This window comes from Streptomyces sp. NPDC044921, from assembly GCF_056432865.1.
Window position 1 is genome coordinate 115,343 of sequence record NZ_JBWKIF010000020.1, and the last position, 42,088, is coordinate 157,430.

Annotated in this window: 30 protein-coding genes, 1 tRNA gene, 1 rRNA gene and 2 pseudogenes (1 of these 34 only partly in view); 13 read left to right on the forward strand and 21 right to left on the reverse strand. The window is 71.6% G+C overall.

Features of this window, described 5'->3' with window-relative positions:
• Both AC07DA_RS27765 and AC07DA_RS27770 read right to left on the reverse strand, forming a co-directional pair.
• Positions 1–1,017, reverse strand: the 5' portion of a protein-coding gene (locus AC07DA_RS27765) for a sensor histidine kinase (protein ID WP_479130932.1). Its footprint begins 390 nt before the window's first position; only the first 1,017 of its 1,407 coding nucleotides appear in the window; it begins with the start codon at positions 1,015–1,017; the stop codon falls past the left edge of the window.
• A 9-nt stretch (positions 1,018–1,026) separates the two neighbouring features.
• Entirely contained in the window at positions 1,027–1,713 is a 687-nt protein-coding gene (locus tag AC07DA_RS27770) for a response regulator transcription factor (RefSeq protein WP_479130933.1), read from the reverse strand.
• Between the two features lie 290 nt (positions 1,714–2,003).
• On the opposite strand from AC07DA_RS27770, the gene AC07DA_RS27775 reads away from it, so the two are divergent.
• The 8 genes from AC07DA_RS27775 (at position 2,004) to AC07DA_RS27810 (ending at position 8,539) form a co-directional block, all read left to right on the forward strand.
• Entirely contained in the window at positions 2,004–2,780 is a 777-nt protein-coding gene (locus AC07DA_RS27775) for an amino acid ABC transporter ATP-binding protein (protein WP_479130934.1), read from the forward strand.
• 76 nt (positions 2,781–2,856) lie between these two features.
• Complete coding sequence (locus AC07DA_RS27780) at positions 2,857–3,702, forward strand: glutamate ABC transporter substrate-binding protein (RefSeq protein ID WP_479130936.1); 846 nt, start codon at positions 2,857–2,859, stop codon at positions 3,700–3,702.
• A 126-nt stretch (positions 3,703–3,828) separates the two neighbouring features.
• The gene (locus tag AC07DA_RS27785) at positions 3,829–4,506 is read left to right on the forward strand and encodes an amino acid ABC transporter permease (protein WP_479130937.1); all 678 of its coding nucleotides are present in this window, start codon (positions 3,829–3,831) and stop codon (positions 4,504–4,506) included.
• On the forward strand, positions 4,503–5,411 hold the full coding sequence (locus tag AC07DA_RS27790; protein ID WP_479130938.1) for an amino acid ABC transporter permease: 909 nt from the start codon (positions 4,503–4,505) through the stop codon (positions 5,409–5,411). Before AC07DA_RS27785 ends, AC07DA_RS27790 begins: the two co-directional genes overlap by 4 nt.
• A gap of 281 nt (positions 5,412–5,692) precedes the next feature.
• The gene (locus AC07DA_RS27795) at positions 5,693–7,312 is read left to right on the forward strand and encodes an FAD-dependent monooxygenase (RefSeq protein ID WP_479130958.1); all 1,620 of its coding nucleotides are present in this window, start codon (positions 5,693–5,695) and stop codon (positions 7,310–7,312) included.
• A 132-nt stretch (positions 7,313–7,444) separates the two neighbouring features.
• Positions 7,445–7,492: a hypothetical protein gene (locus AC07DA_RS27800; RefSeq protein WP_311314449.1), complete on the forward strand. Its 48-nt coding sequence runs from the start codon at positions 7,445–7,447 to the stop codon at positions 7,490–7,492.
• A gap of 94 nt (positions 7,493–7,586) precedes the next feature.
• Positions 7,587–8,126, forward strand: coding sequence for a cupin domain-containing protein (locus AC07DA_RS27805; RefSeq protein ID WP_479130939.1), 540 nt, complete (start codon positions 7,587–7,589; stop codon positions 8,124–8,126).
• Positions 8,117–8,539 (forward strand): rhodanese-like domain-containing protein, encoded by a 423-nt coding sequence (locus AC07DA_RS27810; protein WP_479130959.1) that lies wholly within the window; start codon positions 8,117–8,119, stop codon positions 8,537–8,539. The genes AC07DA_RS27805 and AC07DA_RS27810 overlap by 10 nt, the downstream gene beginning before the upstream one ends.
• Before the next feature lie 51 nt (positions 8,540–8,590).
• On the opposite strand, the gene recX is transcribed toward AC07DA_RS27810, so the two are convergent.
• The 4 genes from recX to AC07DA_RS27830 all read right to left on the reverse strand — a co-directional run bounded on the left by recX (position 8,591) and on the right by AC07DA_RS27830 (position 12,468).
• Positions 8,591–9,487: a recombination regulator RecX gene (gene recX / locus AC07DA_RS27815; protein ID WP_479130940.1), complete on the reverse strand. Its 897-nt coding sequence runs from the start codon at positions 9,485–9,487 to the stop codon at positions 8,591–8,593.
• Between the two features lie 2 nt (positions 9,488–9,489).
• Positions 9,490–10,614, reverse strand: coding sequence for a recombinase RecA (gene recA / locus AC07DA_RS27820; RefSeq protein WP_479130941.1), 1,125 nt, complete (start codon positions 10,612–10,614; stop codon positions 9,490–9,492).
• 279 nt (positions 10,615–10,893) lie between these two features.
• Positions 10,894–12,183 carry an AI-2E family transporter gene (locus AC07DA_RS27825; protein WP_479130942.1) on the reverse strand — a complete coding sequence of 430 codons (1,290 nt, stop codon included), beginning with the start codon at positions 12,181–12,183 and terminating at the stop codon, positions 10,894–10,896.
• A 90-nt stretch (positions 12,184–12,273) separates the two neighbouring features.
• The gene (locus AC07DA_RS27830) at positions 12,274–12,468 is read right to left on the reverse strand and encodes a DUF3046 domain-containing protein (RefSeq protein ID WP_479130943.1); all 195 of its coding nucleotides are present in this window, start codon (positions 12,466–12,468) and stop codon (positions 12,274–12,276) included.
• A gap of 80 nt (positions 12,469–12,548) precedes the next feature.
• Between AC07DA_RS27830 and AC07DA_RS27835 the strand changes: the two genes are divergently transcribed.
• On the forward strand, positions 12,549–13,493 hold the full coding sequence (locus AC07DA_RS27835) for a hypothetical protein (RefSeq protein WP_479130944.1): 945 nt from the start codon (positions 12,549–12,551) through the stop codon (positions 13,491–13,493).
• Here AC07DA_RS27835 and AC07DA_RS27840 read toward each other — a convergent pair whose 3' ends face one another.
• The 3 genes and pseudogenes from AC07DA_RS27840 to AC07DA_RS27850 form a co-directional block, all read right to left on the reverse strand.
• On the reverse strand, positions 13,494–13,802 hold the full coding sequence (locus AC07DA_RS27840) for an AzlD domain-containing protein (RefSeq protein ID WP_479130945.1): 309 nt from the start codon (positions 13,800–13,802) through the stop codon (positions 13,494–13,496).
• On the reverse strand, positions 13,799–14,449 hold the full coding sequence (locus tag AC07DA_RS27845) for an AzlC family ABC transporter permease (protein ID WP_479130960.1): 651 nt from the start codon (positions 14,447–14,449) through the stop codon (positions 13,799–13,801). Before AC07DA_RS27845 ends, AC07DA_RS27840 begins: the two co-directional genes overlap by 4 nt.
• A pseudogene (locus AC07DA_RS27850) lies at positions 14,401–15,373 on the reverse strand (AraC family transcriptional regulator). The gene AC07DA_RS27845 and the pseudogene AC07DA_RS27850 overlap by 49 nt, the downstream one beginning before the upstream one ends.
• A gap of 404 nt (positions 15,374–15,777) precedes the next feature.
• Between AC07DA_RS27850 and AC07DA_RS27855 the strand changes: the two are divergent.
• The 3 genes and pseudogenes from AC07DA_RS27855 to AC07DA_RS27865 all read left to right on the forward strand — a co-directional run bounded on the left by AC07DA_RS27855 (position 15,778) and on the right by AC07DA_RS27865 (position 22,444).
• Positions 15,778–20,727 carry an ATP-dependent helicase gene (locus tag AC07DA_RS27855; RefSeq protein ID WP_479130946.1) on the forward strand — a complete coding sequence of 1,650 codons (4,950 nt, stop codon included), beginning with the start codon at positions 15,778–15,780 and terminating at the stop codon, positions 20,725–20,727.
• A 90-nt stretch (positions 20,728–20,817) separates the two neighbouring features.
• Positions 20,818–21,648, forward strand: coding sequence for an Fpg/Nei family DNA glycosylase (locus tag AC07DA_RS27860; RefSeq protein ID WP_479130947.1), 831 nt, complete (start codon positions 20,818–20,820; stop codon positions 21,646–21,648).
• Positions 21,649–21,680: 32 nt separating this feature from the next.
• Positions 21,681–22,444, forward strand: a pseudogene (locus tag AC07DA_RS27865) (SDR family NAD(P)-dependent oxidoreductase).
• Between the two features lie 716 nt (positions 22,445–23,160).
• Here the strand turns inward: AC07DA_RS27865 and AC07DA_RS27870 are convergent.
• From AC07DA_RS27870 to AC07DA_RS27910, 9 genes are all read right to left on the reverse strand, one after another.
• Complete coding sequence (locus AC07DA_RS27870) at positions 23,161–23,631, reverse strand: Dps family protein (protein ID WP_479130961.1); 471 nt, start codon at positions 23,629–23,631, stop codon at positions 23,161–23,163.
• A 224-nt stretch (positions 23,632–23,855) separates the two neighbouring features.
• Positions 23,856–24,236 carry a helix-turn-helix domain-containing protein gene (locus AC07DA_RS27875; RefSeq protein ID WP_003993396.1) on the reverse strand — a complete coding sequence of 127 codons (381 nt, stop codon included), beginning with the start codon at positions 24,234–24,236 and terminating at the stop codon, positions 23,856–23,858.
• 109 nt (positions 24,237–24,345) lie between these two features.
• Complete coding sequence (locus tag AC07DA_RS27880; protein WP_479130948.1) at positions 24,346–24,891, reverse strand: CinA family protein; 546 nt, start codon at positions 24,889–24,891, stop codon at positions 24,346–24,348.
• A complete protein-coding gene (gene pgsA / locus AC07DA_RS27885) occupies positions 24,888–25,733 on the reverse strand; it encodes a CDP-diacylglycerol--glycerol-3-phosphate 3-phosphatidyltransferase (RefSeq protein ID WP_479130949.1) in 846 nt (281 codons plus the stop codon). Before pgsA ends, AC07DA_RS27880 begins: the two co-directional genes overlap by 4 nt.
• A complete protein-coding gene (gene rimO, locus AC07DA_RS27890) occupies positions 25,730–27,211 on the reverse strand; it encodes a 30S ribosomal protein S12 methylthiotransferase RimO (protein WP_479130950.1) in 1,482 nt (493 codons plus the stop codon). The genes pgsA and rimO overlap by 4 nt, the downstream gene beginning before the upstream one ends.
• Positions 27,212–27,304: 93 nt before the next feature.
• The gene (locus AC07DA_RS27895; RefSeq protein WP_479130951.1) at positions 27,305–28,153 is read right to left on the reverse strand and encodes a helix-turn-helix domain-containing protein; all 849 of its coding nucleotides are present in this window, start codon (positions 28,151–28,153) and stop codon (positions 27,305–27,307) included.
• A 264-nt stretch (positions 28,154–28,417) separates the two neighbouring features.
• Positions 28,418–31,162, reverse strand: coding sequence for a DNA translocase FtsK (locus AC07DA_RS27900; protein WP_479130952.1), 2,745 nt, complete (start codon positions 31,160–31,162; stop codon positions 28,418–28,420).
• A gap of 127 nt (positions 31,163–31,289) precedes the next feature.
• Positions 31,290–31,970, reverse strand: coding sequence for a response regulator (locus AC07DA_RS27905; RefSeq protein WP_479130953.1), 681 nt, complete (start codon positions 31,968–31,970; stop codon positions 31,290–31,292).
• 307 nt (positions 31,971–32,277) lie between these two features.
• Positions 32,278–37,746, reverse strand: a complete 5,469-nt coding sequence (locus AC07DA_RS27910) for a HAMP domain-containing protein (RefSeq protein WP_479130954.1) — start codon at positions 37,744–37,746, stop codon at positions 32,278–32,280.
• Between the two features lie 368 nt (positions 37,747–38,114).
• On the opposite strand from AC07DA_RS27910, the gene AC07DA_RS27915 reads away from it, so the two are divergent.
• The gene (locus AC07DA_RS27915) at positions 38,115–40,868 is read left to right on the forward strand and encodes a SpoIIE family protein phosphatase (protein ID WP_479130955.1); all 2,754 of its coding nucleotides are present in this window, start codon (positions 38,115–38,117) and stop codon (positions 40,866–40,868) included.
• Positions 40,869–40,915: 47 nt separating this feature from the next.
• On the opposite strand, the gene AC07DA_RS27920 is transcribed toward AC07DA_RS27915, so the two are convergent.
• The 3 genes from AC07DA_RS27920 to rrf all read right to left on the reverse strand — a co-directional run bounded on the left by AC07DA_RS27920 (position 40,916) and on the right by rrf (position 41,955).
• Positions 40,916–40,988, reverse strand: a tRNA-Thr gene (locus tag AC07DA_RS27920).
• 73 nt (positions 40,989–41,061) lie between these two features.
• The gene (locus AC07DA_RS27925; protein WP_479130962.1) at positions 41,062–41,724 is read right to left on the reverse strand and encodes a DegT/DnrJ/EryC1/StrS family aminotransferase; all 663 of its coding nucleotides are present in this window, start codon (positions 41,722–41,724) and stop codon (positions 41,062–41,064) included.
• 114 nt (positions 41,725–41,838) lie between these two features.
• A 5S ribosomal RNA gene (gene rrf, locus AC07DA_RS27930) occupies positions 41,839–41,955 on the reverse strand.
• Positions 41,956–42,088: the final 133 nt, after the last annotated feature.

The window sequence follows — 42,088 nt, forward strand, 5'->3', positions numbered from 1 at the left end:
GGCGTCGGCGGTCGGGGACCAGGCCGCGACGCGTTCGGCGGCGAGCTCGCCGAGGTCCGTGATCCGCAGGTCCGCCTCGGTGTGCTCGGCCAGCGCCAGGTCGAGCAGGTCGTCCAGGACCTGCGCGAGGCGCTTGCCCTCCGCCTGCACGGAGGCGATCTCCTTGTTGCCCTCGGGCAGCTCGAAGGAGAGCAGCTCGATGCGCAGCAGCAGTGCCGCGAGGGGGTTGCGCAGCTGGTGGGAGGCGTCGGCGACGAAGGCGCGCTGCTGCTCCAGGACGTTCTCGACGTTGTCCGCCATCTCGTTGAACGAGCGGGCCAGGCGCCGCAGTTCCGGCGGACCGCCGGCCGCGGCGACCCGGGACTTCAGCCGTCCCGTGGCGATGTCGTGGGTGGTGGCGTCCAGGACGCGGACGGGCTTGAGCACCCAGCCGGTCAGCCGCAGGGCGGCGCCGACGGCCAGCAGCATCGCGGCGAACTCGCCCGCGCCGATGACCAGCCAGCCGCGCAGGGTGCGCGAGCGCATCTGCCCGGTGGGTGAGTCGGTGACGACCACGGCGACGACGTCCCCGTCCCGGATGACCGGCGAGGCGACCACGAGGTTGCGGCGCTGCCAGGGCCACACCTGCTCCGGGTCGTGGCTGCGGCGGCTGAGTTTCGCCTCGGCGAAGGCCCTGCGCACCTCGCCCCGCTGCGGCAGGGTCCACCGGGCGGGTGCCTGGGCCATGGCCCGGCCCGTGCGGTAGAAGACGCCGGCGCGGATGCCGTAGACCTCGTGGTAGCTGCGGAGCTCGCTGCTGAGGGTGGCCAGGCGCTCGTTCTCGAACGCCTCCGTGGTGCCGCCGGGCGAGTCGGTGACGAACTGCGCGAGGGCCGCGAAGCGCGCCGTGTCGTCGATGCGGTCGACGATGACCCTCTGCTGCTGGGCACCCGCCAGGCTGACGGCCAGCGGCACGCCGAGCGCGAGCAGCACGGCCGCCATCAGGATGATCAGCAGCGGGAGCAGACGAGTGCGCACCCGGCCCCGCTATCCGGCAGGCGCGACGAGCCGGTAGCCGACTCCGCGTACGGTCTCGATGAGGGCGGGCATGCGCAGCTTGGCGCGCAGGGACGCGACGTGCACCTCCAGGGTGCGCCCGGTCCCCTCCCAGCTGGTCCGCCACACCTCGCTGATGATCTGCTCCCGGCGGAAGACCACCCCGGGCCGCTGCGCGAGCAGGGCCAGCAGGTCGAACTCCTTGCGGGTCAGCTGGATCGCCGCCCCGTCCACGCTGACCCGGCGGGTGGGCAGCTCGATGTGCACGGGGCCGAGCCGCAGCTCGGTCTCGATGCCGCTGGAGGTGTCCTCGTGGGAGGTGCGCCGGCTGACCGCGTGGATCCGGGCGAGCAGCTCGCCCGTGTCGTAGGGCTTCACGACGTAGTCGTCGGCGCCGAGGTTCAGGCCGTGGATGCGGGAGCGCACGTCGGAGCGCGCCGTCACCATGATCACGGGGGTGCTGGTGCGCTTGCGGATCTTGCCGCAGACCTCGTACCCGTCCTGGTCGGGCAGGCCCAGGTCGAGCAGGACGACACCGAAGCCGTCGCCCTCGGGGACCAGGGCCTGGAGAGCCTCCTCGCCGCTGCGCGCGTGCGTGACGTCGAAGCCGTGCCGCGCCAGGACCGCCGACAGGGCGGCGGCGACGTGGTTGTCGTCCTCGACGAGCAGCAGTCTCACCCGGTCCCCCTTCGGTTCACTGGCCGTACGATCGTGATGTGTACAAAAACGCGTGCACGCGCGCGCGTGCACCCTGTGCAGTCACGCTGATGGATGAGGACGGCGTCAAGAGGGTTCCGGTTGCTGAGGGCTTCCGTTACCCGGCTGGTATGAGCGCTGCTCACAAGTACTACGACATGTGTCCGATTGCTATCGGATCGTGATGCTCAGATTCCCCTCAGATGTAATGACGCAGGTCGTAGAGGGTTACTACTGTCCTCCGAAACCGAGGAGGACGGAGCCTGAGAGCGATGACCGAAGTATCGGTGGCCAAGGAAGATGTGGCCGCGACCGGAGAACTGGTCGTCCTGAAGAGCGTCAACAAGCACTTCGGCGCGTTGCACGTACTCCAGGACATCGACCTGACGATCGCCCGCGGTGAAGTCGTCGTGGTCATCGGGCCCTCCGGGTCCGGCAAGTCCACCCTGTGCCGCACCATCAACCGCCTGGAGACGATCGACTCCGGCTCGATCACGATCGACGGCAAGCCCCTGCCCGCCGAGGGCAAGGCGCTGGCGAGGCTGCGCGCCGACGTCGGGATGGTCTTCCAGTCCTTCAACCTCTTCGCGCACAAGACCGTGCTCGAGAACGTGATGCTCGGCCAGATCAAGGTCCGCAAGAAGGACAAGCAGGCCGCCGAGGAACGGGCCCGTGCCCTGCTCGACCGGGTCGGCGTGGGCGCGCAGGCCGAGAAGTACCCGGCACAGCTCTCCGGCGGCCAGCAGCAGCGCGTGGCGATCGCGCGGGCGCTGGCCATGGAGCCGAAGGTGATGCTCTTCGACGAGCCCACCTCCGCGCTCGACCCCGAGATGATCAACGAGGTGCTGGAGGTCATGCAGCAGCTCGCCCGCGACGGTATGACCATGATCGTCGTCACCCATGAGATGGGTTTCGCACGATCGGCGGCAAACCGCGTGGTGTTCATGGCGGACGGCCGAATCGTCGAGGAGGCTGCGCCCGACCAGTTCTTCAGCAATCCGCGCAGCGACCGCGCCAAGGACTTCCTGTCGAAGATCCTGCACCACTGACCAGGCGCGCGTCGCGCCCGCGACGGACCGCGTCACCTGTATCGACGGTTTCTCTTCACGGCAAAGGATGTTCCCAATGAAGCTCCGCAAGGTCTCCGCCGCGGCCGCCACCGCTCTCGTCCTCGCTCTGACCGCCACTGCCTGTGGCGGCGACGACGGCGGTGACTCGAACGGCTCCGGCTCCGGCGGCGGCGACAAGATCAAGATCGGCATCAAGTACGACCAGCCCGGTCTGGGCCTGAAGGAGCCCGACGGTTCCTTCTCCGGCTTCGACGTGGACGTGGCGACGTACGTTGCCAAGGAACTGGGCTACGAGCCCGACCAGATCGAGTGGGTCGAGACCAAGAGCGCCGACCGCGAGAACGCGCTGTCCCGCGGTGACGTGAAGATGATCGCGGCCACCTACTCGATCACCGACGAGCGCAAGCAGAAGGTCGACTTCGCCGGTCCGTACCTGCTGGCCCACCAGGACCTGTTGGTGAAGAAGGACTCGGACATCACCAAGGCCACGGACCTCAACGAGAAGAAGCTGTGTTCCGTCGCCGGTTCGACTTCGGCACAGAACGTCAAGGACGACTTCGCCCCGAAGGCCCAGCTGACCCAGCGCGGTGGCTACTCGGAGTGCCTCTCCGCCCTGCAGAGCGGCGCCGTGGACGCGCTGACCACCGACGACTCGATCCTCGCGGGTTACGCCGCACAGGACCAGTACAAGGGTCAGTTCAAGCTGGCCGGTCTGAAGCTGAGCAACGAGAACTACGGCATCGGTGTCAAGAAGGGCGACACCGCGACCCTGAACAAGATCAACGACGCCCTCGAGAAGATGGTCAGCGACGGTTCCTGGAAGAAGGCCGTCGAGGAGAACTTCGGTCCGGCGAACTACAAGAACGAGCCGGCCCCGAAGATCGGCCAGATCGTCCAGTAACGCGGGACTCCGCCGACGCAGGGTCCCCGCACTCGCGGCGGGGACCCGCAGGCGCGCCACCCTCACTTCCCAGGGTGACGCGCCACGTCCGCCACCTACGCCACCCACCCGGAAGCGCGGGAGATCGTGTTCGACTTTCTTTCTAAATATGACGACCCGTCCGTGCTGGGCGCTTTCTGGGTCACGGTTCAGCTCACCGTCTTCTCGGCCATCGGTTCCCTGATCTGGGGCACCCTGCTGGCGGCCATGCGGGTCAGCCCCGTCCCGCTGATGCGCGGTTTCGGCACCGCCTACGTGAACATCGTGCGGAACATCCCACTGACCGTCATCATCGTCTTCACGTCGCTCGGCCTCGCCGACATCTTCGGTGTGACGATGGGCGCGCCCGACGACTTCGAGCTCAAGTACTTCCGACTGGCCGTGCTCGGTCTCGTCGCCTATACGGCTGCCTTCGTCTGCGAGGCGATCCGCTCCGGCATCAACACTGTGCCCGTCGGGCAGGCCGAGGCGGCACGGGCCATCGGGCTCAGCTTCAGCCAGGTCTTGAGACTCGTCGTACTGCCACAGGCGTTCCGTTCCGTCATCGGACCGCTGGCCAACGTACTCATCGCACTGACCAAGAACACCACCGTGGCGGCCGCGATCGGCGTGGCGGAGGCCGCCCTCCTTATGAAGGAAATGATCGAGAACGAGGCACAGACGCTGCTCATCGGCGCGGTCTTCGCCTTCGGGTTCGTTGTACTGACCCTGCCCACCGGCCTGATCCTCGGCTGGCTGAGCAAGCGACTGGCGGTGAAGCGATGACGTCCGTTCTTTATGACGCCCCCGGCCCGAAGGCCAAGCGGCGCAACGTGCTGTTCTCGGTGGTCTTCTTCGTTCTCCTGGCCCTCCTCCTGTGGTGGGTCTGGCAGACGCTGGACGACAAGAACCAGCTGGAGTGGTCCCTGTGGAAGCCCTTCACCACCTCTGAGGCCTGGACGACCTATCTGCTGCCCGGCCTGGCCGACACGCTCAAGGCCGCGGCGCTCGCCATGGTCATCGCCCTGCCGCTCGGCGCCGTCCTGGGCATCGCACGCCTCTCCGACCACCGCTGGGTACGCATCCCGGCCGGCGCGGTGGTCGAGTTCTTCCGGGCCATCCCGGTACTGCTGCTGATGCTGTTCGCCAACGAGTTCTACGTCCGCTCCACGGGCATCCCCAGCGATGAGCGGCCGCTGTACGCGGTCGTCACGGGCCTGGTGCTCTACAACGCGTCGGTCCTCGCCGAGGTCGTCCGCGCGGGCATCCTCTCGCTGCCCAAGGGGCAGTCGGAGGCGGCGATGGCGATCGGCCTGCGCAAGAGCCAGACGATGACCAGCATTCTGCTGCCGCAGGCCGTCACCGCCATGCTGCCGGCCATCGTCAGCCAGCTGGTCGTCATCGTGAAGGACACCGCGCTGGGCGGCGTGATGCTCGGGTTCACCGAGCTGCTCAACACGCGGAGCACCCTCGCGGCCAACTACGCGAACGTCATCCCCAGCTTCATCGTGGTGGCGGTCATCTTCATCGTGCTGAACTTCATCCTCACGTCCTTCGCCTCCTGGCTGGAGGGCAGGTTGCGCCGCAGCAAGCGGAGCACGGGGGCCGTCCTCGGCGCCGACAAGGTCGACGACGTCAACGCGGCCGAGGTGGGCGGCACCTACGGCACCGGGGCGGGCGGCTCGATCTGACGCCCGAAAACGCTATGGCTGTGGCCCGCCGGAGATATCCGGCGGGCCACAGCCATAGCGCGTCATGAGCTCTCCTGCTCGAGCTGCCCCTGACACCTCATCACGTGACGGACACGTGGCCCGGCTACCCCGGGGGCAGCGGCATGATCGCCACCCGGCGTCGGTCACTTGACGCAAGCACCGGCAATGGGTTGCATACGTTCTGTGATCGTGCACCCTGCTCCACCTTCGTGTTCACCTACGTCTCTCAGGACAACACCACGGGCAGGGGGCGCCGCGCCGTGGACCCGGTGATCATCGTCGGGGCGGGGCCCGTGGGGCTCACGCTCGCCCTGGCGCTGGCGCGTCAGGAAGTGCCGTGCGTCGTCCTCGACGAGGGCCCGGGCAAGGACGAACCCCGCGCGGCACGCACCGTCGTCCTCCGTGAGGAAACCGCCGCCCTGGTGGAGCGGCTCACCGGGATGCCCCTGGCGCGGGTCGGCGCCCACTGGGCCGGATGGCGGTCGATGCGGCGCAAGCAGGTGATGCGCGAGGTCGTCTTCGACGGCACCGAACCCGCCCCGCTGCACATCGCCCAGCACGTGCTGACCGGCGCGCTGCGCGCGGCCCTCGCGGACGAACGGCTCGTCAAGGTCGTCGTCGAGAGCCGTCTCGACGCCATCGAACAGGAGCCCTCCGGCGTCACCGCCCACACCCGCGGCCCCAAGGGCACCTGGTGGCGCGGAAGTTACCTGGTCGGCTGCGACGGCCCCCGCTCCACCGTGCGCAAACTCCAGGACATCCGCTTCCCCGGCCGCACGGCGGTGGAACGTCACGCCGTCGCGGCCCTGCGCACGGAACTGCCCTGGCGTGACGAAGCGTTGCTGCACCGCCTGCCGCCCTGGCGCATGTCGGGCCCCTCGGCCGGCGAGATCACCGCACGGCCGCTGCCGGACGGCGTCTGGCGTCTGGACTGGCTCCTGCCGCCCGGCAAGGACCTGGTCACACCCGAACTGCTGCTGACCCGCATCCGGGAGACCCTGGCCGGCTGGGCGGGCGGCTCGACCCCGCCCTACGAGCTGCTCGACACCGGCGTCCACACCGTCCACCACCGGCTGGCCCGCCGCTGGCGCGCCGACCGTGTCTTCCTCGCCGGGGATGCGGCCCACCTGCTCGGCGCCCTGGGCACGCACGGCCTTGACGAGGGGCTGCGGGACGCCGACAACCTCGCCTGGAAACTGGCCCTGGCCTGGCACCACGGGCCGCACGAGGCGCTCCTCGACAGCTACCAGGCCGAACGCCGGGCGGTCGTCGCCGCCCGGCTCCGCGCCGCCGACCAGGCGCTGCCGCTGCTGCGCGGCGGCGGAGGGCTGCGCTCCTACGTCCCCGGCTCGTCCCGGGGCCACGACGCGCTCCTCACGGACGGTCACCTGGGGCAGGGCCAGCTCGGCGCGCCGGGGGCGTACGCCGAGTCACCGCTCGCACCGGGGCCCCTCGAAGGGGAGGTGCCCGTGGACACCCCGCCGGGAGCACAGGTCACCGACGTACGGGTCACCGCCGAGGACGGCACCTTCGTACGGCTGCGCGACCGGCTCGGCCGGGGCGCGTTGCTCGCGGTGCTGGTCGCTCCGGGCACGGGTGTGTGGGAGCGCAAGCACTGGGCCCGGGCGGGCATCATGCCCCGGCTGGCGGCAGCCGTGGCGGCCCTGCCGCACCCGGCCGAGCTGCTGGTCGCCGAGAGCTATCCGGGCGCGGCCGCCCACACCGTGCTCCTGGTGCGCCCCGACGGGCACCTGGTCACCGCGCTCGGCGGAGTGCGTCCCGAGGACCTGTACGCGGCGGCCGAGGCCACGGTCGGCGGACCGGCGCAGGCGCAGGCGCAGGCGCAGGCAGGGGCGGGTGCTTCGGCCGGTTCGCCCTGAAGCCGGCACGGTGAGGGACGACCTCACTGTCACCGTGCGTCCGCATGGTGACAGTGAGTTGACCGGTCCCGGCGGCCATGGTGTACTCCGGTCGTGACCGACACCTGTGTACGCCTGTGGCGGAGGGTCCATATGGACCTCCTTCGCTATGCGGGCTGCGTGTGTCGCCCGTCCTGCTGACTTCGCAGCCTTCTCCCCTGCGCCGCCGCGCCCTGTCCGCGTCGGCTGCCGCGCCCCCTCGCGAACCCTCATCAGCACCTCCAGGACGGCACCTGTGTCTGTAACCCCTTCCGCGAGCTCCTCTGTCTCCTCCGCCCGTCCGGCCCCCACGCAGGCGGACCTCTACGACTTCGTCCGGCGCACGGCCGCCGACAGGGAGCTGATCGGCTCCCTGCCGCTCGACCCGGAGGGCCGCACCTGGGTGCGGCTGGACGGCCCCGGCGGCAGCGAGGCCTGGCTGATCGGCTGGCCTCCCGGCACCGGCACCGGCTGGCACGACCACGCCGACTCCGTGGGTGCCTTCCTGACCGCGTCGGGCGAGCTCAAGGAGAACTCCCTCGCCGCGCGACTGCCCACGGACGGCTGGAAGACCCTCGAACTCACCGAGGGCGTGGACCGGGAACGGCGGCTGCCGGCCGGTCAGGGCCGCGCCTTCGGACGCCACCACGTCCACGAGGTGCTCAACGAGTCCCGCGACCGGCACGCCGTCTCCGTCCACGCCTACTACCCTCCCCTGCCGCAGATCCGCCGCTACAGCCGCAGCGGTCCGATCCTGCGCCTGGAGCAGGTGGAGCGCCCGGAGGACTGGCAGTGAGCGCTCCCGGGTCCGCGAGTGGTGAGGACCGGTCTCCGGTGGGGATCGACGAGTTGCTGGAGCGCGTACGCGCGGGCTACGAGCGGATGGAGCCGGAGGAGGCGTACGAGGCCGCCCGGGCCGGCGACGCGCTGCTGGTGGACATCCGCTACGCCGCCCTGCGCGAACGGGACGGTCTCATCCCCGGTGCCGTCGTCGTCGAGCGCAACGAACTGGAGTGGCGCCTCGACCCGTGGGGGAGCCACCGTCTGCCCGAGGCCACGAGTCACGCCCTGCGCGTGGTCGTGATCTGCAACGAGGGGTACGCCTCCAGCCTGGCCGTGCAGTCGCTGCACCGGTTGGGACTGCACCGGGCCACCGATCTGGTCGGCGGGTTCCAGGCGTGGCGGGGGGCGGGGCTTCCGGTGGAGTGAGCCGGATGCCCATGAGCCGGATGCCCGCGGGGCGGGCCGCCCGCCTCGCGGTCAGAAACCGTCCAGCGGGAAGTCCGGGTCCTCGCCCTCCTCTTCCAGGGCCTGCCGGACCACGCGCAGCGCCATGCCCTCGGGGTAGCCCTTGCGGGCGAGCATGCCCGCGAGGCGGCGCAGCCGCTTGTCGCGGTCGAGACCGCGGGTGGAACGCAGCTTCCGGTCGACGAGCTCCCGCGCGGTCGCCTCCTCCTGCTCGGAGTCGAGCTGGGAGACGGCCGCGTCGATCAGCGTGGAGTCGACGCCTTTGGTGCGCAGCTCCTGGGCGAGCGCCCGCCGGGCCAGCCCTCGTCCGTGGTGACGGGACTCCACCCAGGCGTCGGCGAAGGCGCTGTCGTTGATGAGGCCGACCTCTTCGAACCGCGACAGCACTTCTTCCGCGGCCTCGTCCGGGATCTGCCGTTTGCGCAGGGCGTCGGCGAGCTGTTTGCGCGTCCGTGGGGTCCCGGTCAGCAGGCGCAGGCAGATCGCCCGGGCCTGCTCGACCGGGTCCCCCGGAGGCGCCTCCTGCTCGGCCCTCGACGAGGGAAGGGCACCTCCGTCCTCGGCGCCGGCCGCCTCACCGAAGCCGCGCCGGCGCCGCCCACGCCCCCGGCGCGTCCCGCCGCCACGCGAGTCGCCCCTGGGAGTGCCTGGGCCGTACGGTCCCTCCCCGCCGTACGGACCTCCGTCCGCGTGGGGACCCTTGTCCCCGTACGGGCTCGCGTCGCCGTGCAGGCTGTCGCCCTCGTGTAGACCGGTGCCCCCGTGCTGCCGGTCACCCCCGTACAGCGTGAGGTCCTCGTGCGTGTCCTCCCCGGCCACGGCCGAGCCCGTTTCCCCTCCGGTGCCCCTCCCCCGTGGGGCACCGGAGGCGGCGTACTCGTACTCCGCCCAGTCGGTTCGTCGCGTCACGGTCAGCTCTTGGCTGCGGCGGCCTTGGACTTGGTGGCCTTCGCCGCCGCCGGGGCGGGAACGGCCGGTGCCGCGTCGGCCGGGGCGGAGACCGCGGCGTCCGTGCCCGGCTGGGCGGCCGGCTCCTCGGGACGCACGCCGACGCCCAGCTTCTCCTTGATCTTCTTCTCGATCTCGTTGGCCAGGTCGGGGTTGTCCTTCAGGAAGTTGCGCGCGTTCTCCTTGCCCTGGCCGAGCTGGTCGCCCTCGTACGTGTACCAGGCGCCGGCCTTGCGGACGAAGCCGTGCTCCACGCCCATGTCGATCAGACCGCCCTCGCGGCTGATGCCCTGGCCGTAGAGGATGTCGAACTCGGCCTGCTTGAAGGGCGGCGCGACCTTGTTCTTGACGACCTTGCAGCGGGTGCGGTTGCCGACCGCCTCCGTGCCGTCCTTCAGGGTCTCGATGCGGCGGATGTCGATGCGCACCGAGGCGTAGAACTTCAGGGCCCGGCCACCGGTCGTGGTCTCCGGGGAGCCGAACATCACGCCGATCTTCTCGCGGAGCTGGTTGATGAAGATCGCGGTGGTCTTGGACTGGTTGAGCGCGCTGGTGATCTTCCGCAGGGCCTGGCTCATCAGGCGGGCCTGCAGACCCACGTGGCTGTCGCCCATCTCGCCCTCGATCTCCGCGCGGGGGACGAGCGCGGCGACGGAGTCGATGACGATGAGATCGAGGGCGCCGGAGCGGACCAGCATGTCCACGATCTCCAGGGCCTGCTCGCCGTTGTCCGGCTGGGAGAGGATGAGGTTGTCGATGTCGACGCCGAGCTTCTTCGCGTACTCGGGGTCGAGGGCGTGCTCCGCGTCGACGAAGGCGACCTGGCCGCCGGCCTTCTGCGCGTTCGCCACCGCGTGGAGGGTCAGGGTGGTCTTACCGGAGGACTCCGGTCCGTAGATCTCCACGACGCGGCCGCGCGGCAGGCCGCCCACGCCGAGGGCCACGTCCAGGGCGGTGGATCCGGTCGAGATGACCTCGATGGGCTCCTGGGTCCGGTCGCCCATGCGCATGACCGCGCCCTTGCCGAATTGCCGTTCAATCTGTGCGAGCGCGGCATCCAGGGCCTTCTCGCGGTCGGTTCCTGCCATGGGTTCCACCCGATTTGCTTGAGTCGATCGCTTCACGTCAAAGACGCTAACGCCTGCCACTGACAATGCGCCTTGACGCACGTCCGGCCTGTGGACAACTCGGGCACTTCTCCACCCAAACTACGTCGAAACGCCCGTCGTTGAGCCTTGCCGGTGCCTCCATCAGAATGGATGTTCGATTTTCGTGTCAAGCGCACCACGCGGCACCCACAGCACGGATCCATCAGGACGACGGGATGCCGGCGACCGGCCCCGCCGGAACCGGCGGCCTCCCATGGCTCAGGAGCCGTTTTCCCCGGAGTCGCCGTCCGCGTGCCGCCGCTCCCCCGGCCGCCCCGTCTCCCGCGGCCCTCGCCGTGCCTCCCGCAGCCCCCGCGCCCGGGTGAGCGCGCCCGGCCCCTCACCGCGTCGGTGGCCGTGGACCCGAGGGTCGTCCGTGACGTCGTAGCGCTTCACGTACGCCCCCAGGAAAGCCTGGAGGGTGGCGATGGCGGGGATGGCGATCAGCGCGCCGACGGCGCCCAGGAGCGCGGTGCCCGCGATGACCGAGCCGAACGCAACCGCGGGGTGGATGTCGACGGTCTTGGAGGTCAGCTTGGGTTGCAGCACGTAGTTCTCGAACTGCTGGTAGATGACGACGAAGATCAGCACCCACAGCGCGTACCAGGGGTCCACCGTGAACGCGATCAGCATGGGCAGCGCGCCCGCGAGATACGTGCCGATGGTGGGGATGAACTGCGAGACCAGCCCCACCCACACGGCGAGCACGGGCGCGTAGGGCACGTCCAGGACCTGCAGCAGCACGAAGTGGGCTACGCCGGAGATCAGCGCCATCAGGCCGCGCGAGTACAGGTAGCCGCCGGTCTTGTTCACGGCGATCTCCCACGCGCGCAGCACCTCGGCCTGCCGGGCGGGCGGCAGGACGGAGCAGATGGTGCGGCGCAGCCGCGGGCCGTCGGCGGCGAAGTAGAACGAGAACAGCGCCACCGTCAGCAGCTGGAACAGCCCGCCGATGACCTGCGCGGAGACGTCGAGGACGCCCGTGGCGCTGTTCTGCACGTAGCTGCGCAGCCAGTCGGAGCGGAGCAGGCCCTCCTGGATGTCGACGCGCTTGAGGTCGGTCCTGAAGTGGGCGTTGACCCAGTTGATGACGGAGTCCAGGTAGTCCGGGAACCCCTCGACCATCTTGATGATCTGGCCGGCGAGCATGGACCCGAGGAGCGTGACGAAGCCCGCGGCCACGATCACCACGCCGATGAAGACGACGAACGCGGCGAGCCCCCGGCGCACGCCCCGCGAGGCCATCCAGCTCACCGCGGGTTCGATGGCGAGGGCCAGGAAGAACGAGATGAGGACGTTGATCAGCAGGCCGGTGAGCTGGTGGAACGCCCAGCTGCCGAGCTGGAAGACTGCGACGAGCGCGAGCGCCAGCACCATGGCGCGCGGCAGCCAGCGCGGCATGCGGCCGTTCGGCCCGGCGGCTCCGTCGGCGGGGGGCCGGCCGGGCGGTGTCGTACCGATCGGGGATGCCTGCCGGGCTGCCTGCCCGGGCTCGTCAGTGGGTGCCACGGACCAAGTCTCACCCACGCCACCGACAGCCGTCCGCCCGCCCGCGATCTTCGTGACCGGCAGGCCGTCCACGGGGCCCGTCGGCAGCGGTCAGCGCTTCTCCCGGGGCACGTCCATCACGGAGCAGACCACCTGCCAGACGTGCTTGGCGTCCCAGCCGGCGTCCAGCGCCTCGTTCACCGTGCGCCCGCCGAGCTCCGACATCACGTGGTCGCGCGCGAAGGTGTCGGCGTACCCCGGACCGAAGTGCTCCGCCATCCGCTGCCAGAAGACCGTCAACCGCATGACTCCAGTATCCCGCCCCTGGGGGTGGGCCTGAGCCGGTACCGCCTGCGCGCACCGTTTCGGGCCCTACGGTCGGTCCCATGGCCGAAACAGGAGCATCCGCACTCCCCCCGACGCCCTCGCCGCACACCCCCGTGGCGCGGGCCGAACGCTTCGTCTGGCTCACCGCGCGCGTGCTGGAGCAACGTCTCTTCGCCCACCACTTCCTCGGCGGTGCCGCCGACCCGGTGGAGACGGCCCTGGACGCATACCGCAACGCAGACGGCGGGTACGGTCACGCGCTCGAGCCCGATCTGCGCGGCCCGGTCAGCCAGCCGCTGCACACCGCCCATGCCCTGCGCGTCCTGGACGCCGTGGGGCGGTGCGCGGGCCAGCGGGTGGAGCGCATCTGCCGCTACCTGACGTCCGTCTCCACCGCGGACGGCGCGCTCCCGGCGGTCCACCCCGGTCAGCGCGGCTACCCCACCGCCCCGTTCGTGCCGGTGGTCGCGGATCCGCCCAGCGAGCTCCTGGCCACCGGGCCGGTGGTGGGGCTGCTGCACCGCAACGAGGTGTGGCACGCCTGGCTGTTCAGGGCCACGGACTTCTGCTGGCAGGCGGTCGAGTCCCTGGAGAAGTCGCACCCGTACGAGATCGAGGCCGCCGTGGCCTTCCTGGACGCCGTGCCCGACCGCCCGCGCGCGGAGGCCGCCGCCGACCGCCTGGGCCGCCTGGTGCGCGCGCAGGGCCTCGCGGCACTGGACCCCGACCGCCTGGCGGCGTACCCGGTCTCCCCCGATTACGCCCCGGGAGAGCACCACTTCCCGTACGACTACGCGCGGACACCGCGCTCCCTCGCGCGCGCGTGGTTCACGGACGACGAGATGGCCCGCGCCCTGGACCACCTCGAGGCCCAGCAGGGGGAGGACGGCGGCTGGCCGGTCCGGTGGCGCCGGTGGGCCCCGGCCCCGGCGCTCGAAGCCGGTCCGATGGTGACGATCGAGGCGCTGCGCACCCTCGACGCGTACGGCCGGCCCATCGGCTGATCACGCCCCCAGGGCCCGCACCCCCGCGGTCACCACCACGGCCGCCGCGACGACGAGCAGGAAGGGCGCGCGCAGCAGCAGCGCCACGGCGGCGGCACCGACTCCGGCGGCCCGCGCGTCCAGCACCAGCGTCTGCCCGTCGGCGAAGGTCTGCTGGGCCGTGAGGGCCGCCAGCAGCGCCACGGGCAGCAGGGCGGCCAGGCGCTTGACGACGGGTCGCTCCAGGGCGCCCGCGGGCACCAGCAACCCGGCCAGTTTGACGGCGTAGCAGCCGAGGACGGTCAGCCCGATCGCGATCCAGACGTTCACCGTCCGGCCTCCCGTCCCCGGCGCCGGCCGTCGGCCCACAGCACGACCGGTGCCGCCAGCGCGGCCAGCAGCACCGGCACTCCGGCGGGCAGGACGGGCAGCAGGCCGAGCCCCAGCAGCACGGCGAGCCCGGCCGCGGCCCGCTCGGTGCCGCTCTTGAGCATGGGTGCGAGCAGCGCCAGGAACACGGCGGGCCCCGCGGCGTCCAGGCCCCAGGCGTCGGTGTCGCCGATGGCCTCGGCGCCCAGGGCACCGAGCAGCGTGGTGAGGTTCCACAGCACGTACAGGCTCAGTCCGGTCACCCAGAAGCCCATCCGGGCGGTGCGGCGCGTGGGCTGGGCCAGCGCGACGGCGGCCGTCTCGTCGATCACCCACTGGGCGGCGAACGGCCGCACCGCGCGCGGGAGGGCCAGCACCTGGGACAGCCGCAGGCCGTAGAAGGCGTTGCGCACGCCGAGGAAGAACGCCCCCGCAGCGGCCGTGAACGGACTGCCTCCGCCCGCGAGGGCGCCCACCAGGGCGAACTGGGAGGCACCGGTGAAGACGAGGAGACTGAGCGCGCAGGTCTGCCACAGCGTGAGGCCGCTCCCGGCCGACGTCACGCCGAAGGCGAACCCGGAGAGCCCGACGGCCACCCCGACGCCCAGGGCGTCCCGTACGACGGCCCGGTCCGGTTTCCCGCCTGTCCCTGCATCCTTGAGTGCTGTCGTTTCTGCCACACACGGAATCTACGGCCGGCCGCCACGAGGGTCTTGTACGTTCTTGCGCTCCCGCTGGTACGCCCCAGGGGGTACTCCGACGATCCGGCTGAAGTGCCGGTTGAGGTGCGGCTGATCGGTGAACCCCACGGTCACGGCCACCTCCGAGGGCGCCGTCCCCGCGTCGAGCAGCCGCCGCGCCCGGCGCACCCGCGCGTCGGTCAGCCAGGCGTGCGGTGGCATCCCGTAGGCGTCCCGGAAGGCCCGCAGCAGGGCGAACGGGCTGGTCCCCAGATCGGCCGCCAACTGCTCCAGGCTCGGTGGCCGCGCCATCCGCTCCTCCAGCACGCCACGCGCGCGTGCCGCGACCCCGGCCCCGGCCGTCCGCACCGCACGCGTGGGCATGGGCCCGCCGTTCAGGCGGAGCAGCCGGGTCACGGCGACCCGCAGCAGCGTGCCGGCGGCCAGCGCGTTGCCCTCGTCGGCGGCCCGCAGAACCTGGTGGACGAGCCCCACCGCGTAGGGATCGTCCACCACCGGGCTGACGAACCCCGGCGTTCCGCGCCGGGCCGTCGTCTCGGCCGCGATCTCCGCCACCACGTCCACCGACGGATACACGGCCCCGTAGCGCCACCCCTCGGGGACACCGGCCCGCCCGGTGTGCGGAGTGTCCGGGTTGACCAGCGCGAGGGCGCCCGCGCCCGCGTACTGATCGGCCCCGCCGTGATGGAAGACCTCCACACCGTCGGCGATGGCGGCGATCACGAAGCTCTCGTGCGTGTGGCGCACGAAGGTCTTGCGCACGTACCGGGCCCGCAGCAGATCCACCCCGGGCAGTTCCTCGTACTGCCAGTGCCGCGCGCGCTCGCTCATCCCCCCATTGTCCGGTCCCCGACCGGCCGCGGGACGGGGGTAGGCGACAGGCCCGGTTGCCTCGGCGGCGAAACGATCGGCGGGCGTCACCACGGGTGGCAGCGGCCGGTCCCCGTCGCCCCGGCGGGCAAGAGACGGGTGCGGACTCCCGCTACCCCGGCGGGCAAGCGACGGATGGCCAAGCGACCGGCCCCCGCCACCCCGGCCGCCAAACGACGAACGGCCAAGCGACCGGCCCCCGCCACCCCGGCCGCCAAACGACGAACGGCCAAGCGACCGGCCCCCGCCACCCCGGCCGCCAAACGAGGGGTGGCCAGGCGGCCGGGCCCCGTCGCCCCACCGGGAATCGGCGAGCGGAGTCGCGGCGGCGCCCGGTTGTCAGTGCCGGGGTGCACGATGGACGCATGGTCAGCACAGCGCCCGGCCCCCTCGACGGCTTCTCCCCAGCGACCCGCGCCTGGTTCACGGGTGCCTTCCCCGCGCCCACCTCCGCCCAGGCCGGCGCGTGGCAGGCCATCCACGAGGGTTCGGACGTGCTGGTCGTCGCCCCGACCGGCTCCGGCAAGACCCTGGCCGCCTTCCTGGCCGCGCTGGACCAGCTGGCCTCGACCCCGCCCCCCGCCGACCCCAAGAAGCGCTGCCGCGTCCTGTACATCTCCCCGCTCAAGGCCCTGGCCGTGGACGTCGAGCGCAACCTCCGCAGTCCTTTGACGGGCATCCGCCAGGAGTCCGTGCGGATGGGGCTGCCCGAGCCCGAGGTCAAGGTGGGCATCCGTTCGGGGGACACGCCCGCGGCGGAGCGCCGCGCCCTGGCCACCCGCCCGCCGGACATCCTGATCACGACCCCGGAGTCGCTGTTCCTGATGCTGACGTCGGCCACGCGCGACGCGCTCACGGGGGTGGAGACGGTGATCCTCGACGAAGTGCACGCGGTCGCCGGGACCAAGCGCGGCGCCCACCTCGCGCTCTCCCTGGAGCGGCTGGACGACCTCCTCCCGAAGCCCGCCCGCCGCATCGGCCTGTCCGCGACGGTCCGCCCCGTCGACGAGGTGGCCCGTTTCCTCTCCCCGCGCCGCAAGGTGGAGATCGTCCAGCCCGAGTCGGGCAAGGAGTTCGACCTGTCCGTGGTCGTCCCGGTCGAGGACCTGGGCGAGCTGGGCGGCTCTCCCGTGTCGGACGGCTCCGAGGCAGCGGAGCGCCCGTCGATCTGGCCGCACGTCGAGGAGCGGATCACCGACCTCGTCCAGTCCCACCGCTCCACGATCGTCTTCGCGAACTCCCGCCGCCTCGCGGAGCGCCTGTGCAACCGCCTGAACGAGATCGCGTACGAGCGGGCCACGGGTGAGCCCCTGGACGAGCACCACTCCCCCGCCGAGCTCATGGGCGGATCCGGAGCCGCCCAGGGCGCGCCCCAGGTCATCGCCCGGGCCCACCACGGCTCAGTGTCCAAGGAGCAGCGCGCCCTGGTCGAGGAGGACCTCAAGGCGGGCCGTCTCCCGGCGGTCGTGGCCACGTCCAGTCTGGAACTGGGCATCGACATGGGCGCGGTCGACCTCGTCGTCCAGGTCGAGTCGCCCCCCTCGGTGGCGTCCGGGCTCCAGCGCGTGGGCCGCGCGGGGCATCAGGTGGGCGCGGTCTCCACCGGCGTGGTCTTCCCGAAGTACCGCGGCGACCTGGTCCAGGCGGCCGTGGTCACCGAGCGCATGCGCACGGGCGCCATCGAGTCCCTCAAGGTCCCCGCCAACCCCCTGGACGTCCTGGCGCAGCAGCTCGTCGCGATGACGGCGATGGACACCTGGCAGTTCGACGACCTCCTCGCCGCGGTCCGCCGGGCCGCCCCTTTCGCCTCCCTCCCCGAATCGGCCTTCACGGCGGTGCTGGACATGCTGGCCGGCCGCTACCCGTCCGACGCCTTCGCCGAGCTGCGCCCGCGCGTGGTGTGGGACCGCGTCACCGGGGAGATCACCGGCCGCCCCGGCGCCCAGCGCCTCGCCGTCACCTCGGGCGGCACGATCCCCGACCGGGGCCTGTTCGGGGTGTTCCTGGCCGGGTCGGACCCCAAGAAGGGCGGCGGCCGGGTCGGCGAGCTCGACGAGGAGATGGTCTACGAGTCCCGCGTCGGCGACGTCTTCACGCTGGGCACGAGCTCGTGGCGCATCGAGGACATCACCCGCGACCGCGTCCTGGTCTCCCCCGCCCCGGGCGTGCCGGGCCGGCTGCCCTTCTGGAAGGGCGACCAGCTGGGCCGTCCGCTCGAACTGGGCCGGGCGGTGGGCGCGTTCCTGCGCGAGGTCGGCTCACTGTCCAAGGACGACGCCCGCCTGCGCCTGCTCGCCGCCGGGCTGGACGCCTGGGCGGCGGACAACGTGCTGTCGTACCTGGACGAGCAGCGCGAGGCCTGCGGCCACATCCCGGACGACCGGACGATCGTCGTGGAGCGCTTCCGCGACGAGCTCGGCGACTGGCGCGTGGTCGTGCACTCCCCCTTCGGCGCGCAGGTGCACGCCCCCTGGGCGCTCGCGCTCGGGGCCAAGCTCTCCGAGCGGTACGGCATGGACGCGCAGGTCATGCACGCCGACGACGGCATCGTGCTGCGCCTGCCGGACGCCGACCTGATGGGCCTGGACCTGCTGGACCAGGAGCCGGTGAAGGCGGGCCGGGAGTACGACGCGGAGCAGGCCCCGGTGGGCGCCGCCGACGTCGTCTTCGACAAGGGCGAGGTCGACCAGGTCGTCACCGACCAGGTGGGCGGCTCGGCCCTGTTCGCCTCCCGGTTCCGCGAGTGCGCCGCCCGCGCGCTGCTGCTGCCCCGCCGCAACCCGGGCCGGCGCACCCCGCTGTGGCAGCAGCGGCAGCGCGCCTCCCAGCTGCTGCAGGTGGCGAGCGAGTTCGGCTCGTTCCCGATCGTCCTGGAGGCGATCCGCGAGTGCCTCCAGGACGTTTTCGACGTCCCCGGGCTGGTCGAGCTGATGGGCGACCTGGAGTCCCGCAAGGTCCGCCTCGTCGAGGTCACCACCCCCGAGCCGTCCCCCTTCGCGCGCTCCCTGCTGTTCGGTTACGTCGCCCAGTTCCTGTACGAGGGCGACTCCCCGCTCGCCGAGCGCCGCGCCGCCGCCCTGTCGCTGGACTCCCGGCTGCTGGCCGAGCTGCTGGGCCAGGCGGAGCTGCGCGAGCTGCTGGACGCGGAGGTGCTGACGGAGCTGGAGCGGGAGCTGCAGTGGCTCACCGAGGACCGCCGTGTCAAGGACGCCGAGGGCGTCGCGGACCTGCTGCGCCTGCTCGGGCCGCTGACGGAGACGGAGCTCGCCGAGCGGGGCGCCGAGCCGCGGTGGGCCGAGGAGCTGGCCGGTGCCCGCCGCGCCATCCGGGTCCGCATCGCGGGCGCCGACCACTGGGCGGCCATCGAGGACGCCGGCCGCCTGCGCGACGCGCTGGGCACGGCCCTGCCGGTCGGCGTACCGGAGGCCTTCACGGAGCCCGTCAAGGACCCCCTGGGCGACCTCCTGGCCCGCTACGCCCGCACCCACGGCCCGTTCACCTCGACCACCGCCGCCGCCCGCTTCGGCCTGGGCGTCGCCGTCACCGAGGGCGCCCTCCAGCGGCTGGCCGCCGCGGGCCGGGTCGTCCAGGGCGAGTTCCACCCGGCCGGGATCGGCCAGGAGTGGTGCGACGCGGCCGTGCTGCGCCGGTTGCGCCGCCGCTCCCTGGCCGCCCTGCGGCACGAGCTGGAGCCGGTGCCCCCGGCCGCGCTCGCCCAGTTCCTGCCCCAGTGGCAGCACATCGGCAAGGGCCACTCCCTGCGCGGCATCGACGGGCTGGTGCGCGCCGTCGAGCAGTTGCAGGGCGCGTCCGTGCCCGCCTCCGCCCTCGAGAGGCTCGTGCTGCCGTCACGGGTGGCGAACTACACCCCGGCCATGCTGGACGAGCTCACGGCGGCGGGCGAGGTGATCTGGGCCGGTGCGGGCTCCCTCCCCGGCAAGGACGGCTGGGTCTCCCTCTACCTGGCCGACGCCGCCCCCCTGCTGCTGCCGCCTGCGCACCCGCTGGAGCTGACCGCCCTGCACCAGTCGGTGCTGGACGCGCTCTCCGGCGGCTACGGCCTGTTCTTCCGCCAGATCGCCGACCAGGTCCGCGCCACCACCCACCCCGAGGCCACCGACCCGCAGCTGGCCGACGCCCTGTGGGACCTGGCCTGGTCGGGGCGGCTGACCAACGACACGCTCACCCCGCTGCGCTCCCTGCTCGGCTCGGGCCGCACCGCCGGCTCCACGGCCCACCGTGCCAAGCGTGCGGTCCCCCGCGGCCGCTACGGCTCCCTGACGGCCGCGGCCCGCACGGCGTCACGCTCGGGCCCGCCGACCGTCGCCGGCCGCTGGTCCCTGCTCCCGTCCCACGAGGCCGACCCGACCGTGCGGGCCCACGCCCTGGCGCGCACGCTCCTGGACAGGCACGGCGTGGTCACCAGGGGCGCGGTCTCGGCGGAGGGCGTCGAGGGCGGCTTCTCGGCGACGTACCGCGTCCTGTCCGTCTTCGAGGAGAGCGGTCAGGCGCGCCGCGGCTATGTGGTGGAGGGGCTCGGCGCGGCGCAGTTCGCGATGGACGGCGCCGTGGACCGGCTGCGGGCGGTGTCCAACGCCCGCGACCGCGGCGAGACCCTGCCGGGCCCGCCGGGCCTTGCCCCCGACCCGTTCGCGGGCACCGACCCCGACCCCTTCCCGGCCCACGACTTCGCCGGACCGGACGATTCCGCCCCCTCCACCGACCACACCGACGACCCGGGCCACGACGGCTTCCCCGCCCCGGGCTCCTCCTACCCCCCGTCCGAGCCGGCGCCGGGCGAGTGGCTCTCGCCCCGCGACTACGCGCCGCAGGGGGCCCCGCCCTGGCAGAACGGCGGCCGGGCGCCCTACGGCTCCTCCGGCTACGACTCGGGGTTCTCCGGCCGCCGCACCCGCGCGGACGCCTCCCGGGCCGTCGTCCTCGCCGCCGCCGATCCGGCGAACGCGTACGGCGCGGCCCTGCCCTGGCCCGAGCCCCCGACCGGCGCCGGGCACAAGCCGGGCCGCAAGGCCGGTTCCCTCGTGGTGCTCGTCGACGGCGAGCTGACGCTCTACATGGAGCGCGGCGGCAAGACCCTGCTCGCCTGGGCCGCCGGCCCGGACGATGACCCGGGCGACGACCCGCGTCTGCACGCCGCGGCGGAGGCCCTGGCCGCGGCCGCCCGCGCCGGCTCCCTCGGCACGGTCACGGTGGAGCGGGTCAACGGCACCCAGGCCCTCACGTCCCCCTTCGGCGCCCTCCTGGAAGGAGCGGGCTTCATCGCGACGCCACGAGGTCTCCGCCTGCGTGCCTGACGACTTCGGCACGGGGCGAAGGCCCCTGGCCCCGGCCCCCTCCGCAAGGCCCACCGGCCGTGTGCGGGGTCGGCGTGCCACCCTTGACCCATGCCCGAAGGAGACACGGTCTGGCAGGCGGCGAGGCGGCTGCACGACGCCCTCGCGGGTCACGTGCTGACCCGCAGCGACCTCCGGGTGCCCCGCTTCGCCACGGCCGACCTGACGGGCCGCACCGTCCTGGACGTCACCGCGCGCGGCAAACACCTCCTCACCCGCGTGGAGGGCGGTCTGACCCTCCACTCCCACCTGCGGATGGACGGCTCCTGGAAGGTGTACGCCAACGGCCAGCGCTGGAGCGGCGGGCCCGGTCACCAGATCCGCGCGATCCTCGGCACCACCGACCGCACGGCCGTCGGCTACCGCCTCCCCGTCCTGGAACTGCTGCGCACCACCGACGAGCACCGCGCGGTCGGCCACCTCGGCCCCGACCTCCTCGGCCCGGACTGGGACCCCGGCCGGGCCCTCGCCAACGTCCCGAAGGACCCTGCCCGCGAACTGGGCGAGGCCCTGCTCGACCAGCGCAACCTCGCCGGCATCGGCAACGTCTACAAGAGCGAGCTCTGCTTCCTGCTCGGCGTCACCCCGTGGCTCCCGGCGGGCGAGCTGCCCGCCGACCGCGCCGCGAAGCTGCCGGTGCTCGCCAAGAAGCTGCTGGAGTCCAACCGCGACCGCCCGGTCCGCACCACGACGGGCCGCCGCGGCCAGGACCTGTTCGTGTACGGCCGGGCCCGCCGCCCCTGCCTGCGCTGCCACACCCCGATCCGGGTCGCCGACCAGGGTGACGGCTCCCGCGATCGCCCCACGTACTGGTGCCCGGTCTGCCAGGCGGGCCCGACCCCAGCTCCCGTACGGCGCATCAGCCGTGACGCGACCGATTGACGGCCCGTCAGAAACGCTCGTACCGTCCCCGCATGCCCGTCTCGGCGTACGACCTCACCGGCCGCACCGCGTTCGTCACCGGTGCCGCGAGCGGCATCGGCCGCGCCTGTGCGGTCCTGCTGGCCGAGGCGGGCGCCACCGTGCACTGCGCGGACCGCGACCCCGAGTCCCTGCGTGCCACGGCGACCCTCATCCACGAGGGCGGCGGCACGGCCCGCACCCACCTCCTGGACGTCACCGACCGCGCGCGGCTGCGGCAGGCCATCACCTCCTGCGCACGCCTGGACGTCCTCGCCGCGGTCGCCGGCATCATGCACAGCAGCCCGGTACTGGAGACCCGGGACGAGGACCTCGACCGGGTGCTCTCCGTCAACTTCAAGGGCGTGCTCCACGCCTGCCAGGAGGCGGCCCGCCTGATGATCGCGCGCGGCACCCCGGGCAGCATCGTCACCATGGCGTCGGGTGCCGTCGACACCGGCGCCCCGGGGCTGCTCTGCTACGGCGCCGCCAAGGCGGCGGTGGTCCAGCTGACGAAGACCCTCGCGACCGAGGTCGGCCGGCACGGCATTCGCGTCAACGCGGTCGCGCCGGGCTGGATCCACACACCGATGACCGAGCGCCACGACGGAGAGGCCCAGGCCGGACGGAAGCGGTCATGGCCCGCATGTCACCCCTGGGCCGGGTCGGCGAACCCGAGGACGTCGCCCACGCGGTCCTGCACCTGGCGTCCGACGCGTCGGCCTTCACCACGGGCCAGATCATTCGTCCGAACGGGGGTGTGGCGATGCCGTGGTGACAGCCGGGCGGCGCGACCCCCCACCCACACGCACCGGAAGCCACCCCCGTCGGACCATCCCCCGCGCCCCCACCCCCAAAGCCCTCCGCAGCCGCCCCGCACCGACCACCACCCCGCCCGCCCGCCCCTTGGGCACACAGTGCACGGGCAGCACGCTCAGTCCCCACCCCCCGGCGGCCACCGTCGCCTCCAGCGCCCCCGCCCCGGGCGCCACCACCAGCCGCACCACGGCCCACCACCACAGCGCCCCGAGCCCCAGCACAGCGATCTCACGGAACCCCCAGCCCCGAGCGCCCCAGCCTTGAGCACCCCGGCCCCTGGCCCCCCGGCGCCCTATCCCCGCCACGGCCACCACCTCCAGCCGGACGCTATTCGGCTGCCCGGGCCCGCGCACAGGGCGCACCACCGGCCCACAGGCGCACCGCGCACCCCGCCCCACCGAGCCGCACCGCGCACCCCGCCCCACCGAGCCACACCCCGCGACCCACCCCACGGAGCCACTCCGCGGCCCCGACCCCACCGAGCCACACCCGGCACCCCACGCCACGCCTTACCCAACGGAGCCACCCCACGGACCCGGCCCCACCGAGCCACACCCCGCGCCCCACGCCACGCCCCACCCCACCGCGACACACCGCGCCGAGCCACATCGCCGACCCCGCCCCACCGAGCGGCGGGACCGGCCGGCCCGTCGCCCGCTGCGGCGCCCGCGACGATCACCCGTTCTCGGCCTGGAACATCCAGTGATGCTTCTCCAGATCCCCCGTGATCTGGATGAAGATGTCCTGGCTCACCGGATCCGGCTCCCCGGTCGCCTCCACCCGCTCCCGCATCCGCGCGATCACCGCGCCCAGCGCCTCGACGAGCGTCCTCACGGCGGTCGTGTCGTCGACCCACCCCTCGGGCGTCACGCCGATCCCGCTGCCGACGGCCACCGTCGCGGCACGTCCGTCCGGCGGGATGCCCAGCGCCGCGGCACGCTCGGCCACGGTGTCGGAGAAAGTCCGCGCGGTGTCGACGACCTCGTCGAGCTGGAGGTGCACGGACCGGAAGCGCGGCCCCACCACGTTCCAGTGGATCTGCTTCGCCACGAGGGCGAGGTCCACCAGGTCGACGAGGGCTCCCTGCAGCGCCTCGGACACGGTCTTCAGGCTCGCGTCCGACAGCGGGCTCTTCACGACGTACATCCGCACCTCCGTGGGCTGTTCCCCGGCCATCCCCTCAACGATGACGGCCGCACGCCACACGGGCAAACGCAAAGGAAACGGACAAACAGGCCCGGCCTTGTGCACGGACAAGCGAAAACCCCGACCGACACTCCTCCGGATCCTCCGGAGGACCCCGGCCGGGGCCTCACCACATACCGGCGCCCGATCGGCGCCGCTCGTTCATGCCACGTGGACGCGGGGCGTCACGCGGCGACGACGTCCACCGCCTCGGCGGGCGCCTTGATCGTCACCCGTTCCGGTGGCACACCGGTCACCGAGACGGAACCCAGCATCGGCCGAACCGGCGTGGGCACAGGCTCGCTGGGGGTGGCCGCAGCGGACTGGGCCAGCTCGGCGAGGGCGAGCTCGTCGCTCACTTCCCGCATGAGCTCGGACATCCGTACGTCCAGCGCGTCGCAGATGGCGGAGAGCAGCTCGGAGGAAGCCTCCTTCTGCCCCCGCTCCACCTCGGAGAGATAGCCGAGTGAGACTCGGGCGGACGAGGAGACTTCGCGCAGAGTACGGCCCTGGCGCTGGCGCTGCCGACGCAGCACGTCACCCAGCAGGCGACGGAGCAGAATCATCGGTGGCTCCCTCCTCGGACCGCGTAGCCGCATCCATTACGCCCCACCGTACCGCCTTGCGCCGCGGCCGTGCGGGGAGCGATGTCGTGTTCACTCAGGGCTGCAAACATCAAAACCCCCCGTTCCGTTCCGTATCCTGTGCCCGCTCATTCCCAGTCTGTTCGCCCGCAAGCTCCTTCAGGAGCAGTGCGAGTACGCTCCGTACACTCTCTCTACGAATTTCCGCGCGGTCGCCGTTCAACCGCAGACCCTCCACTTTTCCGCCGCCGGCAGAACGGGAATCCGCTGCGGACGGGCCGTCCACGGCGACGAAGACCGTCCCGACGGCCTGCCCGTCCTGCGGCTCGGGGCCCGCGACCCCGGTGGTCGCGATGCCCCAGTCGGTGCCGAGCGCCCTGCGGACGCCGGCCGCCATCTGGGCCGCGACCTGCGGATCCACCGCCCCGCGGGACGCCAGCAACGCGGCGTCGACATCGAGCAGTTCCTGCTTCAGTTCGGTGGCGTAGGCGGTCACCGATCCCCGGAAGGCCTTGGACGCCCCGGGCACCGCTGTGATCTCCGCCGCTACGAGACCACCGGTCAGCGACTCCGCGACGGCGAGCGTCTCGCCCCTCACGGTGAGTAGTCGCACCACGTCGGTGGCCGTGGAACTCACGCTTCCTTCTCCTCCAACGCGGCCTTGCGCGCGGCGATTCCCCGCCTGCGCAGCACAATGGCCTGTTTCACATAGTCCAGCCCGGTCACCACGGTCAGGACGACCGCCGCGGCCATGACCCACCACCGCAGGGTGGCCAGCCATCCCGTCAGCGCCAGCACGTACATGCCCACGGCCACGCCCTGGGTGAGCGTCTTGAGCTTGCCACCACGGCTGGCGGGGATGACGCCGTACCGGATGACGAGGAACCGCAGCACGGTGATGCCCAGTTCCCGCCCCAAGATCACGCCGGTCACCCACCACGGCAGATCACCGAGGGCGGAGAGACAGATCAGCGCCGCTCCCATGATCGCCTTGTCGGCGATGGGATCGGCGATCTTCCCGAAGTCCGTGACCAGGTTGTAGGTGCGCGCCAGATGACCGTCGAAGAGGTCGGTGATCATGGCGATGGCGAAGGCGGCCCAGGCGAGGGAGCGCCATGCCGGGTCGTAACCGCCGTCCGCCAGCATCAGCGCGACGAACGCCGGTACGAGGATCAGCCGGAGCATCGTGAGCAGGTTGGCGATGTTCCAGACGCTGGCCTGGTTCACGGCCGCGGCCGCCAGCTTCGCGCCCCGGGCGGGCCTGTCGTCGCCCTGGGCGTCGGAGCCGGGGCCCGTCACGTCCTCGCGGACGAGGGCCTCGCCGTCGGCGGCGGCGGGCGCCGCGCTCTGGACCGGCGGTGCGGCCGCCTGTCCCGCCACCGCGCCGGGAGCCTGCTGCGCGGCCGTGGACGCCGCACCGGCGGCGGTCCTCCCCGTGCCGGAGGAGCCTCCCGCCGCGGATGCCGGGACACCGGTCATCTGCCCGCCTCCTCACTCGACGAAGGCGACGCGAACGAGCCCGGGAGCGGCTCGGCCACCAGGTCGACACCCTCCGTGCCGACCACCTTCGCCTCGACCATACGGCCGGCACTCAGCCCGGCGCCGCTCGTGAGGAGCACCTGGCCGTCCGTCTCGGGCGCCTGGTGGGCCGCGCGGCCGTACACGCCGTCCTCCTCGTCGGCGGACTCGACGAGGACGTGGACCGTCTCACCGACGCGTTCCTCGGCGCGCTGCGAGACGAGTTCCTCGGCGAGGCGCGAGACGCGGGCCAGCCGCTCGGCGACGACGTCCTCGTCGAGCTTGTTGTCGTAGCCGGCCGCTTCGGTGCCCTCCTCGTCGGAGTAGCCGAAGACACCGATGGCGTCCAGGCGCGCGCCGTTCAGGAAGCGCTCCAGCTCGGCGAGGTCGGCCTCGCTCTCACCGGGGAAGCCGACGATGAAGTTGGAGCGCACACCGGCCTGGGGGGCCTTGGCGCGGATGGTGTCGAGCAGTTCCAGGAAGCGGTCGGTGTCGCCGAAGCGGCGCATCGCGCGCAGCACGCCGGGCGCGGAGTGCTGGAAGGACAGGTCGAAGTAGGGCGCGACCTTCGGGGTCGAGGTCAGCACGTCGATGAGGCCGGGCCGCATCTCGGCCGGCTGCAGGTAGCTGACGCGCACGCGCTCGATGCCGTCGACCTCGGCCAGCTCGGGCAGCAGGGACTCCAGCAGGCGGATGTCGCCCAGGTCCTTGCCGTAGGAGGTGTTGTTCTCGGAGACCAGCATCACCTCCTTCACGCCCTGCTCGGCGAGCCACCGCGTCTCGTTCAGGACGTCGGAGGGACGGCGTGAGATGAAGGAGCCGCGGAAGGACGGGATGGCGCAGAAGGTGCAGCGCCGGTCGCAGCCGGAGGCCAGCTTCACGGAGGCGACCGGGGAGCCGTCCAGGCGGCGGCGCAGGGGCGCGCGCGGTCCGGAGGCCGGGGCGAGGCCTTCGGGAAGGTCGGCCGGGGCGTGCCCGGGCAGCGCGACCTCCGTGGCGGACGCCTGCCGCTGGGCCGGGCTGATCGGCAGCAGCTTGCGCCGGTCGCGCGGGGTGTGCGAGGCGTGGATGCCGCCGTTGAGGATGGTCTGGAGGCGGTCGGAGATGTCCGCGTAGTCGTCGAAGCCGAGCACGCCGTCGGCTTCGGGGAGGGCCTCGGCGAGCTCCTTGCCGTACCGCTCGGCCATGCAGCCCACCGCCACGACGGCCTGGGTTCTGCCATGACCCTTGAGGTCGTTGGCCTCCAGGAGGGCGTCGACGGAGTCCTTCTTGGCGGCCTCGACGAAGCCGCAGGTGTTCACGACGGCGACGTCGGCTTCCTCGGCGTCCTCCACGAGCTGCCAGCCGTCCGCCTCCAAACGGCCTGCGAGCTCCTCCGAGTCCACCTCGTTACGGGCGCAGCCAAGGGTGACGAGTGCGACGGTACGGCGTTCAGGCATGGGCTCAAGAGTACTTCGTCCCGCCGACACCCCACGTCGACGGGGTTGGCCGATCATGGCCAACCCCGTGTCCGCCGCACCCCTTCGGGCCCGTCACCCGGCCTCGGGGTCGCCCTTGGTGTACGTCAGGCGCTCGACGGCGCCGGGCTGGAAGTCGTCCTCGATCTTCTTGCCGTTGACGAAGAGGTCGATCGCCCCGGCGTCCCCGAGGACGAGATGGATCTTCGAGCTGTCCTGGAAGGTCTTGGAGTCGCCCTGCTTGAGGACTCCGTCGAAGAGCATGCGGCCGTTGTGGTCCCGGGCGGCGATCCAGCTGCGGCCGTCGGCGGCGGCCACCCGGACCGTCACCTTGTCCCGGGGCGCGGCCGCGATGGCGCTGTCGGACGGTTCGGTCTCGGGTTCGGCGGGCTTCTTGGTCTTGGTGGTCGGCGAGGCGGAGTCGCTGGGCGTGGAGCCCTCGGCCACGTTCGCCTCGTTGCCGCCGTCGTCGCCGCCCTGGAAGAGGGTGAACCCGACGAAGCCGATCACGGCGACGATCGCGGCGACCATCGCCGCGGTCCAGTTCGGCCCCCGCCGCTCCGGACGGATGCGCTCCGCCTCGAACAGGGGAGCTGCCGGGGTCGGTGCCGGACGGGCCCCGTGCTCCTCGCCGTACTGGGCGAGCAGCGGCTCGGGGTCGAGGTGGACGGCTCTGGCGAGGGTCCTGATGTGCCCGCGGGCGTAGACGTCACCGCCGCAGGGGGCGAAGTCGTCCGCCTCGATGGCGTGCACGATGTTCATGCGGACCCGGGTGGCGCTACTGACGTCGTCGACCGTCAGCCCGGCGGCGATACGGGCCTGCTGCAGGGCACGGCCGATGGAGGGGCGGGCTTCCTCGCGGTCTGCTTCGACGCGCTCGTCTTCGAACGGACGCTCGTCTTCAGGGGAGTTGCCGATGGACACGGGGGCGCCTTTCGAGCGTATAGCCGCCTGTGCTGGAGGTTCAGTCTAGGGGGGGTGCAAAAGGGTGGGGCAACCGGGCGGTGTCACTTTGTACGCCATCGGAATGGCCCGACAGTCCGATGGTGGGGTCGCTGCTTTTCGCTTCGCTCAACTTGACGTACGCCGGAGGGAAACGGTTGCTCAATGATCCCTTACGGGTGAGTCACGATCCGGACACCCGATTGCCGTACACGCCCGGCGAGTCGACCACCGTGTCCCGCTTCCCTACCCTTCAGACTCCCCCCGGATCAGGGCGAGCACGCCATCCAGCTCGTCAGGCTTCACAAGAACGTCACGCGCCTTCGAGCCCTCGCTCGGCCCGACGATGTTGCGGGACTCCATGAGGTCCATCAGCCGCCCGGCCTTGGCGAAGCCGACGCGCAGCTTGCGCTGGAGCATGGACGTCGACCCGAACTGCGTGGAGACGACCAGTTCGGCCGCCTGGCACAGCAGGTCGAGGTCGTCGCCGATGTCCTCGTCGATCTCCTTCTTCTGCTTGGTGCCCACGACGACGTCGTCCCGGAAGACGGGCGCCATCTGGTCCTTGCAGTGCTGGACGACGGCCGCGACCTCCGCCTCGGTCACGAAGGCGCCCTGCATACGGGTGGGCTTGTTCGCGCCCATCGGCAGGAACAGCCCGTCACCCTTGCCGATGAGCTTCTCGGCGCCGGGCTGGTCGAGGATGACCCGCGAGTCGGCCAGCGAGGAGGTGGCGAAGGCGAGCCGGGAGGGCACGTTCGCCTTGATCAGACCGGTGACGACGTCCACCGACGGCCGCTGCGTGGCGAGCACCAGGTGGATGCCGGCGGCGCGCGCGAGCTGCGTGATGCGCACGATCGCGTCCTCGACGTCCCGCGGCGCCACCATCATCAGGTCCGCCAGCTCGTCGACGATCACCAGCAGGTACGGGTAGGGCTGGAGCTCGCGTTCGCTGCCCTCGGGCGGTTTGACCTTGCCCTCGCGCACGGCCTTGTTGAAGTCGTCGATGTGCCGGTAGCCGTAGGCGGCCAGGTCGTCGTAGCGCAGGTCCATCTCGCGCACGACCCACTGGAGCGCCTCGGCGGCCCGCTTGGGGTTGGTGATGATCGGCGTGATCAGGTGCGGGATGCCCTCGTAGGCGGTCAGCTCGACCCGCTTGGGGTCGACGAGGATCATCCGGACGTCCTCGGGGGTGGCCCGCATCATGACCGAGGTGATCAGGCAGTTGATGCAGGAGGACTTGCCGGAGCCGGTGGCGCCGGCGACCAGCATGTGCGGCATCTTCGCCAGCGAGTGCATGACGTAGCCGCCCTCGACGTCCTTGCCGAACGCGACCAGCATCGGGTCGTCGTCCTCCGCGGACTCCGCCAGGCGCAGCACGTCGCCGAGGTTGACCATCTCCCGGTCGGTGTTCGGGATCTCGATGCCGACCGCGGACTTGCCCGGGATCGGGCTGATGATCCGCACGTCCGGGGAGGCGACCGCGTAGGCGATGTTCTTGGCCAGCGCGGTGATGCGCTCGACCTTCACGGCGGGGCCGAGCTCGACCTCGTAGCGTGTGACCGTCGGCCCGCGCGTGAAACCGGTGACCCGGGCGTCGACCTTGAACTCGGTGAAGACGGTGGTCAGCGCGGCGACTATGGCGTCGTTGGCGGCGCTGCGGGACTTGCCCGGGCCGCCGCGCTCCAGCAGGTCCAGAGAGGGCAGCGCGTAGGTGATGTCGCCGGAGAGCTGGAGCTGCTCGGCGCGCGCGGGCAGGTCGCGGGGCTCGGCGGGCGGGGCCTTGGTGAGGTCCCGGACGCCCGCCCTGGGCTTGTGCGGCGCGGGCTCGTCCTGCTGCGGCTCGTCCTGCCGGGGGCGGGCGGCCGGGACCGGCGTCGGCGTGGTCGGCTCCTGGTCGCCCACCCGTACGCCCTGGGTGAGGTCGGCGACGACCGGGGAGGGCGGCATGCCGTGCAGCACGGCGCCGTCGAGCGCGGCCGCCGCGGCCGCGGCGACGTCCACGGCGTCCCGGGGCCGGTCCATGTCGGGCTGCGGCACGGCCGAGCGCCGGGGACGGCCCCGGCGCCGCGTGAGGGCCTCCTCCTCGGCGCTGTCGGGGTCGTACGCCGCGGGCGCCGGCGCGCGCCTGCCGCGCGGGCGTGCGGGCAGCGCCTCGCGCCACTGCTCCTCGTAGCGCTCGTCGTCGTCCTCCACGTAGCCGTAGGCGTCCTCGGCCGGGTCCCGGAGGACGCCGAGCCGCACGCCGAGCAGCCGCAGCCGCTGCGGGATGGCGTTGACCGGCGTCGCCGTCACGACGAGCAGCCCGAAGACCGTGAGCAGCACCAATAGCGGCACGGCCAGCACGTCGCCCATGGTGTACGACAGCGGGGTCGCCGTGGCCCAGCCGATCAGACCGCCGGCGTCCCTTATGGCCTGCATGCCGGCGCCGCGCGCGGGTGAGCCGCAGGCGATGTGGACCTGCCCGAGCACACCGACGACGAGCGCGGACAGGCCGATGACGATGCGCCCGTTGGCCTCGGGCTTCTCCGGGTGGCGGATGAAGCGGACGGCGATGACGGCGAGCAGTATCGGTACGAGCAGGTCGAGCCGGCCGAAGGCGCCGGTCACCAGGATCTCGACCAGGTCGCCGACGGGCCCCTCCAGGTCCGCCCAGGTGCCGGCGGCGACGATCAGCGCGATGGCGAGCAGCAGCAGGGCGACGCCGTCCTTGCGGTGGGCCGGGTCGAGGTTCCTGGCGCCCTGCCCTATGCCGCGGAAGACGGCGCCGACGCCGTGTGCCACCCCGAGCCACACGGCGCGCACGAGCCGGTAGACGCCCCCGGTGGGGCTGGGTGCCGGCCGGGGCGCGACCTTCTTGGCCGCGGCCTTCCTGGCGGGCGCCTTCTTCGCGGGAGCCTTTTTGGCAGCGGCCTTCTTCGCCGGGGCCTTCGCGGAAGCGGCCGCCTTCTTCGCCGGCGGCTTCTTGGCTGCGGAGGGACGTGAGGCCATGGGTGTGAGGTTACCGGGGGAGACGCCGGGGGACACGTGTGCCTGCCGCTTCACCCGTTCGTGTCGCTCCGGGAGAGGCGCGAACCTGACGCGGGGTCATGGGCGGGCAACGCCGCGTCCCCGTCCGTCAGTTCTGCGAGGACACCGAGGAGGTGCTTCCGGTGCCCGGCTCCAGCGCGTCCAGCGCCCGCCGCAACCCCGTGAGCTTGCGCTCCAGATGAGCCGCCGTGGCCACCGCCGCGGCGTCGGTCGACTCGTCGTTGAGCTGCTTGGTCAGCGCTTCGGCCTGCTCCTCGACGGCGGCCAGCCGCGCCGAGAGCTCCGCGAGCAGCCCGGCCGCCTCCTTGGCCTCGCCGTCCGCTTCCTTGCCGCCGCCCTCCAACTGCAGCCGCAGCAGCGACGCCTGCTCACGCAGCTGGCAGTTCTTCATGTACAGCTCGACGAAGACGGAGACCTTCGCGCGCAGCACCCACGGGTCGAACGGCTTGGAGATGTAGTCGACCGCGCCCGCCGCGTAGCCCCGGAAGGTGTGGTGCGGGCCGTGGTTGATCGCCGTGAGGAAGATGATCGGGATGTCCCGCGTCCGCTCGCGCCGCTTGATGTGCGCGGCCGTCTCGAAGCCGTCCATACCCGGCATCTGGACGTCCAGCAGGATCACCGCGAAGTCGTCCGTGAGCAGCGCTTTGAGCGCTTCCTCCCCGGACGATGCCCGCACCAGCGTCTGATCGAGCGCAGAGAGGATCGCCTCCAGCGCAAGCAGATTCTCCGGCCGGTCATCGACCAGGAGGATCTTGGCCTTCTGCACCATGGCCCGCCCTCCTCGCCCCGGCTTGGGGCCTCCCCTGTCCGCAGGACCTGAGGATGCACCGGTGGGTGCCGCCTCAGCGGACGACTCCCTTGCGCCGCCCGTCCTTGTGCCGGTCATCGTAGCCGCACCCCGCCCGTCGCCACACCCTGTCACCGCGATGTCACTGTGCACGTAGCAGAAACGCAGCAGGAGACCAGAAGGTTCCCCGGAACTCGTACTTCTACACGACTCCGCGCACACCGAGTCGGCAACTCCGTGTGAACGCGCAACCTTCCCGGCACGGCCGCGCGGCCGTCCGACGCTCCCCTCATTCCCCTCGCATCCACTGGTTCATCACCGTCAGCAGGTGATCGGGGTCGACCGGCTTCGTGACGTAGTCGGAGGCGCCCGACTCGATCGCCTTCTCGCGGTCGCCCTTCATCGCCTTGGCGGTCAGCGCGATGATCGGCAGCCCGGCGAACTGCGGCATCCTGCGGATCGCCGTGGTCGTCGCGTACCCGTCCATCTCCGGCATCATGATGTCCATCAGGACGACCGCCACGTCCTCGTGCTGCTCCAGCACCTCGATGCCCTCGCGCCCGTTCTCGGCGTACAGCACGGACAGGCCGTGCTGCTCCAGCACGCTCGTCAGCGCGAAGACGTTGCGGATGTCGTCGTCGACGATCAGGACCTTCTCGCCGCCGAACCGGATGCCCCGCTGCGGACGCGGCGCCGCCTCCTGCTCGGGCACCCACTGCTCAGGCTGCGCCGGGCGCGCCTCCAGCTCGGGCGCCCGGCGCCGCCGCCGGAACAGTGCGGCCGGCCCGTTCTGCGTCTCGCGGTACGACTTCACCTCGGCCGGCGTCTCGACCTCCGCGTCGGACAGCTCGGCCGGGTCGGCCTTCGACGCGACCAGGTCCCCGGCCTCCAGGGCGGGCAGCTGCTGCTGGTAGCCCTGCGGCGGCAGCTCGCTCGGGTGCAGCGGCAGGTACAGCGTGAACGTCGAGCCGCGGCCCGGCTCGCTCTGGGCGTGGATCTCACCGCCCAGCAGCTGCGCGATCTCCCGCGAGATGGACAGCCCCAGGCCCGTACCACCGTACTTGCGGCTGGTCGTGCCGTCGGCCTGCTTGAACGCCTCGAAGATCACCCGCATCTTGCTGGAGGCGATGCCGATCCCGGTGTCGGTCACGGAGAACGCGATCAGCCCGGCGTCCGGGTCGGTCAGCGACCCGGTCTCCAGCAGCTGCTCCCGGATCTTCTGCGGCACGTCGTCCCGCGCCGGCCTGATGACCAGCTCCACCGAACCGGAGTCGGTGAACTTCACCGCGTTGGACAGCAGGTTGCGCAGCACCTGAAGCAGCCGCTGCTCGTCGGTGTGCAGCGTGGCCGGGAGCTCCGGGGAGACCCGCACCGACAGGTCCAGGCCCTTCTCCGCGGTCAGCGGCCGGAACGTCGCCTCCACGTAGTCCACGAGCTGCACCAGCGCGATCCGCGTCGGCGAGACGTCCATCTTGCCCGCCTCGACCTTCGACAGGTCGAGGATGTCGTTGATGAGCTGGAGCAGGTCGGAGCCGGCCCCGTGGATCGTCTCGGCGAACTCGACCTGCTTCGGGGAGAGGTTCCCCTCGGCGTTGTCGGCGAGCAGCTTGGCCAGGATGAGCAGCGAGTTCAGCGGTGTGCGCAGCTCGTGCGACATGTTCGCGAGGAACTCGCTCTTGTAGCGCATCGACACCGCGAGCTGCTCGGCACGCTCCTCCAGGACCTGCCGCGCCTCCTCGATCTCGGTGTTCTTCACCTCGATGTCGCGGTTCTGCTGGGCCAGCAGCTCGGCCTTCTCCTCCAGTTCGGCGTTGGACGCCTGCAGCGCCTTCTGGCGCTGCTCCAACTCGGCGGAACGCTCCCGCAGTTGCTCGGTCAGCTCCTGCGACTGCGCCAGCAGCAGCTCGGTCTTGGTGTTGACGGAGATGGTGTTGACGCTGGTGGCGATCATCTCCGCGATCTGGTTCAGGAAGTCCTTCTGGATCTGCGTGAACGGCGTGAACGACGCCAGCTCGATGACACCGAGGACCTTCCCCTCGAACAGCACCGGCAGCACGATCACCTGCGCGGGCGGCGCCTCGCCGAGGCCCGAGGAGATCTTCAGGTACCCGCTGGGCGCGTTCTCCACGAGGATCGTGCGCTTCTCCGTCGCGGCCGTCCCGATCAGCGCCTCACCGGGGCGGAACGACGTCGGCATGGAGCCCATCGAGTAGCCGTAGCTGCCGAGCATGCGCAGCTCGTACTGGTCCTCGTCGGCGGCGGTCACGTCCTCGCCGTCGACGAGCGGCATGGCCAGGAAGAACGCGCCGTGCTGGGCCGAGACGACCGGTGTCAGCTCGCTCATGATCAGCGAGGCCACGTCCTCCAGGTCCCGGCGGCCCTGCATCAGCGCGGAGATGCGGGCCAGGTTGCCCTTGAGCCAGTCCTGCTCCTTGTTGGCGATCGTGGTGTCGCGCAGGTTGGCGATCATCTTGTTGATGTAGTCCTGGAGTTCCTGGATCTCCCCGGACGCGTCCACGTCGATCTTCAGGTTCAGGTCGCCCCGGGTCACCGCGGTCGCCACGCGGGCGATGGCCCGCACCTGCCGGGTCAGGTTCCCGGCCATCTCGTTCACGGACTCCGTCAGGTCCCGCCAGGTGCCGTCCACGTCCCGCACGCGTGCCTGGCCGCCCAGCTGCCCCTCCGTGCCCACCTCACGGGCGACGCGGGTGACCTCCTCGGCGAACGAGGACAGCTGGTCGACCATCGTGTTGATGGTCGTCTTCAGCTCCAGGATCTCCCCGCGCGCGTCGATGTCGATCTTCTTCGTCAGGTCACCCTTGGCGATGGCCGTGGTCACCATGGCGATGTTGCGCACCTGGCCGGTCAGGTTGGATGCCATCTGGTTCACCGACTCGGTGAGGTCCTTCCACGTGCCGGCCACACCCGGCACGTGCGCCTGCCCGCCGAGGATGCCGTCCGTGCCCACCTCACGCGCCACCTTCGTGACCTGCTCGGCGAACGAACTCAGCGTCTTCACCATCGTGTTGATGGTGTCGGCCAGCTGCGCGACCTCACCGCGCGCCTCGATCGTGACCTGCCGCGTCAGGTCACCGTTGGCGACCGCCGCCGAGACCTGGGAGATGTTGCGCACCTGGGTGGTGAGGTTCTTCGCCATCAGGTTGACGTTGTCGCTCAGGTCCTTCCAGATGCCCGTGACACCCGGCACGTGCGCCTGGCCGCCCAGGATGCCCTCGGTGCCCACCTCACGGGCGACCCGGGTCACCTGCTCGGCGAAGGAGGACAGCTGGTCGACCATCGTGTTGACGGTCGTGACGAGCTCCAGGATCTCGCCCTTGGCGTCGACGGTGATCTTCTTCGACAGATCGCCCCGGGCGACCGCGGTGGTGACCTCGGCGATGTTGCGCACCTGGATGGTCAGGTTGTTCGCCATGCCGTTCACGGACTGGGTGAGGTCCTTCCAGGTGCCGGAGACGCCCTGCACCTCGGCCTGGCCGCCCAGGATGCCCTCCGTACCCACCTCACGGGCCACACGCGTGACCTCCTGGGCGAACGACGACAGCTGGTCCACCATCGTGTTCAGGGTGTTCTTCAGCTCCAGGATCTCCCCGCGCGCGTCCACGGTGATCTTCTGCGACAGGTCGCCCCGGGCCACCGCGGTCGCCACCTGGGCGATGTTGCGCACCTGCGCGGTGAGGTTCCCGGCCATGCCGTTCACCGAGTCGGTCAGGTCGCGCCACACACCGGCGACCCCGGGCACCTGCGCCTGACCGCCCAGCCGCCCGTCCGTACCCACCTCGCGGGCCACCCGGGTCACCTGGTCGGCGAAGGCCGACAGCTGGTCGACCATCGTGTTGATGGTGTTCTTCAGCTCCAGGATCTCGCCGCGCGCGTCCACGTCGATCTTCTGCGACAGGTCGCCCCGGGCCACGGCCGTCGTCACCTGCGCGATGTTGCGCACCTGGGAGGTGAGGTTGCCGGCCATCGAGTTGACGGAGTCGGTCAGCTCCTTCCAGGTGCCCGACACGCCGTCGACCCGGGCCTGACCGCCCAGCCGGCCCTCGGTGCCCACGTCCCGGGCCATCCGGGTCACCTGGTCGGCGAAGCTCGACAGCTGGTCGACCATGGTGTTCACGGTGTTCTTCAGCGCGAGCATCTCGCCGGAGACGTCGACGGTGACCTTCTGCGACAGGTCGCCGTTCGCCACCGCCGTCGTCACCTGGGCGATGTTGCGCACCTGCCCGGTGAGGTTGCGGAACGCGGTGTTGACGGAGTCCGTCAGGTCCTTCCACGTCCCCGCCGCGCCCGGCACCTGCGCCTGGCCGCCCAGCTCGCCCTCGACACCGATCTCCCGCGCCACACGCGTCACTTCGGCACCGAAGGAGGACAGCTGGTCCACCATCGTGTTGACGGTGTTCTTCAGCTCCAGCATCTCGCCGGCCACGTCCACGGTGACCTTCTGCGACAGATCGCCGTTGGCCACCGCCGTCGTCACCGCCGCGATGTCCCGCACCTGGGTGGTCAGGTTCCGGAAGACCGTGTTGACCGAATCGGTGAGGTCCTTCCACGTCCCCGCCGCGCCCGGCACGTTCGCCTGACCGCCGAGCCGTCCCTCGGCGCCGACTTCGTTGGCCACGCGCGTGACCTCGTCGGCGAAGATCCGCAGCGTCTCGGTCATCTGGTTGATCGTGTCGGCGAGCTGTGCGACCTCGCCGCGCGCCGGGACGGTCACCTTGCGGGACAGGTCACCGTTGGCGACCGCGGTCGTCACCTCCGCGATCCCGCGCACCTGGGCCGTGAGGTTCCCGGCCATGGTGTTGACCGAATCGGTCAGTTCCTTCCACACGCCGTCGACCCCGGGCACCTGTGCCTGGCCGCCCAGCGCGCCCTCGGTGCCCACCTCGCGGGCCACCCGCGTCACCTCGGAGGAGAACGCCGACAGCTGGTCCACCATCGTGTTGACGGTGTTCTTCAGCTCCAGCATCTCGCCGGCCACCTGAACGGTGACCTTCCGCGACAGATCACCCTTGGCGACCGCCGTAGTCACCAGCGCGATGTCCCTCACCTGGGCCGTCAGCCGGTACGCCATCGTGTTGACGGAGTCCGTGAGGTCCCGCCACGAACCCGACATACCGCGCACCCGGGCCTGCCCGCCCAGCTTGCCCTCGGTGCCCACCTCACTGGCCACACGGGTGACCTCGTCGGTGAACGTCGACAACTGGTCGACCAGGTTGTTGACGGTCCGCCCGACCTTCAGGAACTCGCCCCGCAACGGCTGGTTGTTCCCGTCCGCCACCTGCGTCCGCAGCTCCATGCGCGGCGACAGGTCGCCCTCCGCCACAGCCGACAGCACGCGGCCGACCTCGGAGACCGGCCGCACCAGGTCGTCCACCAGGGCGTTGCAGTTGTCGATCGCCGTGGCCCACGAGCCCTCGCAGGCACCCGTCTCCAGCCGCTCGGTCAGCTTGCCCTCACGGCCGACCATCCGCCGGACCCGCGACACCTCGCCCGTCAGGTGCAGGTTGCGGTCGGCCACCTCGTTGAAGACCGCCGCGATCTCGGCCATCACGCCGTCGCCGGACACCGTGAGCCGCTTGCGGAAGTTCCCGTCCCGCATAGACACCAGGGCCGCCATCAGCCGGTTCAGGGCTGCGGTGTCCACCTCGGTCGTGCCGTTGCGTCCTTTGCCCTGGTTGCTCGGGGACTGTCCGCCCTTCGCGCGCGTCCTCGTGCCACGCGTCGCTGCGCCAGACTCCACTGTGTCCCTCCCGCAGGGGTCGACCGTCACTCCGGTACCGCTCGGCGTACCAGTTACTACTGCGTATTCTCTGCCCTGCACACCGGGCCGGCTCCAGGGGGCTGCTGCCCGCCGTACGCCGTGTGCAGTCAGCCTGCCCGGACCTTCACAAGAAGCTTGCCCAGTGTTTCACCCCGGCCGAACCAGGCCATAACAGTTCGGCAGCTTCGCACACCGTCCGCACACCCTCCGGACGGAAACACTGCAGACCGGCATCCGCACGGACCGCGAAGGTAAGTAACCTTGCATCCGGCTGTCCAGCCGCGCCGGTCCGTCCGGCCTGGGCGGTGGCACGAAGACGAGCGGGCATCGGAGGGGCGGCCGCACACATGACCACCGGACTGATCCCGGGGGGACAGCCCCCGGACCCCAGGCCGACGGGCAGCCTGCCGCACCAGCGGCGCGAGCCGGTCGGTCCCGCAGCCCAGTACGTCGAGAACCGGTCGAGGAGTTCTGTGATCACCGCGCGCGCGGCCGCCAGTTTCGAGCCCGTCGGGCGCTCGGTCGCGAGCGCCCGCTCCTTCGTCCGCGACACCCTCCAGGGCTGGGGCTTCGCCGACATCGTCGACGACGCCGTGGTTCTCACCAGCGAACTGGTGACCAACGCCGTGGTCCACGCCGGCACCTCCGCCGACGTGCTGTGCCTGCGCAGCGACGAGGGCGTGCGCATCGAGGTCGCCGACCGGTACCCCGAGCGCGAGGTCCCCCTCCAGGGCGCGGCCGTCACCATGGGCAGCCCCGACCGCGAGGGCGGCCGGGGCCTGCAGCTCTGCGCGGCCCTCGCCGGCCGCTGGGGCGTCGAGTACACCCCCACCCACAAGACCGTCTGGTTCCAGCTCGACCTCCCCGCCCGCGCGGTCGGCACCCGCGCCGCCGGCCCCGCCCTCCCGGCCGACCTGCTGCCCCTCGCCGACAGCCGGGTCCGCGTCGCCGTCGTCCAGGTCGACCGCACCGGCCACATCAGCGCCTGGAACGAGGACGCCGAGGAACTCTTCGGCTACCCGGCCGAGCAGGTCACCGGCAAGCCCCTGACCGACCTCGCCGCCTGGCCGCACACCCCCGGCACCAGCACGGGCATCGCGGAGGCACTCCAGCTCTCCCGCTGGGAAGGCAGCTACGGCATCCGCGGCGCCAGCGGCCGCGTCATCCCCGTCTACGCCTCCCACCTGCGCGTCCGCGACACCGGCGGCGAGCCGTCAACCGTGTGCCTCCTGGTACGGGACCACGAACGGGCCGTTCTGCAGACGCCCCTGCGCGTCCCCGCCTCCGACACCTCGACCGGCTCCGAGGGCCAGAGCACCGACCCCTTCGAGGTGTTCATCGGCTCCCCCGCCCCGGACGACCTCGACGGCCTCCTGCAGCGCACGGTCGAACGCGCCCGCGACATGCTCGACGGCGACTCGGCCTTCCTGCTGCTCGCCACGGACGACGAGACGGAACTGGAGGTCCGCGCCTCCACCGGCCTCCCCTCGGCGCGCCAGCGCTTCGCCCGCGTCCCCGTCGAGGCCGGCACGGGCCGCTACGGCTCCGCCCGCATGCCCGCCGTCCACGACGACCTGACGGCGGTCTCCGGCGCGGTGCCCCTGCTCAACGGCACGGGCATGCGCTCGGTCGTCACGGTCCCCCTGAAGGTCGAGGGCCGCCTCACGGGCTCCCTGGGCGTCGCCGCCGAGGCTCCGGGCAGATACTCCAACGAGGAGGCGCTGCGCCTGCAGTTCGCCGCCGACCGCATCGCCCTGGCCGTCGAATCAGCCCGCCTGGGCGAACTGGAGCGCCTCCGCCGCGGCTCCCTCAGCTTCCTGGTCGAGGCCTCCGACCTGCTGGCCGGCACCCTGGACCGCGACCAGACGCTGGCCCTGATGGCCCAGATGACCGTCCCGACCCTCGCCACCTGGTGCGCCGTCTACACGATCGCCGACCAGGCCTCCGAGCCGTACCTGTCCTACGTCCTGCACGAGGACGAGGAACTCATCGACGGCATCAAGTCCCTGCTGTCGAAGGTCCCCCCGCCCGACCCGGTCCCCACCCCGGGCGCCCGCGTCTGGGCGGCCCCCGCCGAGGTCGCCCACCAGGCCGCCCTGCGCAGCTCCATGCGCAGCCTCGGCCTCAGCGGCGGTGCCGGCCACCAGGTCAAGCCGGGTATCGGCCCGACCCTCGCCACGGCCTCCGCCGTCGGCGGCGAGACGGTCGTCCTCCCCCTCGTCGCCCGCAACCGCGTCATCGGCATGCTCACCCTCGGCAAGCCCACCGACGAGCACTTCCGCCAGGAGATCCTGGAACTCGCCGAGGACCTCTCCCGCCGAGCCGCCCTGGCCCTGGACAACGCCCGCCTCTACTCCGAGCGCACGGCGATCAGCCAGTCCCTCCAGCGCAGCCTCCTGCCCCCGGAGCTCCCCTCGATCGAGGGCGTCGAGGTCGAGGTCATCTACCGCGCCGCCGGCGAGGGCAACGAGGTGGGCGGCGACTTCTACGACGTCTTCCCCATCCGCGACGGCGCCTACGGCTTCGCCATCGGCGACGTCTGCGGTACGGGCCCGAACGCCGCGGCGGTCACGGGCCTGGCCCGCCACGCCCTGCGCCTCCTGGCCCGCGAGGGCCTCAGCGGCCCCACGGTCCTGGAGCGCCTCAACTCCGCCATCCTCGACGAAGGCGCCCGCAGCCGCTTCCTGACCCTCCTCTACGGCGAGATGCGCCCCCAGGAGGACGGCAGCGCCGAACTGAAGGTCGTCTGCGCCGGTCACCCGCTGCCCCTGCGCCTGCGCCAGGACGGCACGGTCGAACCGGCCGCCGAACCGCAGCCGCTCCTCGGCGTCATCGACGACCTGGAGCTCTTCGAGGAGACGGTCACCCTCGACCCGGGCGATGTCCTGCTGTGCGTCACGGACGGCGTCACCGAACGCCGCGAGGGCACCCGCATGCTGGGCGACGACGGCCTCGCCGACGTCCTGACGACCTGCACGGGCCTCACGGCCGGCGCGGTCGCGGCCCGCATCATGCGCGCGGTGGAACGCTTCGCGTCGGACGCCCCGTCCGACGACATGGCCATCCTGGCGATGCGCGTCCCGGGCCCCCACAAGGACTAGGACAACGAAAAAGGCCCCACCCGTGAGGGTGGGGCCTTTTTTGCCGGAGCCCCCAAACGGAATCGAACCGTTGACCTTCTCCTTACCATGGAGACGCTCTGCCGACTGAGCTATAGGGGCCTGTTGCTTAGTGGGTTTTCCCCGCGGCAACGGAATAGATCATACCCCGAACAGACCCGTGCTCCCAACCACGTCAGAAGGCGGACTGCAGCAGTCCTCCGAGGGAGTTGCACGCGGACACGACCCGCTGCATGTCCCGCTTGGTCAGTGCCGCGTGCACCGGAAGCGCGAGCGTCTCGTCGGCGGCGCGCTCCGTCTCCGGCAGCGACACACAGCGCCGGAACTCGGGCAACCGGTGCACCGGCGTCTTCACCGGCACCCGGGCCTCAACTCCCCTGGCCCGCACGGCCCGCGCGAAGGCGTCCCGGTCGGGCCGCCCATTGCCCGGCACCCGCACGACGTACTGCTGATACGTGTGCCCGTCACCATCGTCCGGCGTCCGCACGCCCCGCAGTTTCGCGTCGAGATACGCGGCGCGCTCCCGACGCTGGGCTATCTCGTCGTACGGCGCCTCCGACTCGCCCTGCTCCAGCACGAGCAGTCCGTGCCGCTGCCCCACGCCGTGCAGCCGTGCGATGTCGGCGAGCCGGCCGAAGCGGTGCACGATGACGACGGCCGCGGTCCGCGGGGTGACCGCCGCGTCCACGGCTGCGGGGTCAAGGCAGTAGGTGAGGGGATCTATGTCGGCGAACACCGGCAGCGCCCCGGCCATGGCCACGGCCTCGGCGACCTCGACGTTCCCGAAGGCCGGCACGACCACCTCGTCACCGAGTCCGACACCGGCGGCCCTGAGCATTGCAGCAGTACCCATGATATGCATGCTGGTTGCGCAACGTGAACTTCAAGTGACGCACAACAAAAAAGGGTTGGACCCGAAACCGAAGTTCCGGGTCCAACCCTTTCAATGATTGTTCGGCGGCGTCCTACTCTCCCACAGGGTCCCCCCTGCAGTACCATCGGCGCTGTAAGGCTTAGCTTCCGGGTTCGAAATGTAACCGGGCGTTTCCCCTACGCTATAACCACCGAAACACTATGAAACTGTCCAGCCGCACCACGTGTGGCACATGGGGCTGTTCGTGGTTTCAGAACCAACACAGTGGACGCGAGCAACTGAGGACAAGCCCTCGGCCTATTAGTACCGGTCACCTCCACCAGTTACC

What these genes read in the sequence shown, in the direction of transcription:
- AC07DA_RS27775 (WP_479130934.1), top strand. Translation starts at nt 2,004, where the DNA reads ATGACCGAAGTATCGGTGGCCAAGGAAGATGTGGCCGCGACCGGAGAA.
- AC07DA_RS27780 (WP_479130936.1), top strand. Translation starts at nt 2,857, where the DNA reads ATGAAGCTCCGCAAGGTCTCCGCCGCGGCCGCCACCGCTCTCGTCCTC.
- AC07DA_RS27790 (WP_479130938.1), top strand. Translation starts at nt 4,503, where the DNA reads ATGACGTCCGTTCTTTATGACGCCCCCGGCCCGAAGGCCAAGCGGCGC.
- recA (WP_479130941.1), bottom strand. Translation starts at nt 10,614, where the DNA reads ATGGCAGGAACCGACCGCGAGAAGGCCCTGGATGCCGCGCTCGCACAG.
- AC07DA_RS27830 (WP_479130943.1), bottom strand. Translation starts at nt 12,468, where the DNA reads ATGCGGTTGACGGTCTTCTGGCAGCGGATGGCGGAGCACTTCGGTCCG.
- AC07DA_RS27835 (WP_479130944.1), top strand. Translation starts at nt 12,549, where the DNA reads ATGGCCGAAACAGGAGCATCCGCACTCCCCCCGACGCCCTCGCCGCAC.
- AC07DA_RS27855 (WP_479130946.1), top strand. Translation starts at nt 15,778, where the DNA reads ATGGTCAGCACAGCGCCCGGCCCCCTCGACGGCTTCTCCCCAGCGACC.
- AC07DA_RS27860 (WP_479130947.1), top strand. Translation starts at nt 20,818, where the DNA reads ATGCCCGAAGGAGACACGGTCTGGCAGGCGGCGAGGCGGCTGCACGAC.
- AC07DA_RS27870 (WP_479130961.1), bottom strand. Translation starts at nt 23,631, where the DNA reads ATGTACGTCGTGAAGAGCCCGCTGTCGGACGCGAGCCTGAAGACCGTG.
- AC07DA_RS27875 (WP_003993396.1), bottom strand. Translation starts at nt 24,236, where the DNA reads ATGATTCTGCTCCGTCGCCTGCTGGGTGACGTGCTGCGTCGGCAGCGC.
- pgsA (WP_479130949.1), bottom strand. Translation starts at nt 25,733, where the DNA reads ATGACCGGTGTCCCGGCATCCGCGGCGGGAGGCTCCTCCGGCACGGGG.
- rimO (WP_479130950.1), bottom strand. Translation starts at nt 27,211, where the DNA reads ATGCCTGAACGCCGTACCGTCGCACTCGTCACCCTTGGCTGCGCCCGT.
- AC07DA_RS27900 (WP_479130952.1), bottom strand. Translation starts at nt 31,162, where the DNA reads ATGGCCTCACGTCCCTCCGCAGCCAAGAAGCCGCCGGCGAAGAAGGCG.
- AC07DA_RS27905 (WP_479130953.1), bottom strand. Translation starts at nt 31,970, where the DNA reads ATGGTGCAGAAGGCCAAGATCCTCCTGGTCGATGACCGGCCGGAGAAT.
- AC07DA_RS27915 (WP_479130955.1), top strand. Translation starts at nt 38,115, where the DNA reads ATGACCACCGGACTGATCCCGGGGGGACAGCCCCCGGACCCCAGGCCG.
- AC07DA_RS27925 (WP_479130962.1), bottom strand. Translation starts at nt 41,724, where the DNA reads ATGCTCAGGGCCGCCGGTGTCGGACTCGGTGACGAGGTGGTCGTGCCG.